Annotated in this window: 48 protein-coding genes and 1 pseudogene (1 of these 49 running past the window's edge); 34 read left to right on the top strand and 15 right to left on the bottom strand. The window is 46.2% G+C overall.

The genetic code is table 11. The annotated features are described in order from the left end of the window. From KFE26_RS16920 to KFE26_RS16910, 3 genes and pseudogenes are all read right to left on the bottom strand, one after another. A pseudogene (locus KFE26_RS16920) lies at nt 1-710 on the bottom strand (ABC transporter substrate-binding protein) (it extends 695 nt beyond the left edge of the window). Between the two features lie 249 nt (nt 711-959). Continuing rightward, nucleotides 960-1,406 (bottom strand): CopG family transcriptional regulator, encoded by a 447-nt coding sequence (locus tag KFE26_RS16915; RefSeq protein ID WP_212601115.1) that lies wholly within the window; start codon nt 1,404-1,406, stop codon nt 960-962. Then, entirely contained in the window at nt 1,366-2,172 is an 807-nt protein-coding gene (locus KFE26_RS16910; RefSeq protein WP_113939432.1) for an AAA family ATPase, read from the bottom strand. The genes KFE26_RS16915 and KFE26_RS16910 overlap by 41 nt, the downstream gene beginning before the upstream one ends. A 526-nt stretch (nt 2,173-2,698) precedes the next feature. Here KFE26_RS16910 and KFE26_RS16905 point away from each other — a divergent pair. From KFE26_RS16905 to KFE26_RS16885, 5 genes are all read left to right on the top strand, one after another. Continuing rightward, the gene (locus KFE26_RS16905; RefSeq protein WP_105251887.1) at nt 2,699-3,169 is read left to right on the top strand and encodes a GNAT family N-acetyltransferase; all 471 of its coding nucleotides are present in this window, start codon (nt 2,699-2,701) and stop codon (nt 3,167-3,169) included. 151 nt (nt 3,170-3,320) lie between these two features. Next, the gene (locus KFE26_RS16900; protein ID WP_006082494.1) at nt 3,321-3,530 is read left to right on the top strand and encodes a DUF3820 family protein; all 210 of its coding nucleotides are present in this window, start codon (nt 3,321-3,323) and stop codon (nt 3,528-3,530) included. Between the two features lie 125 nt (nt 3,531-3,655). Then, on the top strand, nt 3,656-3,958 hold the full coding sequence (locus KFE26_RS16895; RefSeq protein ID WP_006082493.1) for a hypothetical protein: 303 nt from the start codon (nt 3,656-3,658) through the stop codon (nt 3,956-3,958). A gap of 186 nt (nt 3,959-4,144) precedes the next feature. After that, complete coding sequence (locus KFE26_RS16890; protein ID WP_212601114.1) at nt 4,145-4,666, top strand: GNAT family N-acetyltransferase; 522 nt, start codon at nt 4,145-4,147, stop codon at nt 4,664-4,666. A 166-nt stretch (nt 4,667-4,832) separates the two neighbouring features. Continuing rightward, a complete protein-coding gene (locus tag KFE26_RS16885; protein ID WP_212601113.1) occupies nt 4,833-5,357 on the top strand; it encodes a GNAT family N-acetyltransferase in 525 nt (174 codons plus the stop codon). Nucleotides 5,358-5,601: 244 nt separating this feature from the next. Here KFE26_RS16885 and KFE26_RS16880 read toward each other — a convergent pair whose 3' ends face one another. Together KFE26_RS16880 and KFE26_RS16875 are read right to left on the bottom strand one after the other, a co-directional pair. Then, nucleotides 5,602-6,312, bottom strand: coding sequence for a pirin family protein (locus KFE26_RS16880; protein WP_212601112.1), 711 nt, complete (start codon nt 6,310-6,312; stop codon nt 5,602-5,604). Between the two features lie 13 nt (nt 6,313-6,325). Beyond that, the gene (locus tag KFE26_RS16875) at nt 6,326-6,769 is read right to left on the bottom strand and encodes a DoxX family protein (RefSeq protein ID WP_212601111.1); all 444 of its coding nucleotides are present in this window, start codon (nt 6,767-6,769) and stop codon (nt 6,326-6,328) included. Nucleotides 6,770-6,952: 183 nt separating this feature from the next. Between KFE26_RS16875 and KFE26_RS16870 the strand changes: the two genes are divergently transcribed. Then, nucleotides 6,953-7,846 carry a LysR substrate-binding domain-containing protein gene (locus KFE26_RS16870; RefSeq protein ID WP_212601110.1) on the top strand — a complete coding sequence of 298 codons (894 nt, stop codon included), beginning with the start codon at nt 6,953-6,955 and terminating at the stop codon, nt 7,844-7,846. An 84-nt stretch (nt 7,847-7,930) separates the two neighbouring features. Here the strand turns inward: KFE26_RS16870 and KFE26_RS16865 are convergent, their stop codons facing one another. Together KFE26_RS16865 and KFE26_RS16860 are read right to left on the bottom strand one after the other, a co-directional pair. Continuing rightward, the gene (locus KFE26_RS16865) at nt 7,931-9,676 is read right to left on the bottom strand and encodes a bifunctional UDP-sugar hydrolase/5'-nucleotidase (RefSeq protein ID WP_212601109.1); all 1,746 of its coding nucleotides are present in this window, start codon (nt 9,674-9,676) and stop codon (nt 7,931-7,933) included. 144 nt (nt 9,677-9,820) lie between these two features. Beyond that, a complete protein-coding gene (locus KFE26_RS16860) occupies nt 9,821-10,912 on the bottom strand; it encodes a CNNM domain-containing protein (protein ID WP_028761257.1) in 1,092 nt (363 codons plus the stop codon). 151 nt (nt 10,913-11,063) lie between these two features. Here KFE26_RS16860 and KFE26_RS16855 point away from each other — a divergent pair, with 151 nt between their 5' ends. The 8 genes from KFE26_RS16855 to der all read left to right on the top strand — a co-directional run bounded on the left by KFE26_RS16855 (nt 11,064) and on the right by der (nt 20,038). Beyond that, nucleotides 11,064-12,185, top strand: a complete 1,122-nt coding sequence (locus KFE26_RS16855) for a bifunctional tRNA (adenosine(37)-C2)-methyltransferase TrmG/ribosomal RNA large subunit methyltransferase RlmN (RefSeq protein ID WP_028761256.1) — start codon at nt 11,064-11,066, stop codon at nt 12,183-12,185. Between the two features lie 32 nt (nt 12,186-12,217). Further along, the gene (pilW, locus tag KFE26_RS16850) at nt 12,218-13,006 is read left to right on the top strand and encodes a type IV pilus biogenesis/stability protein PilW (RefSeq protein ID WP_028761255.1); all 789 of its coding nucleotides are present in this window, start codon (nt 12,218-12,220) and stop codon (nt 13,004-13,006) included. Next, on the top strand, nt 13,003-14,073 hold the full coding sequence (locus KFE26_RS16845; RefSeq protein WP_212601108.1) for a RodZ domain-containing protein: 1,071 nt from the start codon (nt 13,003-13,005) through the stop codon (nt 14,071-14,073). The genes pilW and KFE26_RS16845 overlap by 4 nt, the downstream gene beginning before the upstream one ends. A 48-nt stretch (nt 14,074-14,121) precedes the next feature. Continuing rightward, the gene (gene ispG, locus KFE26_RS16840) at nt 14,122-15,237 is read left to right on the top strand and encodes a flavodoxin-dependent (E)-4-hydroxy-3-methylbut-2-enyl-diphosphate synthase (protein ID WP_105251894.1); all 1,116 of its coding nucleotides are present in this window, start codon (nt 14,122-14,124) and stop codon (nt 15,235-15,237) included. 144 nt (nt 15,238-15,381) lie between these two features. Next, complete coding sequence (hisS, locus tag KFE26_RS16835; RefSeq protein WP_028761252.1) at nt 15,382-16,659, top strand: histidine--tRNA ligase; 1,278 nt, start codon at nt 15,382-15,384, stop codon at nt 16,657-16,659. Nucleotides 16,660-16,672: 13 nt separating this feature from the next. Then, the gene (locus KFE26_RS16830; protein WP_212601107.1) at nt 16,673-17,293 is read left to right on the top strand and encodes a tetratricopeptide repeat protein; all 621 of its coding nucleotides are present in this window, start codon (nt 16,673-16,675) and stop codon (nt 17,291-17,293) included. A gap of 11 nt (nt 17,294-17,304) precedes the next feature. Next, nucleotides 17,305-18,492, top strand: coding sequence for an outer membrane protein assembly factor BamB (gene bamB / locus KFE26_RS16825; RefSeq protein WP_028761250.1), 1,188 nt, complete (start codon nt 17,305-17,307; stop codon nt 18,490-18,492). 79 nt (nt 18,493-18,571) lie between these two features. Next, the gene (gene der / locus KFE26_RS16820; RefSeq protein ID WP_105251897.1) at nt 18,572-20,038 is read left to right on the top strand and encodes a ribosome biogenesis GTPase Der; all 1,467 of its coding nucleotides are present in this window, start codon (nt 18,572-18,574) and stop codon (nt 20,036-20,038) included. 82 nt (nt 20,039-20,120) lie between these two features. On the opposite strand, the gene xseA is transcribed toward der, so the two are convergent. Continuing rightward, nucleotides 20,121-21,467 (bottom strand): exodeoxyribonuclease VII large subunit, encoded by a 1,347-nt coding sequence (gene xseA, locus KFE26_RS16815; protein ID WP_212601106.1) that lies wholly within the window; start codon nt 21,465-21,467, stop codon nt 20,121-20,123. 120 nt (nt 21,468-21,587) lie between these two features. Between xseA and guaB the strand changes: the two genes are divergently transcribed. The 3 genes from guaB (at nt 21,588) to tadA (ending at nt 25,429) form a co-directional block, all read left to right on the top strand. Beyond that, entirely contained in the window at nt 21,588-23,054 is a 1,467-nt protein-coding gene (gene guaB, locus KFE26_RS16810; protein ID WP_006085677.1) for an IMP dehydrogenase, read from the top strand. A 118-nt stretch (nt 23,055-23,172) separates the two neighbouring features. Next, nucleotides 23,173-24,750, top strand: a complete 1,578-nt coding sequence (gene guaA, locus KFE26_RS16805; protein WP_028761248.1) for a glutamine-hydrolyzing GMP synthase — start codon at nt 23,173-23,175, stop codon at nt 24,748-24,750. Nucleotides 24,751-24,904: 154 nt separating this feature from the next. Then, nucleotides 24,905-25,429 carry a tRNA adenosine(34) deaminase TadA gene (gene tadA / locus KFE26_RS16800; protein WP_409437990.1) on the top strand — a complete coding sequence of 175 codons (525 nt, stop codon included), beginning with the start codon at nt 24,905-24,907 and terminating at the stop codon, nt 25,427-25,429. 470 nt (nt 25,430-25,899) lie between these two features. Here the strand turns inward: tadA and mltF are convergent, their stop codons facing one another. Continuing rightward, a complete protein-coding gene (gene mltF / locus KFE26_RS16795; RefSeq protein WP_212601104.1) occupies nt 25,900-27,330 on the bottom strand; it encodes a membrane-bound lytic murein transglycosylase MltF in 1,431 nt (476 codons plus the stop codon). 279 nt (nt 27,331-27,609) lie between these two features. Between mltF and purL the strand changes: the two genes are divergently transcribed. The 4 genes from purL to cydX all read left to right on the top strand — a co-directional run bounded on the left by purL (nt 27,610) and on the right by cydX (nt 35,609). Further along, nucleotides 27,610-31,491: a phosphoribosylformylglycinamidine synthase gene (gene purL / locus KFE26_RS16790; RefSeq protein WP_212601120.1), complete on the top strand. Its 3,882-nt coding sequence runs from the start codon at nt 27,610-27,612 to the stop codon at nt 31,489-31,491. Nucleotides 31,492-32,761: 1,270 nt separating this feature from the next. After that, on the top strand, nt 32,762-34,318 hold the full coding sequence (locus tag KFE26_RS16785) for a cytochrome ubiquinol oxidase subunit I (protein WP_212601103.1): 1,557 nt from the start codon (nt 32,762-32,764) through the stop codon (nt 34,316-34,318). A 15-nt stretch (nt 34,319-34,333) separates the two neighbouring features. Next, the gene (gene cydB / locus KFE26_RS16780) at nt 34,334-35,473 is read left to right on the top strand and encodes a cytochrome d ubiquinol oxidase subunit II (protein ID WP_028761243.1); all 1,140 of its coding nucleotides are present in this window, start codon (nt 34,334-34,336) and stop codon (nt 35,471-35,473) included. A gap of 19 nt (nt 35,474-35,492) precedes the next feature. Next, complete coding sequence (gene cydX / locus KFE26_RS16775) at nt 35,493-35,609, top strand: cytochrome bd-I oxidase subunit CydX (protein ID WP_011788717.1); 117 nt, start codon at nt 35,493-35,495, stop codon at nt 35,607-35,609. Between the two features lie 619 nt (nt 35,610-36,228). Here cydX and KFE26_RS16770 read toward each other — a convergent pair. Next, a complete protein-coding gene (locus KFE26_RS16770) occupies nt 36,229-38,232 on the bottom strand; it encodes a methyl-accepting chemotaxis protein (protein ID WP_212601102.1) in 2,004 nt (667 codons plus the stop codon). A 260-nt stretch (nt 38,233-38,492) separates the two neighbouring features. Between KFE26_RS16770 and KFE26_RS16765 the strand changes: the two genes are divergently transcribed. After that, nucleotides 38,493-38,738 carry a YdcH family protein gene (locus KFE26_RS16765; protein ID WP_105251903.1) on the top strand — a complete coding sequence of 82 codons (246 nt, stop codon included), beginning with the start codon at nt 38,493-38,495 and terminating at the stop codon, nt 38,736-38,738. Here the strand turns inward: KFE26_RS16765 and KFE26_RS16760 are convergent. Continuing rightward, nucleotides 38,723-41,803 carry an efflux RND transporter permease subunit gene (locus KFE26_RS16760; RefSeq protein WP_212601101.1) on the bottom strand — a complete coding sequence of 1,027 codons (3,081 nt, stop codon included), beginning with the start codon at nt 41,801-41,803 and terminating at the stop codon, nt 38,723-38,725. The genes KFE26_RS16765 and KFE26_RS16760 overlap by 16 nt on opposite strands. 2 nt (nt 41,804-41,805) lie before the next feature. Continuing rightward, nucleotides 41,806-42,912, bottom strand: coding sequence for an efflux RND transporter periplasmic adaptor subunit (locus KFE26_RS16755; RefSeq protein ID WP_212601100.1), 1,107 nt, complete (start codon nt 42,910-42,912; stop codon nt 41,806-41,808). Nucleotides 42,913-43,051: 139 nt separating this feature from the next. Here KFE26_RS16755 and KFE26_RS16750 point away from each other — a divergent pair, with 139 nt between their 5' ends. Beyond that, nucleotides 43,052-43,681, top strand: coding sequence for a TetR/AcrR family transcriptional regulator (locus KFE26_RS16750; protein WP_131523683.1), 630 nt, complete (start codon nt 43,052-43,054; stop codon nt 43,679-43,681). 120 nt (nt 43,682-43,801) lie between these two features. Beyond that, nucleotides 43,802-44,746, top strand: coding sequence for a DUF6268 family outer membrane beta-barrel protein (locus KFE26_RS16745; protein WP_212601099.1), 945 nt, complete (start codon nt 43,802-43,804; stop codon nt 44,744-44,746). 12 nt (nt 44,747-44,758) lie between these two features. Here the strand turns inward: KFE26_RS16745 and KFE26_RS16740 are convergent, their stop codons facing one another. The 3 genes from KFE26_RS16740 to KFE26_RS16730 form a co-directional block, all read right to left on the bottom strand. Further along, nucleotides 44,759-45,319 (bottom strand): chalcone isomerase family protein, encoded by a 561-nt coding sequence (locus KFE26_RS16740; protein WP_105251908.1) that lies wholly within the window; start codon nt 45,317-45,319, stop codon nt 44,759-44,761. A 301-nt stretch (nt 45,320-45,620) separates the two neighbouring features. Further along, on the bottom strand, nt 45,621-46,100 hold the full coding sequence (locus tag KFE26_RS16735; protein WP_212601098.1) for a DUF2947 domain-containing protein: 480 nt from the start codon (nt 46,098-46,100) through the stop codon (nt 45,621-45,623). Between the two features lie 145 nt (nt 46,101-46,245). Beyond that, on the bottom strand, nt 46,246-48,735 hold the full coding sequence (locus KFE26_RS16730) for a 6-hydroxymethylpterin diphosphokinase MptE-like protein (RefSeq protein ID WP_212601097.1): 2,490 nt from the start codon (nt 48,733-48,735) through the stop codon (nt 46,246-46,248). Nucleotides 48,736-49,136: 401 nt separating this feature from the next. Here KFE26_RS16730 and pseB point away from each other — a divergent pair, with 401 nt between their 5' ends. From pseB to KFE26_RS16680, 10 genes are all read left to right on the top strand, one after another. Then, a complete protein-coding gene (gene pseB, locus KFE26_RS16725) occupies nt 49,137-50,132 on the top strand; it encodes a UDP-N-acetylglucosamine 4,6-dehydratase (inverting) (protein WP_212601096.1) in 996 nt (331 codons plus the stop codon). Then, nucleotides 50,129-51,274 (top strand): UDP-4-amino-4,6-dideoxy-N-acetyl-beta-L-altrosamine transaminase, encoded by a 1,146-nt coding sequence (pseC, locus tag KFE26_RS16720; RefSeq protein WP_212601095.1) that lies wholly within the window; start codon nt 50,129-50,131, stop codon nt 51,272-51,274. The genes pseB and pseC overlap by 4 nt, the downstream gene beginning before the upstream one ends. Next, nucleotides 51,274-51,975: a pseudaminic acid cytidylyltransferase gene (gene pseF / locus KFE26_RS16715; protein ID WP_212601094.1), complete on the top strand. Its 702-nt coding sequence runs from the start codon at nt 51,274-51,276 to the stop codon at nt 51,973-51,975. The genes pseC and pseF overlap by 1 nt, the downstream gene beginning before the upstream one ends. Continuing rightward, on the top strand, nt 51,972-53,000 hold the full coding sequence (gene pseG / locus KFE26_RS16710) for a UDP-2,4-diacetamido-2,4,6-trideoxy-beta-L-altropyranose hydrolase (protein ID WP_212601093.1): 1,029 nt from the start codon (nt 51,972-51,974) through the stop codon (nt 52,998-53,000). Before pseF ends, pseG begins: the two co-directional genes overlap by 4 nt. Continuing rightward, nucleotides 53,001-54,050, top strand: a complete 1,050-nt coding sequence (pseI, locus tag KFE26_RS16705) for a pseudaminic acid synthase (RefSeq protein ID WP_212601092.1) — start codon at nt 53,001-53,003, stop codon at nt 54,048-54,050. 4 nt (nt 54,051-54,054) lie between these two features. Beyond that, complete coding sequence (gene pseH / locus KFE26_RS16700; RefSeq protein WP_212601091.1) at nt 54,055-54,642, top strand: UDP-4-amino-4,6-dideoxy-N-acetyl-beta-L-altrosamine N-acetyltransferase; 588 nt, start codon at nt 54,055-54,057, stop codon at nt 54,640-54,642. 12 nt (nt 54,643-54,654) lie between these two features. Continuing rightward, nucleotides 54,655-54,912: an acyl carrier protein gene (locus KFE26_RS16695; protein WP_212601090.1), complete on the top strand. Its 258-nt coding sequence runs from the start codon at nt 54,655-54,657 to the stop codon at nt 54,910-54,912. Between the two features lie 6 nt (nt 54,913-54,918). Next, nucleotides 54,919-56,229: an AMP-binding protein gene (locus tag KFE26_RS16690; protein WP_212601089.1), complete on the top strand. Its 1,311-nt coding sequence runs from the start codon at nt 54,919-54,921 to the stop codon at nt 56,227-56,229. Further along, nucleotides 56,222-56,941 (top strand): SDR family NAD(P)-dependent oxidoreductase, encoded by a 720-nt coding sequence (locus tag KFE26_RS16685; RefSeq protein ID WP_212601088.1) that lies wholly within the window; start codon nt 56,222-56,224, stop codon nt 56,939-56,941. Before KFE26_RS16690 ends, KFE26_RS16685 begins: the two co-directional genes overlap by 8 nt. Before the next feature lie 140 nt (nt 56,942-57,081). Further along, a partial coding sequence (locus KFE26_RS16680) for an IS982 family transposase (RefSeq protein ID WP_212601087.1) occupies nt 57,082-57,671 on the top strand: 590 nt, incomplete at its 3' end.

The raw sequence follows: 57,671 nt of genomic DNA, 5'->3' as shown, positions 1-57,671 counted from the left end.
CTGTTATAGACGGGCTGCATCCAAGTGCCGCCTAAGCTCCAAATCATGCTAGAGAATTCATCGTTAATATGGGGCTTATCACCCGACATTAGCGCTAGACCGTAAAAGTTATGAGTCAGTATTTTATCCGCCAATATAGTGCCTGCTTTACGAGTGAAGAACTGAGCTTGATCTCGTAACTCTGTTAAGGTTTTTGCTGGTGCGAGTGGATAGCCAAACTGACGCAGAAACTGAGCTTTTTCAGTTTTATTATCAAAGAGATCTGCTCGATAATGATTCCCCATAACATAATTGTTATAGGGAATAGCATGGATTTCACCTTGATAGGACAAGATGTTAAGTAGCGATGGGTAATAGGGTTCTAGGTATTTCTCCATGGCCTTTTCGCCATCGGGATCGTACAGTTTAGCGAGTTCAATTAAGGGCACTGTATAACCATTGGCAGCCCATTCTTTAGCCCAGCCCGCTTCCATTGTGAGTAAATCGTATTTGCCTGAACCTTGAAGTAAATTCTGGGTCTGTAAGTTAAACATATCCTCTAATTCAGTACTGACCACCTGCACTTTTACGCCGGTTTTAGCGGTGAATTTAGGTAACATTTCTTGGGTTAAATAGTCGGTCCAAAATCCTTTTTCAGCGACCAAAGTAATGGGGGTTTTGTTTGTTAGCGGCGGGATTTGTGCCAATGAAAATTCTGCGTAACAGGGCATCATTATCGCTGCGGTTAAACAAAGAAAAATAAATCTGATCTGGTTTAACAAAAATAACACCTTAATGTTACGTTTTGACTCTGAGTTAATATCATTAATTCAGCATTATGTATATTTAAGGATAGGTGGGATCAGAACTTATGCCGCGATTTTATGATGATTTTTATTGTGTTTTTTACTTTTTGAGCAAAAAGTCGGTAACTCGATCTTAGCTAAGTTACCGGAAAAGGGTGGGAGTAGTGCGAATCGTTAACGGTTTTGGCGTTGTTGTTCTCGTAATTGCCTCAAAGCAATAGGTAGATCGAAGTGTTGTTCAATCAAGAGTCGGAGCAGCTTTGATTTGGATATACTGCTTTCTTCTGCCAGTGTAGCAAGATGGGTTATAGCCGCTTCACTGAGGGAAAATGTTGCTTTGCGATAGTGTGTTTTAGTTTCTACTTTTGCCGGGAATAATACGTTTGTTTCTAGGCTTTGTTTGTGCAAGCTCAACACATTGGAATGGCTCCGCGCCATGTCAGTTATATCTGTGGTTTTTGTGACAGTTGCATCTGCTTTATGATCTAGATTACTTTTTATCTTATTCAGACTTTGTCCCATTGCGTACAAGTTTGCCGCTTCAATAAACTCATCTAACGAAAGCGAGTGCTGTAAGCTGCTAGATGACATAGCGTTTTTCTTGAGATCGCTGAGTCCCATTTTGCCCCCTTTGTTGAGTAGTCGTGTGAGTGGATTGAGTTTGATGGGTCAAATGATGATGCATTTGACTCACCCCCTGGGCGTGTATCGCGGGATGTAGGAGATTGGCTAAGCTGGTAGCACAATCGACTTGGAATAGTTCGCAGGCGATAGTTCGAATTTCTTCGGCTGCTTTTCCTATGGGCTCGATTTCAATTACCGATAATCCTGATTCTTCACTGTCATCATAAACATTGCGGCAATATGTTATCGCGTCAAGGACATGGATATCATAGGTTTTACAGACTTCTTTGGCCTCCAAAATTCGGTTAGCTTGATTGGGTAGACTTGGACATTGGGTGATCACAAAAGAAGCCCGTAACTTGGGATTAATCATCTTACACGTCGCGACGATATCGTCCATGTGACACACAGTTTTTAAATCACGGCGCTTAGGTCTTAAGGGCATTAAAATGTAAGCGGCGACTGACATGGTTGCTCGTAGCGCTAGGTTATCTTGACCACCGCAGTCGACGAGAACGACATCATAGTGTTGCTCAAGACTGAGTAAGTCATTACGGATCTTACCGTAAAGCTGCACGCAATTGATGCTGGCCAGTTGCGGATTGTTGTTTCTTGCATGGATCCAGTCAGAGGTAGTGCGCTGGGGATCGCAGTCCACCATAATGACCGAGGCGTTACATTCTGTGGTTAGAAATACCGCTATATTTTGGGCCAAGCAACTTTTACCGCTGCCGCCTTTTTCTCCACCGATTAAGACTATCATGACGCATTCCTTAATTCTTTTGATGACCCTTGTGCAGCGAGTTGATGTGTTTGGAGCTATCCGCATTGATGTCCGAAATCGAATGTAAGCCTAATGTTAATCTCGGTCAATTGGCTGATTTTTGACGTTTTTTAATTAAATTGTCGTAGGCGTTTTTCTGTCAGTATCTGGTCATATGCCGTTAATTTGACAAAAAAGATGAAACGAGGGATTTATGAAATTTTTTTGTTATCTTATTGGTTTTACATTGTTTTATCTGTTATCCGTCAGCTAAAAGGTTTGTTTGTGGTGATCGGTAACTGTGCATAGGACTTAGGGTGTAGTTTTTTATTTCTTCCTCGGTACAAATGTTAATTTTATATTTCTAAATGTTATTAACTGATCTGAGTAAATTATCAGCTTCTCAGTCGAAAGTGGTCTTGTTTGGTGAGGCACTTGTCATCAAACTGCCAAATGCTGGCTTTATCATCTCTATAGACTGACGTCTAAATCGCTTGAAATTTCAACCATGGAGAAGGGATGCCAAATGGATATCAAAACTATTATGCCTATTAAGTTTGAACTCGTTGAAACTGCACCGTTATTTCATGAACTACTTAATCTGCGGGCCACAGTTGGCCTCCCTTCTATTGGCGTTGAACTTGCGGATGTACAGGCATTGTTCTGGGTCTCTATTCGATTAAGTGACAAGACTGAATTGGAGCATGCCGGCGCTGGGGCCGCTAAGTCTAATCTATTGGCAACGGCGTGTGTTTATGGCAACAAGCCCGGGCATTTGATGATTGAAGATTTTATTGTCTTACCCGAATACCAATCCTACGGGCTAGCAAAGATAATACTTGAGCGGGTGATGGCTTTTGTTGATGACCATGCGAGTGCGGGAACTTGTGTCAGTATGACCGCCCATGGTGAGCATGAACGCTTATGTAGTGAATATGGTTTTCAGTATGCTCCCTGCGCTAACTTAGGGCCTAATCTGTTAAAAATTATCGCTTAATATTCGTGTGAGAATGCCTTTTGGATGTTAGCTAGCGCGTATTTAAGCCCTTGGGTATATAGTTACTTTTACGTAGTTAACGGCGACATTCGTTCGCTTATGTTGTAGCATCCGTAGGATTATCGTGACGTTCTGTATGAGATAACAACCTATGGATCAGCAACTCCTTATTGATGCTGTTAATCAAAAAATGCCCTTTGGTAAGTACGCTGGACGTAAGTTGCTCGAACTACCCGAACCTTATTTGGTGTGGTTCCATAAGCAAGGTTTTCCTCAGGGGAAACTTGGTGAGCAATTAGCGCTAATGTACGAAATCAAACTTAATGGCTTAGAAGGCATGCTAAAACCGCTGTTGAAATGAGTTCCCTTCTTTTAAGAAAAATACTGCTTTTGCGATAAGTGTTGTATTTCGTGATAGAGATTAGCGATTTATTGTTTTTAGCGTGCTTTAATGCAGCATATTAGCAAAACAAAAGGAACGCAGGCATGATGGCAAAATGGGTAAAATTAGCGGCAGTAGCGACTTTAGCGTTAGGCATGTCAAGTGCTTGGGCTCAGGGTGTCACCCACGAAGGTACTGTTGTTGATACGATGAACGGTGGTGGTTACACCTACGTACAGATTAAAGAAGCTGATACCACTTTTTGGGCCGCGGGTCCTCAAACTGAAGTGAGCAAAGGCGATAAAGTGGCTGTGGTTGAGCAAATGTGGATGAACGAATTCACCAGCAAAACCTTGAACCGCACCTTTGATAAACTGTTATTTGTTGGCCAAATCGATAAGAAATAGTCAGCAGTATCGAGTGCGCTAACCTGAGCGCCTCTGTAATTCAACGGCTTCGATACTTTCGAGGCCGTTTTTGTTTTTAGCGTTCAATGCCGCTAAATCTGAGTTTGTGACTATCTCGATGGGGACAAAGGCGGCAAAATAGCGGCTATTTTTCTAGCCGTTATTACTCAGCAGGGGATCACTCAAGTGATAGCGTTTGAACAGTTCGAGATCCAGCCTTATCAGTCATGTTATGCACGTGAAGTGAGTGAGTTATTTCACCTTTGCGTGCACAGCATTACCCATGTTCGTTATGCGCAGGCGCAGCTTATGGCTTGGTCTGCGGCGCCAAGATCGGCTAAACATTGGGATTTACGGTTACGTCGCTCGAAGGCGTGGGTGGTTTTAGCCATAGATGAAGCGACTGCTTCTTCAGTTTGTTGCGGTTTTATCAATGTCGAAACCCATTTCCCCCGTCAAGGTTACTTAGATAGCTTATATATACATCCAGATTATCAAGGTAAGGGATTAGGTGAGCGCGCTTATCTTGTTTTAGAAGCTTGGGCTAAGGCACAAGGCTATGTGCGCTTGAGCTTGGACGCATCTTATCTCTCTAAAGGGTTGTTTACTCGGATGGGATTTATTCAAATACAGCGCAGTTATCAGCAAAAACTTGGGCAAGTGATCCCAGGTTTCTATATGGAAAAGAATATAGGAAAGAATATTTAACGTGCGTTTACTATGGTTTCAGCTAGAAAGTGATGTAAGGTATTCCACAGTAAAACATTAGCTTAACGCCGTTTAGTGACACTATTTAACTAAATCAGCACTGTTTAGCTTAAATTAGAATTCGGTTAATCTAAGTCAATTAATGATTCAAGATGGAGGGCTGAGAATGAAGATTCGACTATTTACGCCATCGGATGTCTCGCAGCTGGCGGCAATCTTTGAGGCGAGTGTAATGCAAGGTTCTGGTGAGTTTTACTCCTTCGCCGAGCGCTCAGCATGGGCTTATATCGAAGGTGAGACCCGCAGCGAGAGTTATTGGCTTGAACGCTTACAGGGAACCACTATTTGGGTTGCCGAAACCGATAATATGCTGGTGGGTTTTATCAATCTTAAGATAGGCACCGACAGCGATGTTGAAGCCGCTGCTGAAGTGGAATGTTTGTTTGTTCATCCAGAATATGCCCGTTCTGGGGTGGCTACCTCTTTGTATTTTGCGTTGTTTGAAGAAGTTAAAATCTTAGCGCTGAAACGATTAACGGTTGAAGCATCCTATCTCGCGCGGCCTTTTTTTGAGAAACAGGGATTTCGCAGTATTCGTCGTAATGAACATAAGCGTTTTTTGAATGCGACGGATAAAGCACAGGGCCAAGCTCAAGTGTTGGTTAACTTCAGCATGACGCTCGCCCTCTAACTCAGCTTATCAAGGTGCTGATCTGGTTAGCTAAACGAGGCCGTTAGCACGGCTTTATCACATCGCCATAGAAGCGCCAATAAACAACACTGCCAAAGATGACTTGTGGCAGTGCTTCTCGGTGAGTGCTTATCAAGCTGGCATCTAATCACTTATTCAATCGTTTGCTTGGTAGTTTGCTAATAACTAATAATTAATAAATAGTGAAGCTGAATTACTGAATCGCTTTGTTAAATCATTTGTATTACGCGTTAGGCGACAAGTCGAACACTAATGCGGTAACTGGGCCGCTTGTCGCAGTAAAGTCGACACTCGCGAGTTGTGTCAGATGTGCGCCGTCCCCAGCCGTGAGTGTTGTGCCATTGATATCCAACGTACCTTCAATCAATTGAACATACAGATGACGATTTGCTTGAGCGGCGTTTCTACTCATCGTTACTTTTTCGCCTTCACTCAACACTAAACGATATAGGGTCGCATCTTGTTGCACTTTGAGCGTGCCATTTTCACCGTTTGGTGTCACCACGGCCGTCAGTGGTGAGCTTTGCTCGAATGCCTTTTGCTGATAACCCGCATCTTTGCCTAAAGTATCTGGGCGGATCCAAATCTGTAAAAAGTGCAGCGGCTCGGTTTTAGAGGCATTAAACTCGCTGTGGTAAATGCCTTTACCTGCGGACATCAGTTGAAACTCTCCTGCGGGTAAGGTTTTGATATTGCCGAAGCTATCCTTGTGAGCGATAGTGCCGGATATCACGTAACTGATGATCTCCATGTCTTTATGACCATGGGTATCAAAACCTGCGCCGGGTGCCACTCTGTCATCGTTGATGACTCTTAGGGATGATATCCCCATGTGCTCTGGGTCATAGTAGCTAGAGAAAGAGAAGGTATGTTGACTCTTTAGCCAGCCTAAGTCTGCTTGACCGCGATCCTGTGCTTTTCTTAATGTGATCATCTTGCTTCCCCCTTTATTTGATGCGGTTAGCGAATAGGTTATCTACAGCGAATTTGCCAGCACCTGACACCGTCAATGAGACTGTGGCTGCTAATAGGGCGAGACCAAATTCGTAACCGTTATTGGCAAGGAACAGACCGTTGCCTATATGTACCGAGAAAATCGCCACAACCATAGTGAATGACAAGACGAGGGCCGTTGGGCGAGTCAGCAGGCCGAGCAACAGGAACACGCCGCCGAAGAATTCACTTGAACCTGCCGTCAATGCCATTAAGTAACCTGGTGTCAAACCAATGGATGCCATCCATTGTCCGGTGCCTTCTAAGCCGTAACCGCCAAACCAGCCAAACAGTTTTTGTGAACCATGGGCGATTAAGATGATCCCGATAGGAATGCGCAGTGCCAGTGGGGCAAAACTCGGGGCTGATTTGAGTGTTTTTGTGATCAGTGCTTTCATGGGATATTCCTCATTTCAAATTATTTAACGAATAGTTAAGTGTATTGTTCACTCAGTCTTAAGTCAGTTTGGCTGCAGTTCCGCAGAACCTCTCCATTGCTAAGCAGTGTAGACTTGACCTTTGGCAAAGAAAATCGGAACATTTTCAATGTCTACTTCAAATAATTTGAACATGAGGTTTTTATGTTGCCATCTATTAGTCTCGATGGATTAATCGTGCTCGATGCTATTGATAAAAAAGGCAGTTTTTCTGCTGCTGCCGAGTCTTTGTTTCGGGTGCCGTCGGCACTGACCTACACAGTGCAGAAACTAGAAAGCGACTTAGGTACAAAATTATTTGAACGTAAGGGCCAGCGCACCGAGCTGACCTTAGTCGGTCAACTTGTGCTGCGCCAAGGCAGAGAAATCCTTGCGGCAACATCAAGGCTCGAAGAGGCGGTGCGTCAACTCGAGACAGGCTGGGAGTCTTCATTGACCTTAGCCATAGATACAGTGGTGCCGGATTTACCCCTGCTGCAGTTGATTGGTGAGTTTACTGAGCTGGGTAAGCAAGTGACTGTGAATATCAGCGAAGAGTCCTTAGGTGGCGGCTGGGATGCGCTCTATTCTGGTCGTGCCGATATCGCCATCGGCGTAACAGGGGAGTTGCCCAAAGGCCAATATCATGTGGTTGAAATTGGGGAGTTGGAGTTTGTATTTGCTTTAAATCCCGCACACCCATTGGCGCAACATGCTGGCCCAATTCCGACCGAGGCATTGTTGCAATTTCCTTCTATTGTGGTGGCAGATAGTTCGACCGCCTTAGCACAGCGATCAAGTGGTTTATTTGATAGTCGCCAAGTGATCCGTGTGCCGAATATGCAGACCAAAATTAAGGCGCAGCAATTGGGATTAGGTGTGGGTTACATTCCAAAGCACTTGATCTTAGATGCGTTGGCGGCGGGAAGCCTAGTGGCTTGTCATGTGGAAATGCCGCGCCCAACGCAAGCTGTGTTTATGGCATGGCGTAAATATGCTGAAGGCAAGGCGCAGGATTGGTTTACTGCGCGTTTACCGCAATGTGATTGGCAATTTTAAGCTCAGGTTTGTTTAGCGCTTTGTAAGCAGCCACTCACTTTGTTCCTCACAGCATTAGTGCTTACGCCATGAGGATCATAGCGCCTAACCTATACGTTGGCTGTGGCTGGTGTAATGCACATGCTGTGACAATAAATCAGACAAATTCGGTGAGCGATTCAAGAATCGAATAAAGGCCTGTGGCAAAGTCAGTGACTCCATCGACTCCTGCCAGCGGGCTTGCAGCAATGGAGAATAACCTTCTTTACCAGCGGCGGTATAAGATGTTGAAACTCCTACGTAAAGTGACTCAGGTTCAACGGGATACCATAGTGATTGGCTGTCTTGCTGCATCATCTCTAGTCTGAATAAACGCTCACCCAGTGGGCGTCGCCCATCGTAGTAATACCGTAGGCCGTAAGTGTAGGGGAAGCTGCCTGCACCTGTGCCACGGACACTGTTGTTGGTTGCCGCGTTAATCGCCGATTCGAGCGCTTGATAGAGGAATTGACCTTGAATTTCATACTTAACTAATGGTAATTCGAAGGGGAGTAATTGCCCCATCACATCGGCTAGTGTCAATTGTCCTTGGGCCACCGATTGGCGCACACCGCCAGCATTATGCAGAGCAAAGTTCACCCTAGGGTCGACAAGCTTAGCTTCTTGGAACATGCTGCGACTCACCCAAGGTGCTATTTCACTGCCGTGGGGCAGGGCTTTAGAGGGTAAGCGGGTATGGACTAAGTTTTTTGGCACCAGTGCTAACACTTTGTTTTCCATCTCTGCGATAGCGGGTTTATAGATATCTCGGATCACGCCATCGATATCGGCATCGGCATCATCCCAAAAGATATTTGGATGCTGATTAAGCTGCTGGCGCACAGCTTGGTAATCTTGGTTATCGACGGCCGTGTTAGCACTTAAGATAAAGTGTTGATCCAGCATGAAATAGTTGCCGCCCTTTAAATTCAGCACTTTCCCATCAGCGTCAAATACTACCTCGGCTAAGCCGACGACTTCGGCATACTTACCCGCATGCACTATGGGCGTGTTATTGATGACTTCACCGTAGGGCAGGTTGCTCAAACCTAAGGCGCGAAAATCCCCCTGTAGCGTATGCGTGTGACCGCCGACGATAAGGCTAATACCATCGACTTCGGCCGCGAGGCGTTTATCCTGATCTAAGCCTAAGTGACTGAGCACGATAATATGCTTAATACCTTGATTTTTAAGGTGCTCAACCGTGCGCGCAGTAGTGGCGATAGCATCGACAAAATGGGTGTCGGGATCGGGACGAGCGATCTCTTTCATCTGATCTAAGGTAATACCGACAATGGCTAAGGTCTTATCGTGGAAGGGCTTAAGCAGGTATTTCGCGTGTTTTTGCTCATGATCATAATCCAAGATATTAGGCAAACCTCGCAGACAACCGGGTTTGTTGAGATCTTCTTGGCTTAAATCCATATTGCCCGCAAGCAATGGGAAATCAATTTGCTTGGCAAACTCGGCAAGTCTGGCGTTCCCTTCATCGATATCGTGGTTGCCAATGACCATAGCATCAGGAGCTAACAGATTGAGTAAGTGGGCGTTGGCCTTACCTTTAAAATGGCTGAAATATAGCGTGCCCTGGAAGCTGTCACCACCATGCAGGAAAATAAAAGGCGTATTGGTTTGTGCAGCGGTGTGACGCGCTTTTGTGATGTGATGGCCGATGCGGGCATAACCACCACTATGGCTGGTCACATCTAGCTTATGTTGGCCTATGTTAAGGCTAAATTGGACGCGGCAGGGTTCAAAATTCGAATGGGTGTCATTAATGTGCGCGAGTGAGAGTGTGTAGCTCTGTGTCATAACTTACCTCTATTACGGCGGGTGAGTATATACCCAAGCAACCTGAAAATGCGAGTTTCAGAGGGTTCTGAGTTATCTGCATTCTAAAAGAATAAAGGGAGCTAGGCTCCCTTTATATTAACAAGCACTAAACTTGGTTAGCCTTCAGCCGGATTTGGCTTCGTCATCATCGGATGCGGCTTCAAAATCACCGTCATCGGATAGGCGAATGCCTTTTTGCTTCATGCGCTTAGTCCAAAGTTTACGTGCCAATTGCTGCATATCGGTCGCGGGGTCGTTTAGATCGACAATCTCTAATCCTAACATAGATTCGATTATATCTTCTTGAGTTACGATACCTTGGCTACTGCCGTACTCGTCGACCACCATCGCAATTTGGGTGTTACGTTTAATCATACGCTCAAAAAGTGGCAGTATTTTTGCGGTTTCAGGCACCACAAATAAACTTCGTTTAAGTTCACCAATCGGTGCTTCTGGCGTGTAACGCTCTGCTAGCAATACATCGGTGCGGGTAATGTAACCAATCACATCATCATGATCTTGGTCGTAAACTGGAATTCGGGTAAAAGGCTTGTCGCGGTATTGGCGCACAAACTCATTTTGGGTGAGATCTATGGGTAAAGAAAACATCACAGTGCGCGGCGTCATGATCGCCGTGACTGGCATATCTCGCACCTTCAGCATTTGCGTCAAAATTTTTGACTCTTGCTCATCAAGCTCGCCGGATTCATGGCCAATTTTGGCCATAGCACTCATCTCTTGGCGTATGTAGTGGCCTTCATCACCTTTGCCCATTAGGCGAGTGACTTGCTGTGACATCCAGATCAGCGGTTTAGTGGTACGCTTCATCCACAGCACGGCAACAGAAACACTTGGTGCGAGGCGACGCCAATGGTTTGCACCCAATGATTTAGGAATGATTTCTGAGAAAAACAGGATAATAAAGGTTAATACGCCCGAGAAAACACCTAACATATCGTCACCAAATACTTTAGCCGCTTGCGCACCTGCAACGGCGGCACCGACGGTATGAGCGATAGTATTTAGGGTAAGGATTGACACCAAAGGGGCTTCGACATTCTCTTTCAATCTACGCAAGCGCGCGGCTGCGGCACTGTCAGTTTGTTCGAGTGATGCGATATAACTTGGGGTAACCGATAACAGAACAGCTTCGAACACACTGCACAGAAAAGAAACAGCAACAGCGACAAGCACTATAATGATGAGGGTTAACATATAGGTGGAATTACAACTCCGTATTTTAGGCCAATATTAGCCCGTGGAGATTCTATCATAGGTGAATTGAGTTACTGGCTAAAATTTATTTGCGTCTGTATAATTCGCCGCCCTGTTGCAGGATCCGGTTTTTGGTGTTGAGGTTAGCTATATGAGTGAAAAGAAGATCAATTTATTAGACCTTGATCGTAAGGCGATGCGCGCATTATTTGCGGAAATGGGTGAAAAACCCTTTCGTGCCGATCAGCTCATGAAATGGCTATATCATTTTGGTGTCAGTGACTTCGAAGAGATGACCAACATCAACAAAGTGTTACGTCAAAAGTTGGCGGCCCGCTGCGAGATCGTTGCACCAGAAATTTCGAGTTTCCAAAAATCGACCGATGGTACGATAAAATTTGCAATTAATGTTGGCCAAGGCCAAGAAGTGGAAACGGTTTATATTCCTGAGGATGATCGTGCGACCTTGTGTGTATCTTCACAGGTTGGCTGTGCGCTGGAATGTACTTTCTGCTCGACGGGTCAGCAAGGTTTTAACCGTAACTTAACGGTTTCTGAAATCGTCGGCCAAATCTGGCGCGTGTCGCACTTTTTAGGATTTGCAAAAGACACGGGCGAGCGTCCGATCACTAACGTCGTGATGATGGGCATGGGTGAGCCATTACTCAATTTAGCCAATGTGATCCCTGCGATGGACATCATGCTCGATGATTTTGGTTTTAGTTTATCAAAGCGCCGCGTGACTTTATCAACATCAGGCGTAGTGCCAGCGTTAGATAAACTGGGCGATGCCATCGATGTGGCACTTGCTGTCAGTATTCATGCACCCAATGATGAGTTGCGTGACATTCTGGTCCCGATCAATAAAAAGTATCCGCTGGATGAGTTTTTAGCGGGTATTCGTCGCTATATTGCTAAATCAAATGCTAACCGCGGCCGCGTGACAGTTGAATATGTGATGCTAGATCATATCAACGACAGCACAGATCAAGCCCATGAGTTAGCTAAGTTAATGAAAGATACACCTTGTAAGGTGAATCTGATCCCATTTAATCCGTATCCTGGCTCGCCTTATGGCCGCTCATCTAATTCACGTATCGACCGTTTTTCTAAGGTTCTTATGGAATACGGTTTTACTGTCATTGTACGTAAAACCCGTGGTGATGACATTGATGCCGCTTGCGGTCAGTTAGCTGGTGATATTCGCGACAGAACGAAACGTTTAGCGAAAAAACGCATGCAAGAAAACCAGATTTCAGTCACAATGAATTAACTCTTTGTTTGCACAGATTTATAGGCTTGCCCATGAAGCATGGATTGCCAAGGTTTTCGTTGATTTTAAGCCTGTCATTATTGATGACAGGCTGCGTCACTGAGCGTACTTATACTGGGACAGATATTCCTGTTTCGGAACGAAAGTTAGACAAAGTCGCCGCCGCAAGAGAGCGGATGCAGCTCGGTTTAACCTATTTAAATCGAGGTAGCACGGAACAAGCCAAATACAATCTTGATAAAGCATTAGAATATGCTCCAGAGCTCGAAGATGTGCATACCGCTCTGGCTTATTACTATCAAACCGTGGGCGATTTAGTGCGTACCGAAGAGTCGTACATGAATGCCATTAGTACTAAGGACGCCTCTGGCGATTCCATGAATAATTTCGGGGTGTTTTTGTGCCAACAAAAGCAATACAACAAAGCTGAAAAAATGTTTTTGGCCGCAATTGAAATGCCCAAATATACGCGCACTGCCTCAAGCTATGAGAACTTAGGTCTTTGTAGTCGCGAAGCAGGACAAGCAGAAAAGGCACGACAGTATTTTCAGATGGCGTTAAAGTATGACCCGAGACGCTCGGTGTCATTACTGGAGTTGGCAGAGTTAGAAGTCGATCAAGGTGATTTTATTCAGGCGCGAAACCAATTAGCGCGCTATCACCAAGTGGCTGAGCAAACTCCAGAAAGTTTAGCGCTCGGGATCAAAATAGAGCAGGCAGTGAATGATGATGCCGCTGTGAAGAGATTTGGTATTTTATTGCTTGCCAAATTCCCAGCATCACCTCAGGCCAAGCAATACAGAGTTAATTTGCATCAATGAAAGATCATGAAACCAATGCGCCAGTTGAGTCGGTAGCACCGCAATCAGTCGCGCTAGATGTCACGCTTGGTACTTTATTAAAAGCCGCCCGCGAAAAAATGGGCATTAGTATTCAAGATGCCGCTGTAAAGCTGCATCTACGTCCTCGTATTATTGAAGATATTGAAGCTGACAATTTTACGAATATAGCCTCATCGACTTATGTACGTGGCTATGTGAAAAACTACGCGCGTATGGTCAGTGCCGATGCGGCTTTGATTGAAGCTTGTCTTGTGCAGCAAGTGCCAGTTGTGACTGAGCCTGCAATGCAAAGTTTTTCACGCAAAACCACATATCAAGCTCGCGATACACGTTTAACTTGGCTGAGTATTTTTATCGTCATAGTGTTACTCGGTTCGTTAGTCGTCTGGTGGATGCAAAAAACGACCTTGCTAAGCACTATTGATGTGTCGCAACCCACTGCTGAAGAGGTCGCAGCAGCGAATCAGACGCTGCCAGGTGATGTGTTATTGACCGAAACGGATGCCAGTCCTCGTTTGACTGAGATTGCCGCAAACGGCTCAATGTCTATCGATGGTCCAATTAAAGATACTGATGCAAGCACTATTGATGTCAGCACAGGACCAACGGACAATAATTATCCTCAGACCGTTGATACGAGTAATGAAGATGGTGGTTCAGCAATCGCAGCCACTACGACAACGCCATCGGTTCCGCAAGCTACAGCTCCTGTAGTCCAACAGCCTGTTAGTGCAACGCCTTCACCGACCACAACATTAACGACCACTGCCACTGCAGCAAGTACTTTGGTTGCTGTTGCAGGACAATCGATTATAGATGTCCAGTTGACGGGTGATTGCTGGATAAACATTGTTGATGCTAAAGGTAAAGCGTTAGTCGATGGTGTTAAAGGCGCTGGCGCAACAGTGCAAGTGAGCGGTGTACCGCCGTTTAAAGTTATTTTAGGTGCGCCCCATGTAGCGACTTTAAGCTTAGATGGACAAATTGTTAGCCTAGCGGATTTCCCCAAGGGACGAGTCGCGCGTTTAACCTTGCCTAAAGCCTAACGACCGCGTAATGATCTGCAGCACGTACCGAAATAGAGCGTATTAAGCATGTATAATGAAACTCCCATAAAAAGACGTCCTTCCACTCGCATTTATGTGGGTAATGTACCGATTGGTGATGGGGCGCCGATTGCTGTTCAGTCAATGACCAATACTAAGACCACAGATGTTGAAGCGACAATTGCTCAAATTCGTGCCTTAGAGAAAGTCGGTGCCGATATAGTGCGTATCTCTGTACCCACTATGGATGCGGCTGAAGCCTTTAAACTCATTAAGCAAGCGGTCAATGTTCCTTTAGTGGCCGACATTCATTTTGATTATCGCATTGCTTTAAAAGTTGCCGAGTACGGTGTCGATTGTCTTCGAATCAATCCGGGTAATATAGGCAATGAAGAGCGTATTCGTAGCGTGGTGGAATGTGCCCGTGACCATAATATTCCCATCCGTATTGGTGTGAATGGTGGGTCATTAGAAAAAGATCTAATGGACAAGTACAAAGAACCCACACCTGAAGCCTTACTCGAATCAGCTATGCGCCATGTGGATATTCTGGACAGATTGAACTTTGATCAGTTCAAGGTCAGCGTTAAAGCCTCCGATGTATTTTTAGCGGTCGAATCCTACCGTTTATTAGCAAAACAAATTCGCCAACCCCTGCATTTAGGCATTACCGAAGCTGGTGGCGCGCGCGCGGGTTCAGTGAAATCGGCCGTAGGCTTAGGCATGTTATTGGCTGAAGGCATAGGTGATACCCTACGTATTTCCTTGGCCGCTGATCCGGTCGAAGAAATCAAAGTCGGTTTTGACATTTTAAAGTCGCTGCGTATTCGTAGCCGTGGCATTAATTTCATTGCCTGTCCATCTTGTTCTCGTCAAGAGTTCGATGTGATCAGTACAGTCAATGAGTTAGAGCGTCGCCTCGAAGACGTGACTACCGCCATGGATGTGTCTATTATCGGCTGCGTAGTTAACGGCCCAGGTGAAGCCTTAGTGTCGCACATCGGTTTAACGGGTGGGCACAATAAGAGCGGTTACTATGATGAGGGTGAACGTCAAAAAGAACGTTTTGACAACGACAACATTGTCGATTCCCTCGAAGCGAAAATTCGCGCAAAAGCCAGTCAAATGGCGAACCGTATTCAAATCAAAGACACAACTGAGTAATATGTACCCGCATTTGGGCATAGATTACGCCTAATGATGTTGAGCTAGGCCCCGAAACCGACGGGGTCGTTTTACGTTTTACGCTCAAAAGCCTATAATGCGTGACATTTTTATTAATTTAGCGAAATCGGACGAGTCGATACAGTGGCAAAACAGATCCAAGCGATTCGCGGAATGAATGACATTCTGCCAACTCAAAGTCCTCTATGGCAAAAAGTGGAAGCGGTACTACGTTCGAGCGTCAGTGCTTACGGTTACAGCGAAATCCGCACTCCAATAGTGGAAAATACCGATCTTTTTAAACGCTCTATCGGTGAAGTAACTGATATTGTTGAAAAAGAAATGTATACCTTCGCAGATAATAACGGTGATAGCTTAACGCTGCGCCCAGAAGGTACCGCGTCGACAGTGCGTGCAGGTAACGAAAACGGTCTGCTATATAACCAAGAGCAACGTCTTTGGTATATGGGTCCTATGTTCCGCCACGAACGCCCACAAAAAGGCCGTTATCGTCAGTTTAACCAATTTGGCGTTGAAGTGTATGGCATTGGCTCGGCTGATATTGATGCTGAAGTCCTAATGCTATCGGCACGTCTGTGGGAAAAACTCGGTATTAGCGAGCACGTCTCGTTAGAGCTAAATACCTTAGGTGATCCTGCTGAGCGCGCTGTTTATCGTGATGCCTTAATAGCGTTTTTAGAGCTGCATAAAGATGCGCTCGATGAAGACAGTAAGCGTCGCATGTACAGCAATCCGCTGCGAGTATTGGATTCAAAAGATCAAAATGTCCAAGCCATATTGGTTGATGCACCAGAGTTAATGGATTTTCTCGGTGAAGAATCGAAGACACATTTTTCACAATTACGTGAACTACTTGACGCAGTGGGTATCAAATACACCATTAATCCGCGTCTAGTACGTGGTTTAGATTACTATAATCGTACTGTATTTGAATGGGTTACATCTAGTTTAGGCTCACAAGGTACTGTACTTGCGGGTGGTCGCTACGATGGTTTAGTCGCCCAGTTAGGTGGTAAAGATACTCCAGCGGTCGGTTTTGCTATGGGCTTAGAGCGCATTGTCTTGCTGCTTGAAACCTTAGAGCTGACCAAAGATATTCCGCCAGAAGTGGATGTGTATGTCACGGCCATGGGTGATAGCTGTCTGGTTGAAGCCATCAAGGTCGCGCAGGAATTACGTAACGCACTGCCAAACCTTAAAGTGATGAGTCACTGTGGCGGCGGTAACGTGAAGAAACAAATGAAGCGTGCCGACAAAAGCGGTGCGAGTGTGGCACTACTAATAGGTGAAGATGAACTTGCCGAAGGTATGGTTACGGTTAAACATTTACGCAATGACATCGAACAACAACGGGTAGCTCGAAGTGCCTTAGGCGCATTTTTGGCTGAACTGATCAAATAAAGGGGACGTGCGCGTGGAAATTTATAGCACAGAAGAACAACAAGTTGATGCTATCAAGCAGTTCTGGAAAGATTACGGAAATTCAATTTTAATCGGTGCCGTAGTGGGTTTAGGCGGCTTATATGCGTGGAATTATTATTCTGACGTTAAAGTGGCGCAAGCGGAAGAAGCTTCAAAAGCGTTCCAAAATTTGACCACTAAATCTGCCGATGAAGCCGCAATGCTTGCGGGTGTCGCCGAGTTTTCTAAAAATCACGATCAAAAGGGCTATCAAGCCTTGTTAGAACTGATTGTGGCCAAAACTGCGGTAGAAGCGAAGGATTATCCAAAAGCGATTGATGCTTTGAACAAGGTGATTGCGGCTAAACCCGGTGCTGGTTTAGATGTGATTGCGACTTTGCGTTTAGCACGAGTACAAGCAGAGCAAGGTCAAATTGATGCAGCTCTAGCGACCTTAGATCAAGTAACAGATAAAGCTTTCTTTGCTCAGCGCGATGAGTTGAAAGGTGATTTATTAGTTCGTCAAGGTGAAGTTGAGAAGGCAAAAACAGCTTATCAAGCTGCCATGGACAATGGTGGTGTGGTGACAAGCCCTGCGCTTAAAATCAAACTTGATAGCCTAAATCAGGCATAAGGGATCCCTTGATGAAGTCTTGGTGCAAAAACCTGCTAGCCGCTGGATTAAGTCTGGCCATGTTATCCGCCTGTTCGTCGAGCGATGTCGAAGAAGAACCGGTAAGTGAGTTAACTGCCATTCAGGCGACAGTGTTTCCTGAAGTGAGTTGGAGCACCTCTGTCGGCAATGGTGTTGGTGATTATTATTCTCGCCTCGCCCCCGCCGTTAGTTATGGAAAAATTTTTGCCGCCGACCGTTATGGTGAAGTGGTTGCCTTCGATGAGGCCACTGGCGAGCGCGTTTGGACTAAAGATTTCAGCGAAGAGTTTCGTGATAACGCTTTAGCTAAAAATAAAGGTGCGCGTATTGCTGCTGGTGTGACTGCTGCGCGTAATAAAGTCTTTTTAGGTGGTGAAAGTGGGCTGCTTGCTGCACTGAACGCTGAAGATGGTCAAGTGTTATGGCATGTCGTTGCGGGCGGTGAATTACTGTCTGCTCCCACTGTGGCCGATGACGTCGTGGTGGTCAGTACCAGCTCTGGTTCACTCGAAGCGTTTAACGTTGATACTGGCGCTAAGCTGTGGGTGTATGAAATGCAATTGCCGAATCTGACCCTGCGCGGTACAGGTTCTGCAGCTTACGAAGCGGGTGGTTTCTTCATAGGTACCGCCGATGGCAAAGTGGCTGTTGTGATTAAAAACAATGGTCAAGCTGCGTGGGAACAGGCGATTTACAATCCAACGGGCGGTAACGAGTTTACGCGTATGGCCGACGTGGATATGACCCCCTTGATCCTTGGCGACAATTTATATGCGGTGAGCTACAACGGTAACTTAGTGTCGATGGAACTGCGCACGGGTCGAGTTGTGTGGACACGTAAGTATTCTAGCTTTAACGAGTTAGCATCAGCGGGCCTAAGCTTGTACTTAGTTGACGATCACAGCCGTATCTACTCAGTTGATAAACGTAACGGTTTGGAACTGTGGAGTAATTCTGAGTTAGCTAACCGCACTCTGACATCTCCTGCTGTGTATAAAGACTATTTAGTTGTGGGTGATTTCGAAGGTTATTTACACTTCATCGATCGCAGTACAGGGACGATTGTGGGTCGTGTCCAAGTGGACAGCTCAGGATTATACAGCCAGCCGTTAGTGGTGGATGATAAAATCTATGTTCAAGGTCGCAGCGGAAAGTTGGCTGTTGTAACACTTCCATAGTTAAAAGTGTTATCCTTGCTGAGCCCCTGGAAGTGTGTTCCGGGGGCTTTTTATTGAAAAGTTTTTTAGAGGCAAAATCATGATCCCTGTAGTGGCCCTTGTTGGTCGGCCGAACGTCGGTAAATCCACCCTATTTAATCGTCTTACGCGCACGCGTGATGCGCTGGTTGCTGACTTTCCTGGCCTAACACGTGACCGTAAATATGGTCGAGCATTCTTATCCGGCTATGAGTTCATTGTGGTCGATACCGGCGGTATCGATGGCACTGAAGAAGGGATCGAGACGAAAATGGCTGAGCAATCCCTTGCTGCCATTGAAGAAGCCGATGTCGTTCTATTTATGACCGATGCGCGCGCGGGTTTAACCGCTGCGGATCTGTCGATTGCACAGCACTTACGTAGCCGTCAAAAAACCACCTTTGTGGTTGCTAACAAAGTTGACGGTATTGATGCCGATTCAGCTTGTGCCGAGTTTTGGTCTTTAGGTCTAGGTGAAGTTTACCAAATGGCGGCGTCTCAAGGACGCGGCGTGACTAATATGATCGAATACGCGCTGACCCCTTATGCCGAAGCGATGGGCATTGTGCGTCAAGGTGAAGACGAAGTTACTGAAGAGCGTGAATATACCGAAGAAGAAGCCGAAGCTGAGCAAAAGCGTCTGCAAGATTTACCTATCAAGCTGGCGATCATAGGTAAACCTAACGTCGGTAAGTCAACCCTGACTAACCGTATTCTAGGTGAAGAGCGTGTCGTGGTATTTGATGAACCCGGTACGACCCGTGACAGTATTTACATTCCAATGGAACGCGAAGGTCGCGAGTACGTGATTATCGATACTGCGGGTGTTCGTCGCCGCAGTAAAGTACATCAAGTCATTGAGAAATTCTCAGTGATCAAGACCTTGAAAGCGGTTGAAGATGCTAACGTGGTGTTGCTTATCATCGATGCCCGTGAAGGGATTGCCGAACAAGATTTAGGTCTGTTGGGTTTCGCACTCAATGCGGGTCGCGCTTTGGTTATTGCCGTCAACAAGTGGGATGGTATCGACCAAGGGATTAAAGATCGTGTGAAAAGCGAGCTTGACCGTCGTCTTGGTTTTATCGACTTTGCCCGTATTCACTTTATTTCGGCGCTGCACGGTACTGGTGTTGGCCATTTATTTGAATCGATTGAAGAAGCTTACGACAGTGCCACACGCCGCGTCAGCACTTCTATGTTGACTCGTATTATGCAAATGTCGCAGGACGATCACCAGCCGCCATTAGTGAATGGTCGCCGTGTGAAGCTTAAATACGCTCACGCCGGTGGTTACAATCCGCCAATCGTGGTCATTCACGGTAACCAAGTGAGTAGACTGCCTGACTCGTACAAGCGTTACATGATGAACTACTTCCGTCGTTCGTTGAAAGTGGTGGGTACGCCAATCCAGCTACGTTTCCAAGAGGGTGATAACCCATTTGAAAACAAGACTGAGAAGTTAACTATGAGCCAAGAGCGCCGTCGCAAACGCGCACAAAGCCATATCAAAGACAGAAAAACCAAATAGTGTTTTTTACCAGACACATTTGAAACAAAAGGAACCTTAGGGTTCCTTTTGTGTTTTAAGACTATTTCAGCGTCATGTAGATTTATTCGAGCGGCTTTATCTGAGTGACGGTTGAAATCACTTGTCCATGGCGCAAGCGGGTCTGCAAACTATCACCTATGGCCAGTTTATCAGCAGAGTCGACCACTTGATTGTGGATGTCAGTGGTAATGCTGTAACCACGGCTTAAAGTGGCAAGCGGACTGACGGTTTCGAGTTGATGGGCCGCGTATTTTATCCGCTGTTCACTTTGGGTGAGTTTGTCCTGCAATGCATCCTGTAAGCGGCTCGCAAGATAACTTAAGCGGTTACCCTCAATGGCGAGTTTATGCTTGGGAGATTGCTGTTCAAGGCGGCTTGCGAGCAACTGCTGACGGCGGCTGAGCAGATGCAAGCGATTCGACAGCGCGGACTCTAGTCGTAATTGCATCTCATCGAATCTTTGTTCGAACTGCTGCAAAGTCCGTTTAGGGTCTTGGCGTTGCAGTCTGTGCTCTAGCAAACTAAGTCGTCTTTCTTGTTTAAGCTGATAATGTTTCGCGCTTTGTTGCAGGCGCGATAAGGCTGTGGCGAGTTTTTGCGCCTTATTATCACTGTCTTGTGATAATAGCTCCGCGCCCGCAGAGGGTGTTGGGGCGCGGATATCAGCAACATAATCACTGATAGTCGTATCAACCTCGTGGCCGACGGCGCTGACAATGGGCAGGGCGCTGTTATAAATCGTGTGGGCGAGGGCTTCGCTGTTAAAACACCACAAATCCTCAAGCGAACCGCCGCCGCGGGTGAGCAGTAATACATCGACTTCTAAACGTTGGTTGGCGATATTGATTGCCTGACAAATACTCTGCGCCGCGGTTTCGCCCTGAACTTGGGTCGGATAGATAATGACTTCAATCGAAGGATCGCGCCTTGCCAATACATGTAAAACATCACGGATCGCCGCACCCGTAGGTGACGTAATAACGCCAATGCGTTGAATATTTTTGGGTAGCAATCTTTTGGTGTCGGCGGCGAATAAGCCTTCGGCTGCGAGCTTCATCTTGAGTGCATCGAACTGCTGGGCGAGTAATCCATCCCCAGCGGGCAGCATGGACTCAATTAATAATTGATAGTCGCCTCTGGGTTCATAAACGCTGATCGCGCCTTTGACCAGCACTTGCTGACCATTGATGGGCTTAAAGCTGACCGTTTGGTTACGGCCCTTAAACATGGCGCAACGGATCTGCGAAGAGTGGTCTTTTAAGGTGAGATACCAATGCCCTGAGCTGGGGGAGGAAAAGTTGGATATTTCGCCATTGAGCCAGATTTTACCCAGTTGCCCCTCGAGGATTTGCCTGACTTCACCATTGAGCCGCGAGACAGTATAAATGTTGTTTTTGGTGCCTTGCATCGAATAACTCAATAAAATGGGGATATTTACTATTTTCCATTTACCAGTGGCGATATGCAAGGTATAATCCCGCCGCAATATTTCACCTCTAAATCCTACTCAACTGGGGAGATGTTGCATATGCTACGTTTAATTAAAGAAGCGCTTACTTTTGACGATGTGTTGCTTGTTCCTGCGCATTCGACTGTACTCCCAAATACCGCCATTCTAAAAACTCGCCTGACCAATACCATTGAATTGAATATCCCACTTGTGTCTGCCGCTATGGACACAGTTACCGAAGCTCGTCTTGCGATCGCGATGGCGCAGGAAGGTGGTTTAGGCTTTATTCATAAAAACATGAGTATTGAAAAACAAGCCGAAGAAGTTCGTAAAGTAAAAATTTACGAAGCGGGCGTGGTTCAACAACCTGTGACTGTGACTCCATCAACGACCTTAGCCGATCTGAAAGTGTTAACACTGAAGAATGGTTTTGCCGGTTATCCCGTGGTCAATGAAGCCAACGAGCTGGTCGGTATCATTACTGGCCGTGACGTACGTTTCGTGACAGATTGGAGCAAAACGGTAGAAGAAGTGATGACGCCTAAAGCGCGTTTAGTCACTGTTGCCGAAGGCACTAAATTAGATGAAGTGCAAAAATTGATGCACTCACATCGTATCGAAAAAGTGTTAGTGGTCGATGATAACTATAAGCTGAAAGGCCTCATCACAGTTAAAGACTTCGAAAAAGCCGAACGTAAACCGAATGCCTGTAAAGATGAGTTAGGCCGTTTACGTGTTGGTGCCGCCGTAGGTGCGGGTGCTGGTAATGAAGAGCGTGTTGACGCTCTGGTTAAAGCCGGTGTTGACGTTTTACTTATCGATTCTTCCCACGGTCATTCCGAAGGCGTTTTACAACGCATTCGTGAAACTCGCGCTAAACATCCTGATTTGCAAATTATCGGTGGTAACGTTGCCACGGCAGAAGGTGCATTAGCCTTAGTCGAAGCGGGTGTTAACGCAGTTAAAGTGGGTATTGGCCCAGGTTCTATCTGTACGACTCGTATCGTGACAGGCGTGGGCGTACCACAAATTACTGCTGTATCCGATGCCGCTGCAGCCATGAAGAGCCTAGGTATTCCTGTGATTGCCGATGGCGGCATTCGTTTCTCTGGCGATTTAGCCAAAGCATTAGCCGCGGGTGCATCTTGCATCATGGCGGGTTCAATGTTTGCGGGAACTGAGGAAGCTCCGGGCGAAACTGAGTTATATCAAGGCCGTGCCTATAAATCCTACCGTGGTATGGGTTCATTAGGCGCTATGTCTCAAGGTTCTTCTGACCGCTATTTCCAATCGGACAATGCTGCCGATAAGTTAGTCCCCGAAGGTGTAGAAGCGCGCGTGCCTTATAAAGGCAAGTTGAAGGAAATCATCCATCAACATATGGGCGGTCTACGTTCTTGTATGGGATTAACAGGTTGCGCCACCATTCTAGAGCTGAATGAAAAAGCCCAATTTGTGAAAGTGACTTCAGCGGGCATGGGCGAATCCCATGTACATGATGTGACTATCACGAAAGAAGCGCCGAACTACCGTTCAGGTTCTTAATCGTTTGATAAGAGGGGCGGCGTAAGCCGCCTCTTTGTAAAACGTTTGATCCAATACTTAAAGCTGGCAATCGCTGCTTTGAGCAATGTTAAAACAATAGATGAGATAAAGGTTACCCATGAGCGATATTCATGAGCACAAGATACTGATCCTCGATTTTGGATCCCAGTACACTCAACTGATTGCCCGTCGTATCCGTGAAATCGGCGTTTACTGTGAATTATGGGCTTGGGATGTCACCGAAGCCCAAATCCGCGAATTTGCCCCGAACGGCATTATTCTTGCGGGTGGACCAGAAAGTGTCACGGCTGAAAACTCGCCGCGTGCGCCTGAATACGTCTTTACCGCAGGAGTGCCGGTACTGGGCATTTGTTACGGCATGCAGACTATGTCTGAGCAGTTGGGCGGTAAAGTGATTCAAGGTGTGGGCGAAGGTGAATTCGGCTACGCTCAAATTGAAATGCTGACAGATTCATTGCTATTCAAAGGCATTGAAGATGCGGTTAGCAGTGACGGCAAACCCTTACTCGACGTATGGATGAGCCACGGCGATAAAGTGTCGGCTATTCCTGAAGGGTTTGTGGCGGTCGCTAAAACGGACACTTGTCCATTTGCCGCTATGGCAAACGAAGAGAAGCAATTCTTCGGCGTACAGTTCCACCCAGAAGTGACCCACACTCGCCAAGGTATGCGCATGTTATCGCACTTTGCCTTAGACATTTGTGGCTGTGCGGCTAACTGGAAACCCTCCTCTATCATCGAAGATGCGATTGAGCGCTTGAAGAAGCAAATCGGTGATGATGAAGTGATTTTAGGATTATCGGGCGGTGTTGATTCTTCTGTTGTGGCTATGTTGCTGCACCGTGCTATCGGTAAAAAACTGACCTGCGTATTCGTTGATAACGGTTTATTACGTTTGAATGAAGCCGAGCAAGTGATGGAAATGTTTGGCGATCATTTCGGCCTGAATATCATCCACGTTGATGCGGAAAACCGTTTCCTCGATGCGATGAAAGGCGAAGCCGATCCAGAAGCTAAGCGTAAGATCATCGGCCGCGTATTCGTGGAAATTTTCGATGAAGAATCGAAAAAATGCGCCAATGCCAAATGGTTAGCGCAAGGCACGATTTATCCAGACGTGATTGAATCTGCCGGCAGTGCCACAGGCAAAGCCCATGTGATTAAATCTCACCATAACGTTGGCGGTTTGCCAGCCGATATGGCACTCGGTTTAGTCGAGCCTCTGCGTGAACTGTTTAAAGATGAAGTGCGTAAAATTGGTCTTGAGTTAGGCCTGCCATACAACATGCTTTATCGTCACCCGTTCCCTGGACCCGGTCTTGGTGTGCGTGTATTAGGTGAAGTGAAGAAAGAATACTGTGACTTGCTGCGCCGCGCCGATGCTATTTTCATCGAAGAACTGCATAAAGCCGACTTATACAATAAAGTCAGCCAAGCCTTTACTGTGTTCTTACCTGTACGCTCTGTTGGCGTGATGGGTGATGGCCGTAAATATGACTGGGTTGTATCACTGCGCGCAGTGGAAACAATCGATTTTATGACAGCCCATTGGGCACATCTGCCCTATGATTTCTTAGGTCGCGTATCAAACCGTATCATTAACGAAGTCGATGGCATTTCCCGTGTGGTTTACGATATCTCTGGCAAGCCGCCAGCGACTATCGAATGGGAATAAGTTAATTATTTGAATTAACGATTAAAAGGCGCCTAGTGCGCCTTTTTTGTTGTTCGATGGATTAACTTAGGCTAATGACTCAGCCGTGAAATATCTGTGCTTGACTGATATAATCCGGCTTTATTTTTTGCTAAAAGAGATAAAGGTGTAAGTGGTGCAAACGCAACAAGACGAACAATCTCAGCAAGATGAACATTGGATGCAAGTCGCGATGGAGATGGCAGAAAAAGCCGAGGCCGAGGGCGAAGTGCCAGTAGGTGCGGTATTGGTCAAAGACGGTCAGCAGATTGCGACGGGTTATAATTTATCCATTAGCCAACACGATCCTAGCGCCCATGCGGAAATTTTATGTCTGCGGGAAGCGGGGCGTTTGGTCGAAAACTACCGTCTTTTAGATGTGACTTTATATGTCACGCTTGAACCTTGCGCTATGTGTGCGGGCGCTATGGTGCATAGCAGAATTGCTCGTGTGGTATTTGGCGCACGCGATGAAAAAACGGGTGCAGCGGGTACTGTGGTGAATTTATTGCAACATCCGGCGTTTAATCACCAAGTTGAAGTCACATCAGGGGTGCTGGCCGATGCTTGTAGCGCGCAATTGAGTCGTTTTTTTAAACGTCGCAGGGAAGAGAAAAAAGCCCTGAAACAGGCTCAAAAGGCGCAGCAAGCTATTGGGTAAGTGACGATTAACGTGACAGGATTAATCCTGAGACTGAATAAAAGTAAAGAAGAGTTTTTGACGATTTAAAATACGGCGATGACGAATTTTTAGCAAAGTACGACGACGCGCAACGGTATTGTTGATGGTTTTTCTTCTCATATTGACCCCATTAATTGTTATTATCGATGCCCTACAGAGATTTATCTTAGGTCATAACCCAAGACAGTAGCAGTTGCACAGGAGTGCAGCAATAGCACTGGTCAGATAAGCTGAACTAAGCGATGTTTTTCATCGCAAATTTGAGTTAGGTTGGCAAACCTTAATTCGGTTCTCCTGTTGTTTGATATCGCACCTTGTTGAATACGTCTACGTACATCTTGATGTTTTTATGTTGATTTTCTAGTTGCGTAACACTCTGTGCTTGATACATAAGAAGTGAGTTGTTGGATTGTCGTTTGGCCCATACACTTAAGCGCTAACGAGTTAAGCTATTTAGGTTGATCAGGGCTTAACGTTCCCGTAGGAATCACGGGTTCTTCCACAGTAAGGTCGCTCGAGTCATCATCGGGGTCGGGTTGTTTCGACTGATTATCCACCCAGACTAACGTGTCATAGTAGCGACGGATGCTGTCGACGTAATGAACGGCTTCACTGCCTCGGGCGTAACCATAACGTGTTTTTTGATAATATTTACGCTTTTGCAGTAGCGGTAGTACCTTTTTTAAATCTCGCCAAGCATTGGGATTTAACTCCATCGATTCCGCAAGCTTACGTGCATCTTCAATATGGGCATATCCTATGTTGTAAGAGGCCAGCGCAAACCACATGCGTTGACTCTCTGGGATCGATTCTGGCAGGCGATTGATCATATCGTTCAAATACGCCGCGCCGCCGCGAATACTTTCTTCGGCATCGAGTCGGTTGGTGATCCCAATCTCTTTGGCGGTTGGCTGAGTCAACATCATCATGCCACGCACTCCTGTGGCCGAGCGGGCATTAGGATTCCAATGTGATTCTTGATAGCTGGTTGCTGCCAGTTTACGCCAATCTAAATTGCCTGCATGGGTTTCAAATAATTGTCGATAACGCGGCAATACTGTCTCAATGGCACGGATAAATGCGCGAGTATCGATATAATCGAAGCGTTTTACATGACCAAAGTATTTCTCGTTGAGATGATCCAGCGTACCGGCAAGCTTCTCTTGGTGCCAAAAGGCCAGCAATTTACTCATAAGTTCATCACTGTGAGTGGGAGGTAACAGCCAGATCACATCGAGTTTTTCTTCTAGCACAGGGCCTGAGCGTAAGTCGGGTAGGTAGCGACGGTTGATCTGTACGCTGCTGGAGTCGGCGATAGTGTAGTCAATTTCTTTGTTGGCAATCATGGCCAACAACTCTTCACTGTCTTTGTCGGTAATTTGATCCCACACCAGCGTTGGATAATGCTTTTGCAACTGGGTCAAGGTCTCAACGAAGGAAGAGTCGGCGATGACGGTGATCTTACCTTTTAAGTCGCTGATGTCTTTTGGGGTTGGCATGCCTTCGCGATACACCAACACTTGATTCACCCGGTATAGCGGTGGACCTAAGCGGAACTGTTCTCGCCTTGTGGGCGTTTCTGTCATGCCTGCAGCAATAATATCGATTTCATTCTTTTTGAGGGCTTCGTACAACTCGATACGGTTTGTGTAGGGCACCATTTTTAAGGGCACATTTAAGTATTCGGCAAACAATACCGCCATATCGTAATCGAAACCGCTATCACCTTGGCCCGAGGTCATATAAATCTGTGGGCCGTAAAGTGTACCGACTCTTAGCTCAGTTAATTTTTTTGGCACGAATTCTGTTTCGTCCACGGTCACCTGCTGACAGGCAGTCAGTAGGAAACCTAAGATAAGAGCGAACAGAAATCGAGTCATTAAATGTACTTATAGTAAATAAAATCAATATTATAGATAGCAAGTTAACAGTGGGGCATTAGTGGTGAACTGGCTGACATTGGTGGGATTATATCCGTTTGTCTGCGATTTCGAAAAAAAATCATTCTGGGGAAAAGTACAGCCGACACAATACTGGGCTTTTTATATCACAGGAAACACTGTTTTGCGTAAGGTCGCAGGTGATTTGTGACAGACATTTCCTTATAATAGCGCCACCTCTGACCCCTGCAATAATAAATAATAAGGTGAATAGACGTGATGGAGATCATCCGCGGAGCCCCTGCACTCTCGACGTTTAGGGTGCAAAAGCTGATGGAGGCCTGCGAAAACGCGGCGCTTCCGGTACGCCAAATCTATGCTGAGTATGTCCATTTAGCGGATTTGAGCGAGTTGCTCGATACAAATGAACGCCAGCAACTTGAAAAAATTCTCACCTATGGACCTGCGATAGAAGCTCATATCCCCCAAGGTTCACTCCTGTTTGTCACTCCTCGCCCCGGTACTATTTCTCCTTGGTCTTCAAAAGCCACTGACATCGCGCACAATTGTGGCCTTGGTAAAGTGAAGCGTTTGGAGCGAGGCGTTGCGTATTATGTCGAGTCAGATGCACTGACAGCGCCTCAGCAACAAGCCTTAAATGCGTTGCTGCACGATCGCATGGTTGAAATTATCCTTGATGATTTTACCAAAGCCGATGTGCTGTTCAAACGCACTGAGCCTGCGCCGTTTAAGAGCGTCAATATTCTTGCCGAAGGTCGCCGCGCACTTGAAGTGGCTAACACTGAATTGGGGCTTGCCTTAGCCGAAGATGAAATCGACTATTTAGTCGAGAACTTCGTCCGTTTAGGCCGTAATCCCCATGACATCGAATTGATGATGTTTGCTCAGGCGAACTCTGAGCATTGTCGTCATAAGATTTTTAATGCAGATTGGACCATTGACGGTGAAGTTCAGCCTAAGTCATTGTTCAAAATGATTAAGAACACCTTTGAAACCACGCCTGATCACGTGTTATCTGCCTACAAAGATAACGCCGCTGTGATGGAAGGTTCGGTTGCGGGTCGTTTCTTCCCCGATCCTGATGGGGTATACAACTACCACACTGAACCTATGCACATCCTGATGAAAGTGGAAACCCACAACCATCCAACCGCCATCAGCCCCTATCCTGGCGCCGCAACCGGTTCAGGTGGTGAAATCCGTGATGAAGGCGCGACGGGTCGTGGTTCTAAACCTAAAGCGGGTTTAACAGGCTTTAGTGTATCCAATTTAAAAATCCCGGGTTTTGTTCAACCATGGGAAGGTAACTATGGCAAGCCAGAACGTATCGTGAGCGCGCTGGACATCATGACCGAAGGCCCACTGGGCGGCGCGGCATTTAACAACGAGTTTGGTCGTCCGGCATTGGTCGGTTATTTCCGTACTTATGAGCAGGAAGTCAGCAGCCACAACGGCGTTGAAGTTCGCGGTTACCACAAGCCTATTATGCTAGCCGGTGGTTTAGGTAACATTCGTGAAGAACACGTACAAAAGGGCGAAATTACTGTTGGCGCTAAGCTGATTGTGCTGGGTGGGCCTGCGATGAACATAGGTCTGGGCGGCGGCGCCGCTTCGTCTATGGCATCGGGTCAATCGAGTGAAGACTTAGATTTTGCTTCTGTGCAACGTGAAAACCCAGAAATGGAACGTCGTTGTCAGGAAGTGATTGACCGCTGTTGGCAGCTTGGCGATAAAAACCCGATCCAATTTATCCACGATGTGGGCGCTGGCGGTTTGTCGAATGCTTTCCCTGAACTCGTGAATGACGGCGAGCGCGGCGGTTTGTTTAATCTGCGTAATGTGCCTTCGGATGAGCCTGGCATGAGTCCGCTGGAAATCTGGTGTAACGAATCACAAGAACGTTATGTGCTGTCAATTGCCCCTGAAAACCTCGCGCTATTTACTGCCATCTGTGAGCGTGAGCGCGCACCGTTTGCGGTGGTGGGTGAAGCGACGGCGGAAAAACATTTAACGCTTAGCGACAGCCATTTCGACAATAATCCTATCGATTTACCGCTCGAAGTCTTATTAGGCAAAGCGCCTAAGATGAGCCGCGATGTGGTATCGGCCAAAGCCGTATCGCCAGCGCTCGAACAAAACAAGATTGATGTTAAAGAAGCGGTTAAACGCGTACTGAGCTTGCCTACAGTTGCGGATAAAACCTTCCTTATCACTATTGGCGATCGCACCGTCACGGGTTTAGTGAACCGTGACCAAATGGTGGGTCCATGGCAAGTGCCTGTGGCCGATTGCGCGGTGACTGCGGCAAGCTTTGATACCTACGCCGGTGAAGCTATGTCACTGGGTGAACGTACACCGCTAGCACTGCTTGATTTTGGCGCCTCTGCCCGTATGGCTGTGGCTGAGTCAATCATGAATATCGCCGGTGCCGATATCGGTTCATTTAAGCGTATCAAGCTTTCTGCCAACTGGATGTCTGCCGCGGGTCACCCTGGTGAAGATGCGGGTCTTTATGAAGCGGTGAAAGCCGTAGGTGAAGAACTGTGTCCAGAGCTGAGCCTGACCATTCCGGTCGGTAAAGACTCTATGTCGATGAAGACCGCATGGCAACAAGATGGCGCGGATAAAACCGTGACGTCGCCTATGTCATTGGTCATCACTGCCTTTGGTGTGGTGCAAGATATTCGCAATACAGTGACGCCAGAGCTACGCACAGATAAAGGCGAAACGTCTTTACTGTTAGTGGATTTAGGTGCGGGCAAAAATCGTTTAGGCGGTTCTTGTTTAGCCCAAGTGTTTGGTGAGCTGGGTGATATTGCGCCGGATCTTGACGATGCTGCACTGCTGCGTGGTTTCTTCGAAACGATGCAAAATCTAGTCGCTAAAAAATCGGTTATCGCTTACCACGACCGTAGCGACGGTGGTTTATTCACTACCTTAGTGGAAATGGCTTTTGCCGGTAATACAGGTTTAGACATAGATGTAGAGGACTTGCAGGGCACTGATTTAGAACGACTCTTTAATGAGGAGCTCGGCGCTGTGCTGCAAGTGAGCCGTGACAATGCTGCGAAAATTGCCGCTCAGTTCGCTATCGCTGGCGTGCCTTGCCATGTGATCGGAACTCTAGCCGACGATCAACGCATCACCATTAAAGATGGCGCGCGTGAAATCTTCAGTGATACCCGTGTAGCGCTGCGCACTGTGTGGTCAGAAACCACGTATCGTATGCAAGCTCTGCGTGATAACCCAGCGTGCGCACTTGAAGAGTTCAAACTTAAGCAAGACGAAACCGATTTAGGCTTAACCGTTAACTTAAGTTTTGATCCAAGCACTGATGTTGCCGCGCCTTATATTCTTAAGGGCGCTGCGCCTAAGATGGCGATTTTGCGTGAGCAGGGCGTTAACTCCCACGTAGAAATGGCAGCTGCTTTTGATCGTGCGGGCTTTGAAAGCCGCGACGTACACATGTCTGACATTTTATCTGGCCGTATCAGTCTAGAGAATTTCCAAGGCCTAGTGGCCTGTGGTGGCTTCTCCTATGGTGATGTATTAGGTGCGGGTGAAGGTTGGGCTAAGTCGATTCTGTTTAATGAGCGAGCTCGCGATGAGTTTTCTCGTTTCTTTGAACGTGACTCAAGCTTTGCCCTTGGCGTGTGTAATGGCTGTCAAATGCTGTCAAACCTGAAAGAAATCATTCCAGGAAGCGAGCATTGGCCACGTTTTGTGCGTAACCGCTCAGAGCGTTTTGAAGCGCGTTTCAGCTTAGTTGAAGTGCAACAGAGCCCGTCGTTATTCTTCCAAGGTATGGCAGGTTCACGTATGCCCATTGCTGTATCCCACGGTGAAGGTTTGGCTGAGTTTGCTAGCCCTGAAGCGCTGGCGATTGCCGAAGCGTCAGGCACGATTGCGCTGCGTTTTGTCAATGGTAAAGGTGATATCGCGACTCAGTATCCACAAAACCCGAACGGCTCGCCAAATGGCTTGACTGGGATTTGTACCACAGATGGCCGCGTAACCTTGATGATGCCGCACCCCGAACGTGTGTTCAGAACAGTGGCTAACTCTTGGCATCCAGATGCTTGGGGTGAAGATAGCCCTTGGATGCGTATGTTCCGTAATGCACGAGTGACCTTAGGTTAAGCGTTTAAAGTCAACGGCTTTTGCCTTTGTTGAGGGGTAAAAGCAGGTTAATGAAAGCGTAAAAAAGGAGCGATAATTTCGCTCCTTTTTTTATATATAAAATGCATTTTATGGAAGTGATTGTATTTCAAATTATTAACGCTTATTGCAAATAATCTAATGGACTAAAGTGGCAAAATAGCCACTTTAATCGGTAAATACCTATTAATAGGTATGTTGCGCATTTGATACAGGGCGTGGTGTTTTATTGGGTTCTGGAGTTGTTGGGGGATGCTAGGGTCTTAATATAGAAAAAGCCCCCAATCTCAGGGAGATGGGGGCCCGTTTTGCGCTAACAAAACTTCACATAAATACAATCAATTTCACGAGTAATTCTGGGGATTATTTCAGCTCATTAGCTGTATAAAGTTCAACAAAAACACGCTTGTAGCTGTTAACCAGACGTTCAAATAATTTAGTCATATCGATATCTCCACACCAAAAGTTAGTACCTATGTGCGCGAAGTTGGTCTTGGCTGGGCTACGACACCAGTTCTACCAAATTGTCTCCTTAACACAGGACATATATTAAACAACTCAGGTTAGCTTCTCAAACGAGAAAAAATACAATTATTCATTATTAAAACTAATGAATTTTAATGCTGCTTTTATATCGCCATTTCAATATGTGGATTTAATTGTTGATTTTAAAGGTTTTAAATTGATTTTCGCTGAAAATATTTTTATGTTTTCTTAGTTAATTTGTTGCAACATTATTTGTTTGTTAGTTTTTTGGTAGCTGGAGCTGATTTGTGGCGACTAATCAATAAAAGTATGGGTTTACATTAATTAACGCTTGCTCACTACTCCTGTTTTATGTGGTTGTCAATCCCTCTCAATGGGGAAGTGTGTGCCTCACCGCAAAACCCACCTAAACCACTGAGTTTGATTGATTTGCATCAAAGCGAGGTGGTATAAAATAGCCACAAATGAAAACGAATAAATATCTTAACTATCTGATATTTATATCGATGAGATCATTTGATTGATTGAGTGGTAAGGTGTCGGTCTCAGTTACTTGCGATAGTGTGACTCGCGTCTCAATATGCGACGGATATTGGTACTTTTTAGCCCTTGCTGCTTCGAACTAATGCAAAAGATTAAATTTAACGGTTTATACTGATGTTCAGATATAAACACAAAATGAAAACTCACTATCCTACAAAGGCACTTGCTGTGATTGACGCGGGTTTTATCATAGCAATTGGACGCACCAAGTAAGGAGTCACCGATGATTGTTGAAGAGGTTGTTGAGCTATCGCGGTTGCAGTTTGCGCTGACAGCCATGTATCACTTCCTGTTTGTTCCCTTGACGTTGGGGTTGGCATTTTTGCTGGCTATCATGGAATCACTGTATGTGATGACGGATAAACAAATTTATAAAGATATGACTAAGTTCTGGGGTAAGTTATTTGGTATTAACTTTGCCTTGGGGGTTACCACAGGTTTGGCAATGGAATTCCAGTTTGGTACTAACTGGTCTTACTATTCGCATTACGTAGGGGACATCTTTGGTGCGCCTCTGGCTATTGAAGGTTTAATGGCCTTCTTCCTCGAATCTACCTTCGTCGGTATGTTCTTCTTCGGTTGGGATCGTTTCACTAAACGTCAACATTTAGTGGTGACTTGGTTAGTGGCCTTTGGCTCTAACATGTCGGCATTGTGGATTTTAGTGGCAAACGGTTGGATGCAAAACCCTGTGGGGTCAGTGTTCAATTACGAAACCATGCGCATGGAAATGACCAGCTTCGCCGAAGTGGTGTTTAACCCTGTTGCGCAGGTGAAGTTTGTTCACACTGTGGCTTCGGGTTATGTCGCGGGTGCCATGTTTGTACTGGCAATCAGTGCTTATTACATCCTCAAGAAACGTGACTTACCTTTTGCCCGTCGCTCATTCGCGATTGCGGCAAGCTTTGGTATGGCGGCAATTCTATCGGTTATCGTGTTAGGTGATGAATCTGGCTATAAAGTCGGTGAAGCACAGCGTGTTAAGTTAGCGGCGATTGAAGCTGAATGGCATACAGAGCCTGCTCCAGCGGCCTTTACTGCTGTCGGTTTTCCGAATCAAGAAACCATGAAAACAGATTTTGCAGTCAAAATTCCTTATGCGATGGGTATAGTGGCAACACGCTCGTTGGATGAAGAAGTGACTGGTATTCATGACTTGATTACTGAGCATGAAGTGCGTATCCGTAACGGTATGAAAGCCTATGCCATGCTAGTGAAACTGCGTGCGGGTGAAGAAACGCCTGAACTACGTGCTGCTTTTGAAGAAGCGAAAGTCGATTTAGGCTACGGTTTCTTACTAAAACGCTACACAGACAAAGTGGTTGATGCGACTGAAGAGCAAATTAAAGCAGCAGCTAAAGATTCTATCCCGAACGTAGCACCGATTTTCTGGAGCTTCCGTGTGATGGTAGGTCTAGGCTTTATCATGTTGTTCGTATTTGCTGCGGCATTCTGGCAAAGCACACGTCATCAAATTGCCGAGAAAAAATGGGTACTTAAAGCTGCACTTTATAGCTTGCCATTGCCTTGGATCGCGATTGAGTGTGGTTGGTTTGTGGCTGAGTATGGTCGTCAACCTTGGACGATTTCTGAGGTACTACCGACCTTTATGTCTGCGTCAAGCTTAACGACTGGCGACTTATGGTTCAGTATCCTTTCTATCACCTTGTTCTACACTGTACTGCTGGTGATTGAGATGTTCTTGATGTTTAAGTTTGCCCGCATTGGTCCGAGCAGTTTGAAAACTGGTCGTTATCATTTCGAGAACCTAGAAGCCTAAGCAGAGGATTTCATTATGTTTGATTATGAAATATTAAGAGTTATCTGGTGGGCTCTGATCGGCGTACTGTTCATCGGATTTGCGGTTACTGATGGTTTTGACATGGGTGTCGGTGCGTTACTGCCAATTATAGGCAAAGACGATACTGAGCGCCGTATCATGGTTAACACTATTGCTCCCCATTGGGACGGCAACCAAGTGTGGTTAATCACAGCAGGCGGTGCGTTATTTGCCGCTTGGCCTATGGTGTATGCAGTGTCTTTCTCTGGCTTCTATGTCGCCATGATGTTAGTGCTGTTTGCCCTCTACATGCGTCCAGTCGGATTCGATTATCGTTCTAAAATCGAAAATCCAAAATGGCGTAAGTCGTGGGACTGGGCCTTGTTTGCCGGTGGTTTTGTACCTCCGCTAATCATAGGCGTGGCCTTTGGTAACTTGTTGCAAGGTGTGCCTTTTGAATTCGACGAGTTCCTACGTGCGACTTATCACGGTGGTCTGTTCGGCCTGTTGAATCCTTTCGGTTTGCTGGCAGGTCTTGTGAGCGTGAGCATGTTTATGATGCAAGGCGCTTCTTGGCTACAAATGAAGACTGACAGTGAGCTGCGTGTTCGTGCTGCGAAAGCCACGCAATTCTTCGCACTGTTAGTGGCTGTGTTGTTTGCTGCTGCGGGTGTGTGGTTAGCCAATGGTATCGATGGTTATGTAGTGACTTCAGTACTGGACCATAATGCGGTTTCTAACCCAGCCATGAAAACCGTCGCAATTGAAGCGGGTGCTTGGCTTGCCAACTATGACAAATACCCCATCACTATGCTGTTCCCTATCTTAGGTGTGGCATTGCCTCTGCTAGTGATTTTGGTTAGCCGCTTTAACCGTTCAGGTTTTGCGTTCCTATTCAGCTCACTCACTGTGGCTATGGTGATTTTGACTTGCGGTGCAGCAATGTTCCCATTTGTCATGCCATCATCACTTAACCCTAACGTCAGTTTGACTATGTGGGATGCAACAGCCAGTAAAATGACCTTAGGTGTTATGACTGCTGCTGCAGCGATTTTCGTACCTATAGTGTTGAGCTACACTGTCTGGACTTACTACAAGATGTTTGGTCGTATCGGCCGTAAGCATATTGAAGATAACAAAGCCTCACTCTATTAGGCATTAAGGAGCATCTGCTATGTGGTATTTTACGTGGATATTAGGGGTTTTGTTGGCCTGTTCTTTTGGGATTATCAATGCCCTGTGGCTTGAGAATACAGAGAACATGGACAGATCGGCAGAAGATGCCGAGTAACGTCTAAACTCGATTTAAAAACCTCGCATCAGCGGGGTTTTTTATTGGGATTTTTTGATGGGCTGAGGTTATTTTAATTAGAGGCAGAGCTAGGCTATCGTATTAGGCCACGCAGTTAACTTCGCTGCAGAGTGGTGATGTAACTGCAGCGAATAGGCCTGATGTCATCGCTTTTTGATTGTCTGCAGATGCTTAGTCTGCATGGTTTTAGATATTTTCTCCATTATTCCTTCACGTCAGGCTCCTAAATAAAAGTCCCAAATCCCATTTCTTAAATGTGGCTCCTATCGTTTTGATGTAGTGCTGTTATAAAAATGCCGCCCTGTTAGGGCGGCATTTAACGTTTGATAAAGCACTAACTCTGTATCTAACCTGAACTCGGGATAACGAGTGTCGAAAAATCTAAATTTAACAAATAAAATCAATGGTATAAAATTATTCGTTTAAAGCGAAAAATCTATTTCCTGACTGAATGCGCAGATTTTTGCGCATATCAAGGCGCTCTGTCGTACGCCATAGCGAGCTATGGTTAGACAGAGCAACGCAGAGAGGCCCGAAAAGATGCCTATTCAGCGGCTCTGCTTATCCCGAGCTCAGGTTATCTAAGTCCGTATTTGAGTTAGGCCTTAAACTGGCTTATTTGGCGTTTTAAGGCGGCGGCTAAGGAAGACAGTTCATTGGCAGAATGCACTGTTTCAGTGGCACGGTGCTCGCCTTCGTTAGCGAGTTCGCTGATCTGATGCAAATTGTGGGTTATCTCTTGTGCAACACTGCTTTGCTGCTCAGTAGCCGAGGCTATATTGCGTGAGCTAATCGCGAGTTCGCCAATCCTACGGGTGATTTCCTTCAGTTGTTCACCCGTTGCTTCACCCTGTGTTGCAGATTCCATTCCTAATTGATGACTTTGGCTCATTTGTTCTGTGGTGCTTTTCACTTGAGTTTGCAGCTTTTCAATCGTTTGGCCAATTTCTACAATGGATGACTGGGTCCGCTGGGCGAGAGTTCTCACCTCATCGGCAACGACGGCAAAGCCTCGACCTTGATCGCCTGCGCGCGCTGCTTCAATTGCTGCATTTAATGCGAGTAAATTAGTTTGCTCGGCAATGCTGTTAATGACTTCGGTCACCTTGCTGATCGCTTCACTTTCATGGCTGACTTTTTCAACCGATTGATGACTGTTGCTGAGTTGCTGACTGAGTTTGAGTAAATCCTGCACCACTTTAGTCTGTTGGTTTTGACCTTCTTTGGCTGCGGCATCCACTTGCTGGCTTTGAACTGCGCCATCTTGGGCATGATTAGCCACATCACGGATCGAGGTCGACATTTCTTCGATGGCAGTTGCGATTTGATCCGTTTGTAGCATTAGGGCTTGAGCTTCTTCACCATTTTGCTTCGCGATGCTCTGTGCCTTGGAGGCTTGTTGCTCTAGACTCATGACTGAATCCTGCAATGCAATAATCAATTGCCTGAGCTCTGAGGACATAGTTGATACGCTGGTCGTGATTCGATCCACTTCGTTTTGACTCTGTGGTTCTGATGGCGCTAAGTGATGGCTAAAATCGCCACTGCCTAAATTTTCCATATGCACTTGGAGGGCATGCAAAGGTTTGAGTGCGCGAATTAAGACAACTGATAATAGCGCTGTGATCAGCGCGATCCCTGTGATAGCAACGATGGCGTTGATGGTGAGCAATTGCATACTTTCTTCATTAAGCTCACTTGCTTTGACTTGACCCACTAGCACCCAATTCCAGCCTGTTACGGTTTGGCTATAAGCAAACATTGGCTCATTTTTACTATTGCTGTAATGGGATTCCGCATCATTTTGGGTGGCATACGCAACACTTAAGCCATCAAGCATACTTTCGGTGATGATGTCACCTGCGTTGAACTTAGGATGGGCGACTAACACATTGTCTGCTTTGCGTACTAATAGAAAATGGCCACTTTCTTCTAAGGTGATTCTGTTAACTGCTTCTTGTAATTGTTTTAAGGAACTGGTGATGTCGAAACCAATATATAAGATACCAATGACTTTGCCCTGTGTGTCTTTCACTGGACGATAGACTGTCATGTAGTCTTTGCCGAAAAGTTTGGCATAACCTTCGTATTCATTACCGCTGAGCAGCACTTGATAGCCTGGATGTGTTTTGCCAAGGGAAGTACCTAGTGCACGGCTGCCATCGGCTTTTTTGAGCGAAGTCGAAACTCGCATAAAGTCATCGCCATCACGTACGAATACCGTAGCGGTACCGCCAGTTAGATTAGCAAAACGATCGACTTTACTTTTTGATGAGTTCACTTGTTCTTGTTCATGCATTAGGGCTGGAGAGCCTACTCCCATCACATTGACAGTTTTATTTTGCAGACTAAATTGTCCAGGATACATTTCCTTAAAAACATCGGCGTTGCGTCTCGCAAGCTGCAGAAGACTATCGTACTGCAGCTCTAACATGTCTGAAACTGCACGCATTTCAGATTTCATGGCACTGATACCTTTATCTTCTAATACATTTGAAGCGGCTTTATAGGAGACGGTACTCAGTACGCCAAAGATGAGAAGAGTGAGAATAAACGCGAGGGCGCCAATTTGTTTTGCAATAGGCCAATTTTTATAATTCATCGTAAGATCCTATAGGTAACGGTTACATCAATGTAGCCTAAGTTTTACTCTGTAGTCTTGATGTGGGTCTAAAACTTCTGCAATTTTAAACTCATTTCGTTGATATTTTTGCAGTTTTAGACTTGGACTCATCAGCTTATTTTGCAGAAATGTTAGCAGATAACATGCCCAAGTACTGGCTGTATTTTGAGGGTATAGACTAAGCTGCTTAAGGTGAATGGAGTTCATAGTGTTAGAACCACATTATAGGAGAAGTGAATATGCTAGGTGAGAATCATGCGTTGGTTTATGAGTTTCCTGATTTTGTCGATCAAATTAAGCATTTAAAAGTCAATAATACTGCCTTTGCGACCATGGCTAGTCGTTACCATGAGCTCGATAATAAAATTAGGGCGCTGGAGTTAACAAAAGTGCCCACCGCCGATGAGCACTTTTTAGCGTTAAAATTAGAGCGATTAAACCTTAAAGATAAACTGTACCAATATCTAGTTCATGATGCTATTTGAGCTTGAATCGCGGATGGGTTGTTCGCCGTACGGGTTTTCATCAGCAGCAAATACATGGTTGGAACCCATACCAGAGAAAGTAAAGTCGTCAGCAGGGTGCCGCCCGCGATAGCAATGGCAAAGGGAGGCCAAAACCCGCCGCCAGCAATGATGAGCGGAATAAAACCGCCCACGGTGGTAATGGTTGTTGAGCTGATATGACGGCCACAGCTGCTGACGGTAGAGACTATGGTTTCCATATCGCCGAGCCGAGCGCTCGGCATATCTTCTAGTTCGGCCAAGATCACAATCGCAGCGTTAATGGCAAGTCCCATTAATCCAAGCAGTCCTATGATGACTGGGAATCCAAAGGGATATCCGAACACAAACACGGCTAATAGGCCAAGTCCTGCCGATTGTATCGCGCTCAATAGAATAATCGCCGTGAGCCTAAAGGAGTTGAACGACAACACCACAGTGGCTAATAACAAGGTGACGACCAACATCATATTGGACAGTAAATTACCGACCGCTTCGTTACGCTTAGCGCTTTCACCACCGATTTCAATGCGATAACCCGATGGCAACGGTAATTGAGCCACTTTATCTTTAACATCATTAAGCACTTGAGCAGGTAATACCCCACTGACGATGTAGGCTTCTATGGTATTAACCCTTTGGCCGTTGCGCCTTGGAATGGCGCCTCGGCTCACTTGCACTTCGTTGTGGGCGAGGGCGGATAATGCAACAGACTCACCCGAAGGTGTCATTAATTGAATTTCAGAAAGGCGGCTCACCTGCTCGCGACTGTCATCAGCAAGGCGAACTCGTACGGGTAAGGATTCTGTTTGCTCAAGCACACTACCACCGATAACGCCTGTGGTTGACATTTGGATCTGTTTGGCAATGTCCGTCAGGCTTAACCCACTCATTAGACTGGCATCTTCATTTACCTGTAGCCACAGCTTAGGTGCACCGGCACTTAAGGTTGCACGTGTGTGAAGTACGTCCGGCGTTTGCGCGAGAATATTACGAACTTCGTCGCCCAATGATCGCAAAGTATCTAGATTCGGGCCGAAGATCATTAACTCCACTGGTGCATTAAAGGGCGGGCCTTGCTCGAGTTTTCGTACTAGTACTTGCGCTTCGGGAAAAGCGTTATCAAATTGCTGTTGTAATTCGGGGATTAACTCATTGGCACGCTCAAAGTCAGTCACTTTTACCATGGCCTGTGCATAGTTAGTCGCCCCTTGTTGACGCTGCGTCAGGTTGTAATAAAATGAGGGCGTATTACCGCCGACCACCCAATCGACTTGAGTGATCCCTGTGACTGCGTGGAGTTTTTTATCCATCAACTGCACTTGGTTCAAGGTGTTTTCTAAACTCACATGGGGCGCAAGATAGATTTCAATTTGGAACATGTCCCTGTCCGATGGCGGAAAGAATTGCTCTGTCATCTTACCCGAGGCGAAAAAACCTAATACTGGTGTAATGCCGATAAGCAGCGCGCTGACGATAGGGCGTTTAAGGGCAATTCTCAGGCTCGCTTGAAAATATTGGCTCACTAGCGGGAGGTTGATCCCGTGTTGATACCAGACATCCTGTTTACCTTCATGACTAAAACGTCCCGCGAGCCCTGCAATTAGCGTATGGGAAATCACGTAAGAGCCCAGCAGCGCAAACATCACTGACATGGCAATACCACCGACAAATTCCCCCGCAGCACCGGGCATGAGTACTATGGGCGCAAAAGCCAAAATAGTGGTGATAGTCGATCCCGCTAAGGGCAGCCAAAGGTGGTGTAAGGTTTCGCTCACTGCGGCTAAACGGCTCATTCCTTGCTGACGCCTTTGCGATATGGCATCGACAATCACTATCGCATTGTCCACCATGATCCCAAGGGCGACGACGAGTCCTGTCACCGACATTTGATGTATCGGCAGGCCGATATATTTCATGCAGGCCAAGGTAAACAGCGCTGTGAGCGGCAATGAAATCGCCACTATGATGGCGTTTCTTAAGCCTAGGGTGAGGAGTAGTACCAGCAAGATGATGACAAATCCTTGCAGCAGGTTAACCACTAGCCCGCCAAGTCGTTCGCTGGTGTAACTGTTTTGCTCGAATAGCCATTGGATCTGGATATTAGCGGGGACTTCGCGATTGAGTTCGTCAACGACGTTATTGACTTGCGCTTGCCAAAGATCAACACGGGTATTATCGATCATTCGCACTGCAACCATTACGCCTTGTTCACCATCGACTAACGCTATGCTATCCGCTGGGGTTTGAGCTTGGCGAGTCACAGTGGCTATGTCGCCGAGGCGAATAATTTGCCCTTGGCTATCAATTTTAAGCGGCACTTGGCGAATACGGGTTAAAGAATCAAGCTCGCCGGAGACTTCAACTAAGGCTCGAAATTCACGGTTGTTGATTTCACCGGCAGCAATTTTACTGTCGGCGCCGCTGAGAATATGGGCGATGGACGCAGGAGAGAGCTGTAACTGGCTCATCTTGTTACCATCAAGCTGCACTAGCATTTCTTCGGTCGGTGCGCCGTAAAGTTTGACAAAATCCGTGCCTGATAACAGCCTGAGCCGACTCTGTAATTCTTTTGCGTAGCGGTTTAGCATGTCGACTTGTACGGGCGTATTACTATTCCACACTAAACTTAAGATGGCGGTGTAGGCATAACCAATTTGATCATCGAGTGTGGGAGATTGTATGCCCTCAGGTAAATTAATTTTCGCATCGGCCAATAAATCCCGTGCTCGAGACCATACGGGAGCCGTTTCTTTAACTGTGTCTTTCAATTCTAACTGTATAACTGAAATCCCTGGTCGAGAGGTTGATTGGATCAACTTAATTTCTTCCAAACGTCTGAGCTGGTTCTCAATGACTTCAGTCACTAAGGCTTCTACCCGCTCGGCTGAGGCGCCAGAATAAGGGGTGATAACAGAGGCGAAACGGTTAGTTATGTGGGGATCTTCAGTACGCGGTAGGCTCGATATTGCACCAAAGCCTGCGACAAGTAATAGCGCAATAACGAGGCTGACTAAGCGGCCGTTTTCAACAAAGGCTTTAATCATAATTACCTCGTGGCTGCAGCAATGGGAGATACAGTTTGGCCTACGACCAGCTTATGCAGCCCTTGGCTGACATAGATTTCATTAGGCTGAATCGCGCCTTGAATGTAGGCCATGTCTTGGGTGGTGTAGAGGATTTCCACATCGCGGCGCTCTATGATGGATTGCTGTTCATAGTTTGCGATGACATAGAGATTCCATAATCCGCGAATACCATCCGTCAGTGCGGAAATGGGTACCCAATAGCCCGGTTGCGGGATTTGCTGTTGTTGATGCAGATACGCAATTTCGCCGTTAATCACACGGGCATCTTGGGGCAGGCTTATTCTCAGTTGTAGGGTACGACTGATGGGATTGACTTCAGCGCTAATACCGGCAATTTCAGCAGAAAAGGTTTGATCTCGTACACTAACTTGCACTTGCTGTTCGGTGTGAAATTGCTCCGCTAGCGCAACAGGAACACCAATATAAGCTTCAGGATTGATGTTACCCACTAAGGTGAAGATAGGACTGCCCGCGGCAATCACTTCGCCAAGATTATGTTGCCTTTGGCTTATGGTGCCGTCAAAGGGCGCCACTAAGATGGATTTATCGAGCTTAAGTTGGTTGGCATGCTGTGAGGCAAATAGGCGGTTTTTCGCTGCGGCTAAGCTATTTAATTGTGAGCGGTTTTCATCTAATAGCTGCTCAGAGACATAGCCCGATTTTTTCAATTCTTGATTACGTTTTAGAGTGCTGATGGCCAGATCTACATCGGCTTGGGTTTGTGCCAGACTTGCTTGGATCTCTTGACGCTCGGCTTTGAGTAGCCGGGTATCGAGAACTGCAAGTATTTGTCCTTGCTTAACTTTACTCCCAGAATCGACCTGTAAATTGTTTAACTTCCCCGCTAGTTCAAAGCCTACACCTGTGGTGTTACCCGCACGGATGGTGCCAGTGAAGGTCTGAAAGTGTTCATAACTTGGGGTCTGGATCAACGCTTGGCTTGTGACTGTGGGTAGCGTGGCTGTCGTAGCGTGTTCGGTGACTTCCTTTTGACAGGCGGATAATGTGGCTAAAGCAAACACGCAGACGCTAAGAGTGCGCCAAGAAAGTCGGGCAGTTCGATCCATTTTAAAGGCTTCCGCTGTAAGTTAAACGTTAATACTATGTAACTAGACTTGCTAGTCTAGTTGTACGAAACTAGACTGTCTAGTCTATTTTGTGCTTAACTAATGCCAATTAATTATGTCTATCTATTTGAGAGTTGATATGACGCATTCCTCTGAGACGCAATTACCTTTGAGCCGTAGTGAACAAAAACGTCAGCAAGTCCTTGTGGCAGCTATTGATTTGTTTTGTCGTCAAGGTTTCCCTCATACCAGTATGGATGAGGTTGCAAAGCTTGCGGGCGTGTCGAAACAAACCGTATATTCCCATTACGGCAGCAAAGATGAATTATTTGTTGCGGCAATTGAATCTAAGTGTGTTGGCCATAATCTTAATGATGATTTGTTAAGTGATCCCACTAAACCGGAATCGGCATTAACCCAATTTGCCTTGCAATTTGGGGAGATGATCGTCAGTCCTGAAGCTATTACCGTATTCAAAGCCTGTGTGGCGCAATCCGAAAGTCATCCTGAAGTGTCGCGATTGTTCTTTGACGCAGGCCCTAAACACATAGTGGGCTTATTGGCGGATTATTTAGTCGCTGTAGAGGCGTTAGGGCAATATCGATTTGGTAATGCTCACCATAGTGCAGTGCGTTTATGTTTAATGCTGTTTGGTGAGCTAAAACTTAAATTAGAATTGGGGTTAGCGGCCGATGAGCTTTTTGACGACAGGAACCATTATATATTGGGTTGTGCTGACATGTTCTTGAGGGCGCATCGGGTAGAGTGAAGGCTTGTTTGTTTTAGAGGTATTAGTTTGTATTTTCATTTTGAAAGTGTGAACCTTTTTATTCAATAGCGCGTATTATGCACAAAAATTTATTCATTATTTTAAATGCAAGGAGCTAGCGTGGCTAATCGAGAACTCGCACCATTAAGCGTAAAACAGCGGTTGCTGAAAGGCAGTTTGTTATTGTTACCGTTAATGAGCTGTGCCGCTATTGCAGCGGATAAACCTTCGCAGGAATACAAACCTTTTAGATTAAGTGTCACACAGATCAGCACCCAAAGCGCCGAGGTAGCTAATGGCAATACTGAGCTACAAAGGGACAGCTTATTACTGAATGCTGGGATGAATGTATCACTGGATAAGCAATGGTCGCTAGGCTTTCGTGTGGGCTATGACCGACTTGATTATGACTGGCGTAACATCACGCTTACTGGCGCAAACAATGTCGCACCGCTGTTTGGCACCGACGGACAGAATTGGGATCATATTAATCGTTACCGTGCCGGAGTGTCGTTAAATTATCGCATGGATAAACATTGGGCCTTCTTTTTAGCGCCGCAGATCCAATATGCCTACGCCGATACTGCATCGGCTAGCCAAGCTCAGAGTTACGGTATTGTGGCATCGGCCATGTATGCATTTGATTCGGGAAACATGATTGGCTTTGGCGTCGCGTATCTTAATGATATCGATGAAGTTCGCACTGTGCCTTATCTTGCCATGCGTTGGCAGATAGATGAACATTGGACACTGGCTAATCCATTCCAAGCTGGTTTTAGTGGTCCAGCAGGACTAGAGCTTAGTTATCAATTCAATCCTGATTGGAATATTGGTTTGGGTAGTTCACGTCGTACTGAGCGATTCCTTATTGAGGATGATGATATTGCTGTAGAAACGAACGAATGGGTGAGTTATCTGCGTGGCGGTTGGCGAGCAACGTCTGCTTTAACCGTAAATCTCTATGCTGGTTATTACTTTGATGGTGAGTTAGAAGTGACAAATCAAGCCGCGCTTGAAATGAATAACCAAGGCGCAGCGGCCTTGGATATCGAATTCAAATTCTAACGTTAATGTCAGTTATTTGCCCAGCATGGCCTCTTTGAGGCTTTTCTGGGCTGGCTTATCACCTAGCCAAATTTTTAATAGTGCTTGACGGAACATTTCGCCTTCGATGGTGGCTTGTTCCTGACCATTTTTATAGGCTGTCACGCCACGGGCTTTATTGGCGACTAAGGTAAATTGGTCACCTTCTTTAATTTCTTCCTTAAACAGTGCCATAAAGGTATCTATTTGCGGTTGAATATCGGCGGTGTTTTCTGCCGTCGCTTGCTCAAAACCTTCAGTGATCGCATCGCGCATTTTTTCTGAGGTGATCATGCCTGAGGTAATGTTAAGACGTATCGCTGCAACTGGTGCATCAATAACCGCTGCTGTGCTACTTAATGCTGCTGGCAAATACAAACTGCCTACATACAAATCCATAAAGAACTTACTGCGAACGCCCGCACCATTGAGTTGTAATGTTTGGCTATCTAATGTCACTGTCTCGGCGACTTGCACTCCTGAGACTTCTTTGGCCATTAATGTGTGGGGTAATAGCAGCGCGCTTGCTAGGGTAAGAGTAGAGAGTAACTTCATAATACACCTCATTTTTCTATTTTAATTATTGGGTTTTAAGCAGATTTTTATGAGTATTTACAGCAAAAAGTTGACCCCAACTTCTCAAATACTCGGCACCGAAAACGGATGTTAATCTAAAGAAGAGGTGAGTGATAGGCTAATTGTGCTTACGCATCATTCAAACATGGTTAAATATGGCATACTCATCATTAAATATGAGCATGCCAACAAGATGACTCATCGCGCTAAATTATCGGCGTAAAAGTGTTGGCGTAAAGCTATCGATGGGAAATCATCAGCGTTAAGCACCCTGTATAAATTATCCGCGAGTGCCTAGCTTGTACTGACCACTCTGTTCGAACATCACCGCTTGTTTCTGTTTTGGCGAGATCAAAATGGGACCGTCGTCAAAGAAAAGAAAACACTTCCAATTGCGGACGAACACATCCCAACGAGTTTCAATAATCTGATATTTTTCATAGCAAAAATACACCAGCGTCTCATCGGGCCATTGTATAAACTCAGCTAACATGGTGGGTAAACTGTTATCTTCACTATCCCAAGCGCTCTGCCAATGATCTGTTTCCACCCAAGCATCAGTCTTCGCCGCCCAATCTCCCTTAGTAAATTGTTCCGCACGACTACTCTTGTTGCTGATCCATTGGTTCCAGATTTCCATCGCACTTTTATCTGTTAACGGCAGGATGTGCGCCTTGTCATCGTCAGTGACAGGCAAGTCTTTGTGGTTGAAAATCCACTTACGGCGGTATTGATCTAGCGGTATATAAGTGTTGGCCAAGCATGCTCTCCTAGGTTGAGCCTGATAACGTGTCGGGCTCAGCAAATCTCAATGCCGCAGATTATACTGATTTAGTCAAGATTAGGGAAATGAGCTAAAGCCTGCACTGTACTTTGGCGCCGTCGCCTAAATAAGGAATACTTATTTAGGCGTTAAGGAGCTTATCGAGTTCCTTGAGATAGTTGTGTGCCAACTCATTGCTCGGATCGGCATTTAATGCATTAGAAAAGGCAGTGTGCGCGGCCTCGGCTTGATTAATATCGACCATAAATAACCCCAGTTTTAGCCAAGTGTGTGTGTCGCTAGGGTACTTGTCGAGATAATCTAGGTAGGTATTAATTGCGGCCTGATGATTGCCTTGGAGGCGCTGCACATGAGCAAATTGCGGCATGTATTCATCGCTATAATCAATAATTTTGTTAAGGGTATCGCTCGCTAGAGCTAGGTCTGATAACTCAAATGCGAGCAGAATAATTTCCCGTAATTCAATTTCTGTAAGCAGTTCGGCGGGGATGTTTAATAATGCGTCGAGGGCCGCTTGGGGGATGTCTTCTAAATGCAGTTTGAACCCCTTTGCTAAGTGATACATACGCGCAATGGGTGCATTATTCTCTATCTGTGTAGCTAGATTTTGGATCAAATTGTTTAATCCATAAATATTCTTTTTGGCTTTTAAAACTAATATTTTATGCAAAATTAAATCGAGATTTAAGTTTGTTTGTAACACCCTTTCATAATAGGGACTGATACTCTGACATTGGCTTTGAAAGTCATTTTTAAGCTTAATTAATAGAATATTATCCGCTTCGCTTAATGTGGTCATGGCCTCGATATGCACGGCTTCCCAAAACAGGCTGCGTGCGGGTTGATTATCTGCGGTCCATTTAGCGGCGAGCACAGTGAGCTGTGTGCTTGGATCTAATTCGCTCAATCGCACAGTCAATCTATCTTCTCCAAGTTTAAAGGCCGCCAATAATGAGACTATGGTGTTCTCGAAGGCTTTATAATATTGAATCGTCATTTGATTGATATGCTCTTGAGTCCAAGCGTCTACTTTTCTCGAGGTTAAAAATTTAGTGAACTCAAAATACCCGTAGAACTTAATTAATTGGCATAGGGGGGAGTATTTTTTGTTGAGTTTCTGCTCGATTTTATTAATTTTATCTATGATTTTGGCGGCTGAGATGGAGTTAGATGTGAGGCCCTTCGTTAAACTCAAGGCGCGTTTAGTCTCACTGAATATCTGATGTATGTCAGCTATTGCTCGGGTGACGGCTTGTTTGCACTCTGCGAGGTCCGCACGTCGCTGCACTAAATTGAGTGGGGAAAAGGAGGCGGGGGGAATGTGTTTAATAGTACGGCATTCCAACGGTGTTAATGGGCATTGGTCCAAAGGTTGATACTCAATACCATTTATTTTTGCTGCCGTGCGCGATAGGTTATAAAAACGAATATGCGTATGTGGAGCGATTTGTTTTTCTAAGTCTTGTATGGCCTGCATCATCTGAATGGGCGTTTCAGCAAGAAAACCTTCATAGGTTTCGACCCACTCTCTGATACGACTTAGGTTTGGACCTGTATTGGCTTCTAATGTCCCATTCGTGTGTGATTGACCCGTTTTTGAGTAACATAAATCTACGCCGCTCAATAGAATTCGGCTAAATCCCATTTCAATCGCTAAATTAATGGCGCTATTTGAGACAGTCGGGCCAATATTTTGAATGTTGTCTGTATCATGCTGTTGGAACCATGGGAATCGATTTCCCATATAGAGAATGGGACCTGGCCATTGAGCCGAGACTTGTTGACAGGTGTGATAGGACTGAACGAGAAGTGTATCGCTAGGCAGTTTGAACATGCTTCGGCTAACGTCAAAGCTGATATAGTTGGGATCTACGCAAACAACAATATCCACTGGGATGCCATACTGATGTAACTTGGCTGCGATGCGTGATACCGCAATAATGATAAAGCTTGCCGAGTTTTGTTTTAGCCAGTCAATATGTGTATCTAATGAAGGGCCCCCAGCGACAATCACGCAGGTTTTATCTTTGAATTGTCCTTTGAGTACGGATGCTGGAAAGCGGTTTTCCGCAATATTAGCCAGTTGTACTTCCACAAAAATCTGTTGGTTAAAGCCTATCTGCTCCTTAAATTGAGCCTTGTTCACCGCATCTTTTAATTGATGTGTTAATTCAGTATAAGCTTCTAGGTGATGCGAGGATGCCCCTAGTGATAAGTGAATTCTAAATAACCCTTTAGTGATGAATATTTTATATAGCCCTTCATCGAGATTATGTTCGAATGTCTCGGGATCTATAATCTGTATGTGCTTTTTTTGTTCTGGTGCTAATTCAATATTCAGCAGTGCAAGCACTTCAGGTAATTCGACAAACACATATTGAGCACCATCGGCAATGGCCTGTGTCAGGAGGTAGTTTGGCAGCAGACCTGAGTCTAAACCAATGAAAATATGTAATTTGTCTTGCTCTGCCAGTTGGTTTTTAAAGGTGCTGTCATAGAGTGTTTTTGAGTCTAAGTTTTCGAAGGTATGGCGGTTGATACTGGGTAAGTAAACTTCATCGAACCGACTGACCGCAAAGGTATTCATTATTGATGTGTGGGGTAGTTGCATCGGTTCCTCAGTGTTTTCTCTAAATGCTATCGTTTCAGGGTATGTCAATAAATTGCCAGTTTTCAACGAAGAAAGTGACATAGGCCTGTCATTGTGACGTAAAAAAAGCAATTTCTATGCCGCAGTAGTATGTGTCTCTATCACAATAACCATCACATAGTGTCTAAAATCTTAGCGTTCGGGATGCTATGTCTATAAATTTATGTATATTATTGCGGTTACCTACTATGATACAGACATGGCCTCTAGAGGTTTTTGTACCTGTAAGAGAGCTGGCGTTATTCTTGCCTGTATCAATATCCATAAGGGTAACTTTTCTATCGTGGATCTCAGTGATCACTATACAGATTTGCGTTATGAACGGTTAGGTGTAACAGTTTAAACGAGTCATTGGAGAAATTATGTTCAATAATAAAACAATATTGATTACGGGTGGCACTGGCTCATTCGGTCAAAAGTATACCAAGACTCTGTTAGAGATCTATAAGCCTAAACGTTTGATCATTTTTTCTCGGGATGAACTGAAACAGTATGAGATGCAGCAGATCTATAATGCATCTTGTATGCGATATTTTATCGGTGATGTCCGAGATGGCGAGCGCCTACAACAAGCCTTTAAAGATGTCGATTATGTGATCCACGCCGCAGCATTGAAACAAGTTCCCGCCGCCGAATACAACCCTATGGAATGTATTAAAACGAATATTCATGGTGCTGAAAATGTGATCCGCGCGGCTATCAGTAATAACGTTAAAAAAGTCATTGCCTTGTCTACCGACAAAGCGGCTAGCCCGATAAATTTGTATGGGGCCACTAAGCTTGTGTCGGATAAACTTTTTGTCGCCGCTAACAATGTTGTCGGCGATGGTCAAACGCGATTTTCAGCGGTTCGTTACGGCAATGTAGTGGGATCCCGTGGCTCTGTCGTGCCCTTTTTTAAACAGCAAATAGCCAGTGGCGCTACATCGTTACCTATTACTCACCCCGATATGACGCGTTTTTGGATCACGCTCCAAGAAGGTGTTGATTTTGTACTAAAAAACTTTTCGCGTATGCAGGGCGGTGAGATTTTTGTGCCGAAAATCCCTTCGATACGCATTACCGATATTGCAAAAGCTTATGGTCCAGGGCTGAAGCAAGAGATTGTAGGGATCCGTCCCGGCGAGAAAATGCATGAGATCATGTGTCCTAGCGATGACTCTCATCATACTGTTGAATTTGATGATCATTTTGTTATCACACCGAGTATTAAGTTCTTTAGCCGTGATAACGATTACACCCAAAATCTCTTAGGCGAGCATGGCAAATTGGTGCCTGGTGGATTTGAGTATCACTCGGGTAATAATCCTCACTTCCTCACAGTCGCTGAGATCCTTAAGATGGATACACTGGCATGATCCCCTATGGCAAACAAGACATTAGCCAAGCCGATATCGATGCTGTTGTCGCGGTATTAGCGTCTGATTATTTAACGCAAGGCCCTAAAGTGCCTGAGTTTGAACAGGCGATTGCGAGAAAGGTGGGGGCTAAGTTTGCGGTGGCGGTCAATAGTGCCACTTCGGCATTGCATATCGCCTGCCTGGCATTGGGGGTAAATCCCGGTGATTTAGTGTGGACTTCACCTATTACCTTTGTCGCCTCTGCTAACTGCGCGCTTTACTGTGGTGCTGATATCGATTTTGTCGATGTTGAGCCCACTGCTGGCAATTTATGCCCCAAAGCTTTTAAGGCTAAGCTTGAGCGTGCTGCCCAACTTGGGCGCTTGCCAAAAGTGGTGATTCCCGTTCACTTAGCGGGCCACAGTTGTGATATGCAGGCCATTAGTGAGCTTGCAAAACAGTATCGAGTCAGTGTGATTGAAGATGCGTCCCACGCTATCGGCGGGCAGTATCATGGGGCACAGATTGGTGCTTGCAAATATTCCGACATTACAGTGTTCAGTTTTCATCCGGTCAAGATTATTACGACGGCTGAAGGTGGTGTTGCTACCACTCAAGACCCAAGGTTGGCTGAAAAGTTGATGTTATTGCGCAGTCATGGGATCACTAAGAATGCCGCACAACTGATTAATGCCGATGAGGGTGATTGGTATTATGAGCAACATGCACTGGGATTTAATTATCGCATGACAGATTTGCAAGCGGCGCTGGGGGTCTCTCAAGTACCTCGACTTGATGAGTTTGTCTGCAAACGTAATACGTTGGCTGGCCTATATCGTAGCCAACTTGCCGATTTTCCACTCGAAATTGTAGAACCACTGGAACAGAGCTTAAGTGCCCGACACTTATTTATTATTCGCTTAATGCAACCTAATAAGCGAAGAGCGGTATTCGATGCGATGCGCAGTCAAGGTATCCAAGTGCATGTGCATTATTTTCCTGTCCATTTACAGCCGTATTATCAAAAACTTGGATTTAGTCAGGGACAATTTCCGCACGCAGAATATTTCTATCAATCAATATTAACCTTGCCTCTATATCCCAATTTATCCCCTGAGCAAGTGACTTATATTTGCGCGACCTTAAAGGCTTGTCTGTGATGAGAGTCGCTATAATTCCCGCACGGGGTGGCAGTAAGCGGATACCTCAAAAAAATAGCAAACTCTTTTGTGGCCAGCCTATGCTGGCATATCCCATTCAGATGGCGCTTAAAAGTGGCTGCTTCGATCGGGTACTCGTCTCAACCGACGATACAGAGATTGCCGCTATTGCACGCGAATATGGGGCAGAGGTGCTTGCACTACGTCCGGCTGCGTTGGCCGATGATCATACTGGCACCAGTGCCGTGGTGCGTTATGAGTTGCAGCAATTACAACAACAAGGCGTTACCCTTGAGTATTGTTGCTGTATCTACGCGACCACGCCGCTGCTCAGTGCTGAGTTATTGATGCAAGCTTGGCAACTATTGCAGGCAGAGGCATCGTTAAATTATGTTTTCTCTGCCGCTCGTTTCTCTTTTCCTATTCAGCGAGCTCTGATAAAAACCGAGCAGGGCGTTGCCGCTTTCGATCCCAGCAGTATAGGCAAAAGATCCCAAGATTTGACTCCAGCCTACCATGACGCTGGGCAGTTTTACTTTGGTAGAGCCGATGCTTGGCTGAAATCGGCACCGGTATTTGCGGCCCATAGTCAGATGTTAGTATTACCCGATCATCTGGTGCAGGACATAGATACTATGGATGACTGGCAAAGGGCTGAACTCTTGTACAAAATATTGCAACAGGAGTCAGTCATAAAGTGACTATCCTGTTTCGTGTCGATGCATCTATTCAGATTGGCTCAGGCCATGTTATGCGTTGTCTGACACTGGCACAGGCGCTCACAGCACAAGGTGCTGAGTGCCATTTTGTCAGTTGTCACACCGATGGGGATTTAAACGATCTGATCCGCCAACAGGGTTTTCATCTATTTACCTTGGCAGGCCCGGTGGCGGATGAAATTGAAGATGCGGCCTTGACACTGGCGCTGCTTACTCAGTCATATCAGCTACTGATTGTCGATCATTATGCGTTGGCACGGAGGTATTGCTCGGCGCTGCGGCAGCGTTGTCAGCATATCATGGTCATAGACGACTTGGCTGACCGAGTGCATGACTGTGATATTTTGTTAGATCAAAATCTACTGCCGCAGCTAGAACAGCGTTATATGGCGCTGGTACCACCCCATAGTATGAAACTGTTGGGGCCGCACTTCGCGCTTCTACGCCGAGAATTTTATCAGGCGGAAAATAACCGTGAGTCTGGGCATATCCTGATTGGATTTGGTGGCAGTGATGCGCAAAATTTAACGGCTCTGGCCATTCGAGCACTACAAGAATTGCAGTTAAAGCCAATTACGGCCGATATCGTCATCGGAGCCAATAATCCGTGGCGCGCTGAACTTGAACAACAAGTGGCGTGCCTGCCCAATGTCAGGCTGCATGTGCAGTGTCACTATATGGCAACGCTGATGCACCGAGCGCAACTCATGCTCGGTGCGGGTGGTGCTAGCCATTGGGAGCGGTGTATTTGTGGCTTGCCGGGGCTGGTGGTGACCGTTGCCGAAAATCAACGGGCGACAACGGCATATCTGGACCAGCTCGGCGCTTGTGTCTGCTTGGGTCAGGCTGAGGTTATGTCAGCCGAGTTTTTGGCTGAACAACTATGCACTTACCTGTCTCAACCTGTACTGTTAGATGAAATTGGCCAGACGGCCGCCAGTATCGTCGAGACGGATGCGGGCACCCCACTGGTGGTACAACATATTTTGGCAATAATAGAGGGTTAAATGGCAACAATTAAACTGGGCCAGCGCGCCATCGGACCGGGTGAAGCCCCATTTATTATCGCCGAGCTGTCGGGTAACCATGACCAGTCGCTGGATAAGGCGTTGGCTATGGTGGATGCGGCCGCTAAGTGCGGCGCTGATGCGATTAAGGTACAAACCTATACTGCCGATAGCATGACATTGGATATCCAGCATGGCGAATTTGTGATCCAGGATGTTGGCAACCTATGGCAGGGCCAATCACTGTATCAACTGTATCAGCAGGCAATGACGCCCTGGGACTGGCATCAGCCTATCTTTGAGCGAGCGCAGCAGCACGGCATGCTGGCCTTTAGCACACCGTTTGATCAGGCCGCAGTGGATTTTCTCGAACAACTTAACGTGCCCTGTTACAAAATCGCCTCCTTTGAAAACAGCGATCATGCGCTGTTGGCCGCAGTGGCAAAAACCGGTAAACCTGTGATTATGTCGACGGGTATGGCCACGCAAACTGAGCTCGCAGAATCGGTAGAAGTCCTGCGTAAAAATGGTTGCGACGCGCTTATCTTATTAAAATGCACTAGTCATTATCCGGCCGATCCGGTCGATGCTAACCTCGCCACTATCACACATTTAGCACAGCTTTTTGGCTGTCAAGTGGGGTTATCTGACCACAGTGCTGGTATCGGCGTTGCCGTTGCTAGTGTAGTGCTGGGTGCCAGTGTCATTGAAAAACACTTTGTGTTGTCACGAGTCGAAGGCGGTGTCGATGCCGAGTTTTCACTTGAACCGGCAGAATTCAGCGCATTGGTGCAAGAATGTAAACGTGCGGCGGTGGCATTGGGAAAAGTGACCTATGGTGGTACAGACAAGGAGCAGGCATCGCGTAAATACCGCCGCTCCTTGTATATTGCCGAAGAGATGCATGCGGGTGATATTTTCACCCAAGCTAACCTGCGCTCGGTACGCCCTGGTTATGGGCTTGAGCCAAAATATTTGCCTATGTTACTGGGTAAACCCATTAAAAAAGCGGCGGCGAAAGGCACAGCTATGAGTTGGGAGTATTTATAGCACTATGTCGGCATTGAAACATTATCCGCTTAGCCATTTTAGCCCGCTGAGCGAAGCTGAGCTTGAACTTGTGTGGCAGTGGCGTAATCAACACGAAATCCGCCGTAATATGCACAACGACGCGCCCATTAGCTGGGCTGAGCACTTAGCTTGGTTTGATAGGCTAAAGGAGGATTTAAACCGTTGTTTTTTTGTGTTTTATCAAGATAAACGGCCGATAGGTGTGTTGAACTTTACTCAGCGCAGCCCGAGTGTACTGGAATGGGGCTGCTATCTGGGCGAGACGAATGTTTGGCCGGGATCCGGTTTATTGCTGGAGATTGCCGCACTGGATTATGCCGCCATGCAAAGCGGGCAAGAGACCCTCTATGCCGAGGTGTTATCCTTTAACCTAGGCGTGCTTAAAATGCATCGGCTGTTTGGATATCAACAATTGGCGGATCTGCCAGGCCAGCTGCGTGAGCAACAGGCGTATCAGGTCAAAGTGTTTCATTATCCTTTAGCACAATGGCACACCAACCGCACCGCAGTATTAGCCAGCTTGCCAAAGCAAATCGCGGCGGCGGCTAATTTTATTCAATTTAATCAGTAGTAGGTTTATAACGTGGAACTGGAACAAATTATCCGCCAAACGTTGGCACAAGTCGCACTCATCGCCAATTGTCAGCTGATTGATGACATCAACGACGAGACTGTGTTGCTGCAAAGTGGGCTCGACTCGCTGGGTTTTGCCATGTTAGTGGCACAACTGGAGGAAGATCTCGGTATTGATCCCTTTAGTCAGCTGCAGCTCGCTGTGTATCCGCGCACCTTTGCTGAGTTTGTTAGCATTTACCAGCAAGCACAGGCAAACGGAAACTAATCCGCGATGAACCTACTGCAACGACTGCAAGATGCGAACTATCAGGCCACCGCCATCAGCGGTGACAGCGATATCAGCTATAAGCAGCTGATCAATCAGGCATTAGCGTTAAGGCAAGCATATCCGGCGTTACAACAGCAGGCCGTTGCGTTGACATTTGTTGATCTGCGGCACTTTGTTGTTGCCTTGCTGGCCTTAGATGGCTGGTGTCGTGCGCTGTATTTAATGCCTGACAGCAGTCTGACTCTGCCAGAGTCGACCATAGCTTGGCCGTTGAACTCTCCGTTACCTGTGACATCGGCCTCCACTATGTTAGCAGGATCTATTGCGTCAGCAGCGCCGACTCGTTGGTATCTGGCAACATCTGGCACCACAGGCACACCGAAATGGATAGGCCACAGTTTTACCCGCTTAAGCCGAGCGGTTAAAACCTCTGCCCAAAGTGGCCTCTCACGTTGGGCACTATGTTATCAGCCGAGCCGTTTTGCTGGGTTACAAGTGCTATTACAGAGTGTGTTATCCGGCGCCCGTAGTTGTGACTGTAGCCGTGGTGATGCGCAGCAACGTATCAATATGATGCGGCAACATCGGGTCAATGCTATCTCGGCTACACCTTCCTTGTGGCGTCAGTTATTGATGACAGGGCAATTAAATACCTTAGTATTACAACAAGTGACGCTGGGGGGCGAAATTGCCGATCAGGCATTGTTGAATACCCTGAGCCGCTTATTCCCAAAGGCACGCTTGCTGCATATCTATGCCTCTACAGAGGCTGGTGCCGGTTTTGCTGTGGCCGATAAACGGGCTGGTTTTCCGAGCAGTTGGTTAAGTCAACACCATAGTGGACTCGCGCTTAAAGTCGATAACCAACAACATCTGTGGTTGAAGCCGCCACAGGCTGCACAGGCCAGTCAGGCCGAACAAGGTGATCATGACGGTTATTTGGATACCGAAGATCTGGTGAGCATTGAAGAAGATAGAGTCATTTTTCTCGGTCGAGCCAGCGGTGTTATCAATGTGGGTGGTAATAAAGTGCATCCAGAGCAGGTAGAACAGGTATTGTTGCTACACCCAAGCGTGTTGCAGGCCAGAGTCTATGCCAAAGCCAGTAGCGTGCTGGGGCAGTTGGTGGTGACAGATATCGTCGCCGTAGCGGATATTGACCGTAACGCGTTGCAGTTGCAGTTATTATTGCACTGTCAGCAATATTTACAGCGCTACCAATTTCCCACACGGTTTAACTTTGTGACCGGTTTAGCCACTAATGCCACGGGTAAGCTAAGCCGACAAACTGAGGCAAGAGAACCATATGAGTAAGTTAGTCATAGTTACCGGTGCCAGTCGTGGCTTAGGCCTCGCTATTTGTCGTCAGTTGCTGCAGGCCAACTACAGCGTATTGGCGTTGGCCAGAACACTGAGCGATGACTTAGCACAGTTACAGCACAATGCTGATTTGCACTTTATGTCGGTCGATTTATCTGAACTCGATGCCATACCTGTGCTTTGTAGCACTATGGTTAAGCAGTATGGTCGGCCTTATGCCTTGATTAATAACGCCGCAGTCGGTTATGACGGTGTGCTGGCAACCATGCACAACAGTGAAATAAACAGCCTGCTTAACTTGAATATTCAGGCCCCAATTTTGCTAAGTAAGTACTTACTTAGGCCTATGCTGTTAAACCAGAGTGGGCGTATCATCAATATTTCGTCGATTATTGCCCGAACAGGCTTCAATGGTTTAAGTGTTTACGCCGCCAGTAAGGCCGCATTGGAAGGATTCACTCAATCCCTCGCGCGTGAAGTCGGCAAAGCTAGGATTACGGTAAACTGTGTGGCACCGGGTTATATGCAAACCGAGATGACCAGCAGCTTACAGGGTGACAAGCTGGAAAGTATCAAACGACGCAGCCCGCTCGGTCGCTTAGCGACACCGGATGACGCCGCCGCAGCGGTACTGTACTTGCTGAGCGAACAAGCCAGTGCGGTAACGGGGACTGTGTTGACCGTTGATGCTGGCAGTACCGCCTAAAAATGTTTTTAGCAGTTGACGTCGATAGCTAAGGAAATAAACTTAAAGAACCTGAACTCGGGATAAGAAATGTTGAACTAATAGCCCTCCAAGTGATCGGATCTTTCGACCAAGAGAAACCCCATCACACCGGAGGGCCTATGCATAAATTAGTGGAAGTGTTTTGCGATGTCGATGATTTTTGCGCTGTTTTCATTCCAGAATGGGAAAAAACGCTGTTAACCGATGGCACACGCAAGCGTCAACGCGCTGGCCGTATGATGATGAGCGAAGTGATGACCATCATCTTACTTTTTCAGATGTCCCACCACCGTGATTTCAAGAACTTCTACATCGGCTATCTGGCTCATTTCTACAAATCTGCTTTTCCTAATTTACTCAGCTATACCCGCTTTCTTGAGGTGATGTCCAAGGCTTTAGTGCCGCTTTGCAGCTACTTTGCCAGCCTCAAGAGTGACCCCACTGGCATTGAATTTATAGATTCAACCAGCATCAAAGTGTGTCATAACCTACGTATTCATCGCCATAAAACCTTAGCTGGACTTGCGTGCAGAGGTAAAGGCACCATGGGTTGGTTCTATGGCTTTAAGCTGCATTTGATTGTGAATCATCAAGGCGGAATCGTGGCGGCCAAAGTGACCCCTGCGAATGTACATGACACAAAACCGGTGAATGAGATGGTGCACAGTGACATGAATAAACTCTATGCTGATAAAGGGTATATCAGTAA

This window comes from Shewanella sp. M16 (assembly GCF_018224605.1).
GTDB lineage: Bacteria > Pseudomonadota > Gammaproteobacteria > Enterobacterales > Shewanellaceae > Shewanella > Shewanella oncorhynchi.
This window is presented reverse-complemented; position numbering and strand designations above follow the sequence as displayed.

Bases quoted from the DNA above. Each gene is read 5' to 3' on its own strand.
- KFE26_RS16895 (WP_006082493.1), top strand. From the start codon at position 3,656: ATGATGGCAAAATGGGTAAAATTAGCGGCAGTAGCGACTTTAGCGTTA.
- KFE26_RS16865 (WP_212601109.1), bottom strand. From the start codon at position 9,676: ATGACACAGAGCTACACACTCTCACTCGCGCACATTAATGACACCCAT.
- cydB (WP_028761243.1), top strand. From the start codon at position 34,334: ATGTTTGATTATGAAATATTAAGAGTTATCTGGTGGGCTCTGATCGGC.
- pseI (WP_212601092.1), top strand. From the start codon at position 53,001: ATGGCAACAATTAAACTGGGCCAGCGCGCCATCGGACCGGGTGAAGCC.
- KFE26_RS16875 (WP_212601111.1), bottom strand. From the start codon at position 6,769: ATGAAAGCACTGATCACAAAAACACTCAAATCAGCCCCGAGTTTTGCC.
- mltF (WP_212601104.1), bottom strand. From the start codon at position 27,330: ATGACTCGATTTCTGTTCGCTCTTATCTTAGGTTTCCTACTGACTGCC.
- xseA (WP_212601106.1), bottom strand. From the start codon at position 21,467: ATGCAAGGCACCAAAAACAACATTTATACTGTCTCGCGGCTCAATGGT.
- KFE26_RS16910 (WP_113939432.1), bottom strand. From the start codon at position 2,172: ATGATAGTCTTAATCGGTGGAGAAAAAGGCGGCAGCGGTAAAAGTTGC.
- pilW (WP_028761255.1), top strand. From the start codon at position 12,218: ATGAAGCATGGATTGCCAAGGTTTTCGTTGATTTTAAGCCTGTCATTA.
- KFE26_RS16685 (WP_212601088.1), top strand. From the start codon at position 56,222: ATGAGTAAGTTAGTCATAGTTACCGGTGCCAGTCGTGGCTTAGGCCTC.
- KFE26_RS16765 (WP_105251903.1), top strand. From the start codon at position 38,493: ATGCTAGGTGAGAATCATGCGTTGGTTTATGAGTTTCCTGATTTTGTC.
- der (WP_105251897.1), top strand. From the start codon at position 18,572: ATGATCCCTGTAGTGGCCCTTGTTGGTCGGCCGAACGTCGGTAAATCC.
- KFE26_RS16900 (WP_006082494.1), top strand. From the start codon at position 3,321: ATGGATCAGCAACTCCTTATTGATGCTGTTAATCAAAAAATGCCCTTT.
- pseB (WP_212601096.1), top strand. From the start codon at position 49,137: ATGTTCAATAATAAAACAATATTGATTACGGGTGGCACTGGCTCATTC.
- cydX (WP_011788717.1), top strand. From the start codon at position 35,493: ATGTGGTATTTTACGTGGATATTAGGGGTTTTGTTGGCCTGTTCTTTT.
- KFE26_RS16730 (WP_212601097.1), bottom strand. From the start codon at position 48,735: ATGCAACTACCCCACACATCAATAATGAATACCTTTGCGGTCAGTCGG.
- KFE26_RS16905 (WP_105251887.1), top strand. From the start codon at position 2,699: ATGGATATCAAAACTATTATGCCTATTAAGTTTGAACTCGTTGAAACT.
- KFE26_RS16855 (WP_028761256.1), top strand. From the start codon at position 11,064: ATGAGTGAAAAGAAGATCAATTTATTAGACCTTGATCGTAAGGCGATG.
- KFE26_RS16760 (WP_212601101.1), bottom strand. From the start codon at position 41,803: ATGATTAAAGCCTTTGTTGAAAACGGCCGCTTAGTCAGCCTCGTTATT.
- purL (WP_212601120.1), top strand. From the start codon at position 27,610: ATGGAGATCATCCGCGGAGCCCCTGCACTCTCGACGTTTAGGGTGCAA.
- KFE26_RS16880 (WP_212601112.1), bottom strand. From the start codon at position 6,312: ATGATCACATTAAGAAAAGCACAGGATCGCGGTCAAGCAGACTTAGGC.
- guaB (WP_006085677.1), top strand. From the start codon at position 21,588: ATGCTACGTTTAATTAAAGAAGCGCTTACTTTTGACGATGTGTTGCTT.
- ispG (WP_105251894.1), top strand. From the start codon at position 14,122: ATGTATAATGAAACTCCCATAAAAAGACGTCCTTCCACTCGCATTTAT.
- pseF (WP_212601094.1), top strand. From the start codon at position 51,274: ATGAGAGTCGCTATAATTCCCGCACGGGGTGGCAGTAAGCGGATACCT.
- KFE26_RS16755 (WP_212601100.1), bottom strand. From the start codon at position 42,912: ATGGATCGAACTGCCCGACTTTCTTGGCGCACTCTTAGCGTCTGCGTG.
- KFE26_RS16690 (WP_212601089.1), top strand. From the start codon at position 54,919: ATGAACCTACTGCAACGACTGCAAGATGCGAACTATCAGGCCACCGCC.
- pseC (WP_212601095.1), top strand. From the start codon at position 50,129: ATGATCCCCTATGGCAAACAAGACATTAGCCAAGCCGATATCGATGCT.
- KFE26_RS16885 (WP_212601113.1), top strand. From the start codon at position 4,833: ATGAAGATTCGACTATTTACGCCATCGGATGTCTCGCAGCTGGCGGCA.
- KFE26_RS16750 (WP_131523683.1), top strand. From the start codon at position 43,052: ATGACGCATTCCTCTGAGACGCAATTACCTTTGAGCCGTAGTGAACAA.
- KFE26_RS16785 (WP_212601103.1), top strand. From the start codon at position 32,762: ATGATTGTTGAAGAGGTTGTTGAGCTATCGCGGTTGCAGTTTGCGCTG.
- guaA (WP_028761248.1), top strand. From the start codon at position 23,173: ATGAGCGATATTCATGAGCACAAGATACTGATCCTCGATTTTGGATCC.
- KFE26_RS16915 (WP_212601115.1), bottom strand. From the start codon at position 1,406: ATGGGACTCAGCGATCTCAAGAAAAACGCTATGTCATCTAGCAGCTTA.
- KFE26_RS16870 (WP_212601110.1), top strand. From the start codon at position 6,953: ATGTTGCCATCTATTAGTCTCGATGGATTAATCGTGCTCGATGCTATT.
- KFE26_RS16770 (WP_212601102.1), bottom strand. From the start codon at position 38,232: ATGAATTATAAAAATTGGCCTATTGCAAAACAAATTGGCGCCCTCGCG.
- KFE26_RS16740 (WP_105251908.1), bottom strand. From the start codon at position 45,319: ATGAAGTTACTCTCTACTCTTACCCTAGCAAGCGCGCTGCTATTACCC.
- KFE26_RS16845 (WP_212601108.1), top strand. From the start codon at position 13,003: ATGAAAGATCATGAAACCAATGCGCCAGTTGAGTCGGTAGCACCGCAA.
- KFE26_RS16860 (WP_028761257.1), bottom strand. From the start codon at position 10,912: ATGTTAACCCTCATCATTATAGTGCTTGTCGCTGTTGCTGTTTCTTTT.
- bamB (WP_028761250.1), top strand. From the start codon at position 17,305: ATGAAGTCTTGGTGCAAAAACCTGCTAGCCGCTGGATTAAGTCTGGCC.
- pseH (WP_212601091.1), top strand. From the start codon at position 54,055: ATGTCGGCATTGAAACATTATCCGCTTAGCCATTTTAGCCCGCTGAGC.